This is a genomic window from Streptomyces sp. NBC_00012, from assembly GCF_045040875.1.
Taxonomy (GTDB): Bacteria; Actinomycetota; Actinomycetes; order Streptomycetales; family Streptomycetaceae; genus Streptomyces.
In genome coordinates this window covers 7903786-7961456 of sequence record NZ_CP108309.1, presented here as the reverse complement: position 1 = coordinate 7961456, position 57671 = coordinate 7903786, and the positions used below count along the sequence as shown (strand labels likewise).

The window sequence follows — 57671 nt, the reverse complement described above, 5'->3', positions numbered from 1 at the left end:
ATCCGGCCGTTCCGGCCACGATCCGGGTGATGTTCCTCAGCGGTTCGGAACCGGCCTTCAGGTAGTCGCTGTGACCGCCGGAGCCCGCCGCGAAGGTCTCGGCGCCGAACCCGGGCGAGACCGGGTCCGTACCGAACCCGATGTCCACGAAGGGCAGTCGGAGCTCCATGTGCGGTACGTCCGCGATCCAGTCGCCGCTGCTGCGGCCTGCCCAGACGGTGGCCGGGGTGTGCAGGGCGGCGGCGTTGCGGTAGCCGGTGCCCGGGCTGCCGTACAGGACGATGCCGGCGACCGGCAGTCCGTGCGCGGCCCGCGCGCAGACGACGGAGCCGTAGGAGTGACAGAGCAGAGTGGTCCGGGCCGCAGGCCGCAGCCGCTTCAACTCACCGGCGAATCGTGCGAGTTCGGGAGCGGCCTCGACGGCCCGGGTCGAGGTGAGCGAACCCGGGCTCACCGTCGCGGGCGTCCGGTATCCGAGCCAGGCGACCACCGCCGAGCGCCCGCCCAGCTCCTCGCGCAGGGCGCGCGCGCCGTTGCGCAGCCGCCAGTAGTGGTCGATGTCGATGCCCGCGCCGGGGACCAGTACGGCGATGCGTTCCGCGTGGGACAGATCGCCGACCACCTCGACGGTGCGGCCGCCGTCCCGGCCGTCGAAGGCGAGGAAGTGGCGGGCGGGATCGGCCATCTCGTGCAGCGCCGCGGCCCGTTTGCGGTCGCCGTGGCGGGCCGCCGCCCGTTCGGCCGCGCCGATGTCGGCCCGCGTCGCGCGGTACCGCTCGGCGAGGACCTCGGGGGCGGCGGTGGGCAGGGGGCCGTGGACGGCCGGGGCGGGTGCCGGTACGGCCGTCGGGCCCGCCGCGCCGGAGAGCGGCAGGGCCACCGAGGCGGCCACCAGTGCGGCGAGCAGGCCGCGGCGCAGGCGGGACCTGCTCGGATGGGACGGCATGGCGGGTTGTTCCTCCCGTACCTGGTGGCTGCGTGCTCGGGTACAGAAGCTATGAAGCGGGCCCTGTAGTCGGCGTCCCACCGAGGTGTGAACCTTTTCCGTAGCTCTCAGGGACTAGCGGTATGACAGGCGGACGGTTCCGGACCTGGTCGCTCCGGCTAGATCTCGGCCGTGCCATTGGTACAGTCGCAGCCCGGATCGTCGTACCAGAAGGAGGCCGGCGGACCATGACGGTGGACGCTCTCGACACCCGTATCCTTCGGTTGCTCATCGAGCAGCCCCGTACCAGCGTCCGTGAGTACGCGCGCATCCTCTCCATCGCCCGGGGCACCCTCCAGGCCCGTCTCGACCGGCTGGAACGGGACGGTGTGATCACCGGCACCGGACCGGTTCTGTCACCCGCCGCGCTGGGCCACCCGGTGCTGGCCTTCGTCCATCTCGAAGTCACCCAGGGGCATCTCGACGAGGTCGGCGAGGCGCTCGCCGCGGTGCCGGAGATCGTCGAGGCGTTCTCGACGACGGGCGGCGGGGATCTGCTGGCGCGGGTGGTGGCCCGGGACAACGGGCACCTGGAGGATGTGATCCAGCGGCTGATCCAGTTGCCCGGGGTGGTCAGGACACGGACCGAGGTGGCGTTGCGGGAACGGGTGCCGCACCGGCTGCTGCCGCTGGTCGAATCGGTCGGCCGTACGGCGGCCGGCGGCCGGAACTGATCACCGTCCGCCGCGGCCCGGCCGGGCGGTCCGGGCCGCTCCGCCGGAGCGCGAGGTCCGGCGGCCCGATATCCTGATCTTGCCGCGCGCCCCCCACCTCGCCCCGACCCTGTCGGGTCGTCGCCGTGGCAGCAGAAGCGGCCCACAATTCGAGATTGGTGCACAGTGCTGGTAGCTGGTCGATACCGGTTGGTTTCCCCCATCGGCCGTGGCGGCATGGGTGAGGTGTGGCGTGCCTCGGACGAAGTGCTCGGCAGGGCGGTCGCCGTGAAGTTGCTCCTCGGCGACCACGCCGACGAGTCGGCAACCGCCCGCTTCCGGCTGGAGGCGCAGACCGCGGCCCGGTTGAGCCACCCCCATCTGGTGGCGGTGTTCGACTTCGGGGCCTGGGAGGACCGCTTCTACCTCGTGATGGAGCTCGTCGAGGGCAGGAGCCTGGGCGATCTGCTCACGGCCGAGGAGCGGCTCGGCGCCGGACAGGTGGCCCGGATCGCCGGGCAGGCGGCCGCGGGACTCGCAGCCGCCCACCGTCAGGGCGTCGTGCACCGTGACATCAAGCCCGGGAACCTGATGCTGGACGCCGAAGGATCCGTCAAGATCGGTGACTTCGGCATCGCCCAGTTCGTCGACGATCCCTCCGCCGCGCTGACCACCACGGGACAGATCGTCGGCACCAGCCTCTACCTCGCCCCGGAGCGCGCCCTGGGCCGTACGGCCGGTGCGGCGTCCGACATGTACTCCCTCGGCTGTGTGATCTACCAACTCCTGCTGGGAGATCCGCCGTTCCGCTCGGACACGGCGACCGCCACGCTCTATCAACATGTCGACACACCGCCGGTGCCGCTCAGGCAGCGCGGCGTGGACCTCTCCCCGGCCTTCGACTCCTATCTGCTCGGGCTGCTCGCGAAGCAGCCCGAGGACCGGCCCAGCGCCCAGCAGGTCGCCGAGTGGTTCCAGAGCGACGCCTGGCGGGGACAGCCGGAGCCGCTGCCCATGTACGCACCTGCCACTCCCCCTGCGGCGACCGGTGTTCCGCACGTCCCGGCACCCGCCCCGGCCGGGGCCGGCCGGCCGCGCACCCCGGCCGCCGCGTTCGGCTCCGCCCCGACGGCCGGCTCCGCCGAGCAGGGCGCCGGTTCGGCGACGTATCGACTGCCGCAGTCCGGTGGCCGCAGACGGCGCCCGGCGGACCGGACCGCGCCCGCCCGGCGGAGCACCGGCGCGCGGGAGGCGATCAGGCGCCGGCCCCGGGTGGCCAGCGCCATCGCCGGAACGATCGCCTTCATCGCGGCCGTGTACCTGGGGATGACACTGTTCTCCCCGGATTCCGGCCCGGACGACACCCCTGGCTCCGGCTCGACCGCGACCACCGGGCCCGGGGCGTCCGCCCCCTCGGCCGCACCGCCGGGGTCATCGGGGAACGAGGAGGGTGACGAGGACGACTGACACCGCCCTCCGGTTGACCGGCCCAGCCTCGACGCCGAGATCCACCGCACGGCGCGGTACGGCGACGCCCACCGATCCACCGCCCCTGCGTCAAGCGGCCGTCAGGACCCCGCGCCCCGGCATCAGCGGTTCGTCAACGCGAGTCCGCCGGACCTGACGGCTGTCTAGCGTCACCGCCATGCAACGCCACACCGGCATGCGGTGGCCGTCTCCTCCCGGCACGACCGCCCACGATCACGGCTGGGCCGCGGACCTGCGCTTCGCGGTCCACTGCGCCGTCGCACTCCTCGGGCTGCTCCTGGCCGTCGACGCGGCAGCCCGCCATCTCACCTGGCCGCGCGCCCTGTTGTGGACCGGGCTCGCCGCCCTGCTCTGCGCGGTCCTGGTGCCGCCACGGGTCCGCGCGGGTGCCGGGTGGCTCTCGTCCCGGGGTCTGCTGCGCGAGCGGACCGTGCGCACCGACCGGCTGGTGTCGGCGCGTTGGCCGGAAGGCGTAGCCCAGCGGCTGGTGCTCCGGGACGCCGACGGGCACCGGGTCGAGGTCGACCCGGAGGTGTTCCTCGCGAATCCGGCGCTGTGGCACCGGCTGGACGAGGACGTCCGCGGCTGCGTGGAGCGCGGGACGCTGCGGTGCGGAGTGACGGCACTGCGGCAGTTGGCGGACCGCATCGACCGCAAACACGCGCGAGCGGTGTTCACGGTCTCCGGGCTGGAGTGACCACCCCCGCGCCGTGCTCGGGCAATCGCCCCGCGCACCGGTGATGTTGTGCGATCCCACCAGCACGGCTTGACCAAACTTGCCAAGTCCGCCGGCAGCCTTCGCGGTTCGTTGACGAGTCCATGACGACGTGTGAGTGTTCGGTCGCTCGATCACGGACACCACGGACGCGGGCGCCCGGCGACGGCCGGGACAAGTGCGTCGGCTTGCGCGGCTGCCCGTGATCGAGGCCCCCCGAGTCAAGGAGCCTCGATGAAACTCAGACCGATGACGGCCGGGACGACTCTGGCCGTCCTCGCCGCGATGCTGGTAGTCACCGGCGGGCAGTCGGCGTCCGCCGAACCGTCCCCGCCCGCCCCCTCCGCGCTCTCGGCCGCCGTGTCGGCGGCCGACCGGGCGGCCGCCAGTGGTCTCGACACGCTGGCGAAGGGGCCCGAGGAGCGGTACGAGCGCCAGATGGTGACCCCGTGGGTCAAGGGCATGTACTCCGTCGCGTACCAGCGCACCTACCGCGGCCTGCCGGTCGTCGGCGGGGACGCCGTCGTGGTGGCCGACTCCAAGGGCCGGGTCCGCGGCACCCAGTCCGCGGTGTCCCGGCGGATCAACGTGCCGACCACACCGACCGTCTCCGCCAAGGCGGCCGAGACCACCTCCCGCAAGAGGCTCCGCACGGTGAAGCGGGTGGAATCGCCCCGGCTCGTGGTCCGTGCCACGGACAAGTCCTCCCGGCTGGCGTGGGAGACGGTGCTCACCGGACGCACCGCCAAGGCCCCCAGCCGGCTTCATGTCTTCGTCGACGCGGGGACCGGCAAGGTCATCGACAGCTACGACGACGTCAGGGCGGGCACCGGCAACAGCCAGTGGAACGGCCCCTCGCCGCTGGCCATCGACACCACCGCCTCGGGCAGCAGCTACTCGCTGCGTGACCCGAACCGGCCCGGACTGAGCTGCGCCGACTACAGCACGGGCAGTGTCTTCACCAAGTCGAGCGACTCCTGGGGCACCGGCAACGCCTCCAGCAAGGAGACCGGCTGCGTCGACGTCATGTGGGCGGCGCAGCACGAGTGGAACATGCTGAAGGACTGGCTGGGCCGCAACGGGCACAACGGCAACGGTGGCAGCTGGCCGGTCAAGGTCGGGCTGAACGACGTCAACGCCTACTGGGACGGCTCGTCGGTCTCCATCGGCCACAACAACGCCAATCAGTGGATCGGCGCGATGGACGTGGTGGGCCATGAGTTCGGTCACGGCATCGACCAGTTCACGCCCGGCGGCGCCAACAACGAGTCCGGTCTCGGTGAGGCGACCGGCGACATCATGGGCGCCCTGACCGAGGCGTACACCAATGAGCCGGCCCCGTACGACGACCCCGACTACACCGTCGGCGAGAAGATCGACCTGGTCGGCAACGGTCCGATCCGGATCATGTACAACCCGGGGCAGATCGGCGACCCGAACTGCTACAGCTCCTCGATACCCAACACCGAGGAGCACGCGGCGGCCGGTCCGCTCAACCACTGGTTCTATCTGCTGGCCGAGGGCTCGAACCCCGGCGGCGGCAAGCCCACCAGCCCCACCTGCAACAGCTCGTCGGTCACCGGTGTCGGCATCCAGAGCGCCGGCAAGGTCTTCTACGGCGGCATGCTGCTGAAGACCAGCGGGATGACCTACAAGCGCTACCGCACGGCCACTTTGACCGCGGCGAAGAACCTCGACCCGGGCTGTGTGCTCTTCGACCGGACCAAGGCCGCCTGGGACGCCATCAGCGTGCCCGCGCAGAGCGGCGACCCGACCTGTACGCCCAGTGGCAACAACGACTTCACGATGTCCCTGGACCCGGGGTCGGGCTCGGTGAAGCCGGGCAGTTCGGTGACGGCCACGGTGCGGACCGCGGTCAGCTCCGGGAGCGCGCAGACGGTCGCCCTGACGGCGAGCGGCCTGCCGAGCGGTGTCACCGCGGCCTTCAGCCCGTCGTCGGTGCAGGCCGGGGCGTCCTCCACGATGACCGTGTCGGCGTCCTCGAACGCCGCGCCCGGCGCGTACACCTTCACGGTGAAGGGTGACGGCACCCAGAGCCACACCGCGCAGTACAACCTGACCGTCGACAACGGGGGCGGCAATCCGGGCGGCAGCGCACCGGACATCAGCGTCGCCAACGTGCAGGCGCACCTCACGCAGCTGAGCACCATCGCCACCCAGAACGGCGGCAACCGCCGGGCCGGCAGCGCCGGTTACACGGCCTCCCTCGCCTATGTGAAGGGCAAGCTGCAGGCTGCCGGCTACACCGTCAGCGAGCAGACCTGCACCAGCTGCACCTACCGCGGCAACAACCTGATCGCCGACTGGCCGGGCGGACCGTCCGACCAGACGATCATGTTCGGTGCCCACCTGGACGGCGTCTCGGCCGGCCCCGGGATCAACGACAACGGTTCGGGCTCCGCCACCCTGCTGGAGAACGCCCTCGCGCTGGCCCAGCGCAACCCGACCATGACGAAGCACGTCCGCTTCGCCTGGTGGAACGGCGAGGAGCAGGGGCTTCAGGGATCGGAGTACTACGTCGGCCGGCTCAGCTCGGCCGAGCGCGGCGCCATCAAGGCGTACTACAACTTCGACATGGTGGCCTCGACCAACGGCGGCTACTTCATCAACAACGTCAACTCGGCCGCCTCGGCGCCCATGAAGGAGTACTGGGACTCGCTGAACCTCGCGCCGGAGGAGAACGTCGAGGGCCAGGGGCGCTCGGACGACTACTCCTTCCAGCAGGGCGGCATCCCCACCTCGGGCTACGCGACCGGCGCCAGCGACACCAAGACGTCGGCACAGGCCGCCAAGTGGGGCGGCACGGCGGGCCGTTCCTACGACCCCTGCTACCACTCGTCCTGTGACACCACGGCCAACATCAACGCGACCGCGCTCGACCGCAGCGCCGACGGGGTCGCGTACACCGTGTGGAAGACCGCCGTCGGCACCACCGCGCCCGCCGACGACTTCTCCGTCTCGGTGAAGCCGGTCACCGGCAATGTCCAGCCGGGCGCCTCCGTCACCGCCACCGTGTCCACCGCGACGACCGCCGGCTCCGCCCAGACCGTGAAGCTGACGGCCTCCGGCGCGCCGAGCGGCGTCACCGTCTCGTTCGCCCCGGCGTCCGTGCAGTCGGGCTCCGCCTCGACGATGACCGTCTCCGCCGGGGCCCAGGCCGCGGCGGGCACGTACACCATCACGGTGACCGGCACCGGCACGGCCACCCACGCCACCACCTACTCGCTCGTCGTCGGGGGCGGCGGCACCTGCCAGGCCCGGCAGGTCGTGGCCAACGGCGGCTTCGAGGACGGCGTCGCCCCGTGGACCCAGACGGACGGTGTGATCAACAACCGGACGTCGGAGAAGCCGGCCCACACGGGCTCGTACCAGGCCTGGTTCGGGGGCTGGGGGTCCACGCACTCGGACACCGTCTCGCAGTCGCTGACCATTCCGTCGGGCTGCTCGTCGTACGCGCTGTCGTTCTACCTGCGCACCGACACGGACGAGTCGGCGAGCGACCCGACCGCGTACGACACATTCACCGTGAAGCTGGGGACCCAGACACTCGCGACGTACTCCAACGTGGACGCCGCCGGCTCCTACGCCCAGAAGACCTTCGACGTCGGCGCCTTCGCCGGCCAGACGGTCACCCTCGGATTCACCAGCAAGGAGGACGCCTATCTGCAGACCAGCTTCGTCGTCGACGACGTGACGCTGAACGCCGGCTGATCCTCCGCCGGCGCGGCATCCGGGGCGGGGCGTGTGCACACACGTCCCGCCTCCGGTGTGTCAGCGGACGACGGCGGCCAGCCTGCGGGTGAAGTCGTCGGTCTCGGGCCTGTTGTCGTGCCGGGCCGCCAACCGGCTGTGCAGGCCGCGCAGTTCCTGTCCGAGCAGCGTCGAAGCGGTGACCTCGGTGGTGTCCAGGACCGGTCCTGCGATGGCGATCGCCGCCTGCGGGTCCTGGGCGCAGGCGTGCGCGTCCGCCATCCGTACCAGGAACAGCGTCCGCGCCGAGTGCATCCCCGGCGGGAGCAGAGCGAGCGCGGTGCGGGCCGCCCCGACCGCGCGCAGTGCCAGCCGGCGGTCCCCGGTCGCCGCCGCCAGGTCCCTGAGCGCCCCGGCGGCGCCGGACTCCACCCGCAGGCGCACCGAGGCGACGGACAGCCAGGGCGCCTCCGTCTCGTCCTGCTCGCCGACCCGGTCCAGCTGCGACCAGGCACGGTCGATGTGGCCCAGGGTCTGCCGGGCGTCGCCCCGTACCGCGTGGCCGCGCGCCAGGTACAGATCGCTCATGGCGCCCGCCCAGTAACGGCCGTCGGCGGCCTGCCTGATAGCGCCTCCGTAGGCGAGGGCGGACGGGCCGTCGCCCTCCAGCCGGGCCAGCGTGCTCATGTCGCTGAGCGCGGCCACCTCCGTTCCGACGTGACCGGCCAGTTGGGCCCAGACCAGCGAGCGGTCGAGCCAGGCCATCGCCGTGGCGTTGCGGCCCCGCAGCAGTCGCAGGCAGCCGGCGGACTGCGCGTACTCGGCCGCCAGCGGGGCGAGTTGACGTTGGTAGGACGCCGCGGGCAGGGCCATCCAACGGAGCATCGCGTGCAGGGTGCGCTCGACCACAACGGTCGCTCCGGGCCAGGCGCGCTCCTCGTCGGCCCGCAGGCAGACGGCGAGCAGCGCCGTCAGGGCGTGCACGGTGTCGATGTCCAGCGCGGGGCGCGGCACGGCGGCCGGGCCGAGGGAGCAGAAGGCCGAGTGCAGGGCCACGACGTCGGCGAGCACGGGGACGGTGCAGCCGTCCCGGCCGTGCACCGGACACATCAGTCCGTAGCTGGGCAGCCTGCTGGGCAGGACGGTGTCCGGCGGCAGCATCGCGAGCAGGGCGCCTCCCGCGGGCTCCCCGGGCAACGGTCCCTGCCGTGCGGGGGCCGGTGCGGGGTGCCCTCCCGTGCCCTCCTCACCCGTGCCGCCCGCACCCTCGGCCTCGGCCGCCTCGCAGGCGGCGAGGAGGTCACCGCCCGCCGTCATCAGCTCGTCCAGCCTGCGGGCCAGCGGCAGCGGTGTCCTGCGGGTGCCGTGCTCCAGTTTGCTGATGGCGGTGTGGTCGTAGCCGACGCGGGCCCCGACCTGGGCCTGGGTGAGCCCGGCCCGCCTGCGCCACTGGCGCAGCCGGGCGCCGAAGGCCCGCCATGCCTCCGCGGTACGGGCATCCGGCGCGGGGCCCATGCCCTCGGTCACCCGGACCTCCGCGGAGCCCCGTCGGATGCCCCACCCGTGCCATGCTCATGGCTCATAGCGGGGAAGGATAGCGAGCGTGCGGGCGCGCTGTCCCCGGTGCGACGGGAAGACGGCGCCGCCGCGCAACTCCCTTGCCCGGAAGGCCGGTCAGGAAGGGCCTTCCGACCACCCGGGCTCCGCCCGCCGGACATTCCGGGGCTGTCGGCGGGGCCGGGGCGGCGTCGGCGGGGCGCCGGCCGCAGACGTAGTCGATCCCGCGCGGAAAGCGGTCGCGTCACCACGGTTTCGGAGGTGAGGGCGCCGCGGATCGCTGCGGCCGCCTGGAGGCCCCGGCTCGTCCTCCAGGAGGCGCTGACCGCGGACGGACCGGTCGCCGGCGATGTCGTCGAGTGCGAAGACGCCCGAACGGCCCAAGCCGCCGACGGCGGCCGGACGGGGCGCCGCGGTGGCCTGCGGCGAACCGCGTTCCGGGCCGGTGGGCCTGCTCGTCAGCCCGGTCGGGCACCCGTCGCCCACGCGGTTCTTCGCGGTCCGGGACCGGCGGCACCATGCCGCGGGACGGCTCTCGGACATGCCGCGCGGGCTCCAGGTCCTGTGTGGAGACCGATGCGGGGAGCAGATCCTGACCGGGACCGGCGGCGGCGCCGGATGAACCGACGAGCCGTCATGTCCGGTGTGCCGCGAGCAGGATGAGGAGCAGCGACCTTTCGGACTCCGTGACGGGAAGATTCACACCGGAGCCGCATGAACGGCTCACGTGCCGGGCATATGACGGGAGACCGACAGGGGGTGTTGGCAATGGGCCGCATCAGGATCGTCCGCCGACCGCAGCTGCCGTCCCGCCCGCCGCCCCTCGACCTGAGGACCCCGTCGGGCCGACCGTTGCCGTACTGAGCGCGGATCCCCGCGCCTCGGCGCGCGTCGCCGCGGCCCGTCCGCCCTGCCCCGTGGGAACCCCTGGGGCGCCCTTCTGCGTGATGATGTGCAGGGAGCCGTCGCGGCGAACGGACACGGCCGGAGGCGTCGCGTCGGCCGGCTCGGAAGGGCGGCCGTCATGTACTCGTTCGGGACGCGGCGGCCAGGCACGGCATCAGCGGTCGCGCTCGCACTGCTCATCTCCGCACTGGCGGGCTGCCAGGGTGGCGGAACGACTTCCTCGCCCAGCAGCCCCGAGCCGTCCACGCCTGCCGGATCACGCGCCCATGTCCTCGCCGTGAAGATCGACAACGTCGGTCCCGCCCGCCCGCAGACCGGGCTCGACAAGGCCGACATCGTCTATGTGGAGCAGGTGGAGGCCGGTCTCAGCCGCATCCTCGCCGCCTATTCGTCCCGGCTGCCACCCGTGGTCGGCCCGGTGCGCAGCGCCCGGGAGACGGATCTGGAGCTGCTCCGCCAGTTCGACCGGCCGACGCTCGCCTTCTCCGGGGCCCAGGCCAAGCTCCTCCCGGCCATCGCGGCGGCCCCGTTGGATCCGCTGCCTCCCGAGAAGGCCCCGGACGCGTACTTCCGTGACAACGACCGCGCCGCACCGCACAACCTGTATCTGCGCCCCGGCCGGACCCCGCACGCCACCACCGGCGTGAACGCGGCAGAGGACATCGGGCTGCGTTTCGCCGCGGCGGTGCCGGGCGGCAGAGCGGTCACCGGTCGCACGGTGCGATATCCGGCGGCGCGCTTCACGTTCACCTGGTCCGCCGGACAGCGCCAGTGGCTCGTCTCCATGGACGGCGCCCCGGCCCGTACTGCGGAGGGCGCCCGGCTCGGCGCGGCCGATGTGGTGGTGCAGTACGTGACCGTGCGCCCCTCCGCGTATCAGGACCGGTGGGGCAGCACGTCCCCGTACACCGAGACCGTGGGCTCCGGCTCCGCCGTTGTGCTGCGCGAGGGCAAGGAGTACGACGTCCGCTGGTCACGGCCGGCGGCCGGTTCCGCGACCGCCCTCACCACCCGGGACGGTGAGCGCATGACCTTCGCGCCGGGCCAGGTCTGGTTCGTCTTCGCACAGAAATGACGGCTGCCCGACTCCCTGGTCACGAAGGACCTCAGCTGTTTCCGTCCGAGTGCCGCCACGACCGGGACCGGGGCTGCGGCAGAACGGGGGCCGGGGCCACCTGGTGCTTCCGACTCGTCCGCATGGCGCCGGGGTTACGGAAAACCGCAGGGTGACGGATGCGGAGAACAGCACCCGGCCGGGTGGTTTTCCTCGTACCGGCTCCGGCTGTCGGTTCCTAGCGTTGCCGGTGAGGCACGACGGACTTCTCGCGCCTCACCACAACGGCCAGGAGTCAGCTCATGGATCTCGTCATTCTCGGTCTCGCCAAGGAACCGGCGGGCGGTGTCGCCGGCTGGGCGGCCGGCCTCGTCGACACCATGGGAGGTCCGGGAGCCGGACTCGCCATCGCCCTGGAGAATCTCTTTCCACCGCTGCCCAGCGAGGTCATTCTCCCGCTGACCGGGTTCGCCGCGGGGCAGGGTGTCATCGGTCTGGCCTCGGCGCTCTTCTGGACCACGCTGGGTTCGGTGGTGGGTGCGGTGGCCCTGTACTGGATCGGGATGCTCTTCGGCCGCGAGCGTACGCATGCGATCTGGGCGAGGCTCCCGCTGGTTCGGGGTTCCGATCTGGAGCGTACGGAGCAGTGGTTCGCCAGACACGGCACCAAGGCCGTCCTCCTGGGCCGCATGGTGCCGATCTTCCGGAGTCTCATCTCCGTGCCGGCCGGTGTGGAGCGGATGCCGCTGCCGCTCTTCGTGGCCCTGACCGCCCTGGGCAGCCTGTTGTGGAACTCGGTTCTCGTGATGGCCGGTTACTGGCTCGGCGACCGCTGGGATCTGGTGGAGACCTACGTCGGGGTCCTGTCCAAGGCCGTTCTCGTCCTGGTCCTGGTGGCCGTCGCCGGGTACGTGGCCGTACGCCTGCGGTCCGATGGCCGGGCGCAGCACCGCCGGGCCCCATGAGCACGGCGTCACGGCCCCGTACGCCGTCGGTGGCTCCGGCCCGGCCGGAAGGATCTTGCCGTGCCCCTGCCGTACGGCTAGCCTCGGCAACCGTGCAGGGGGACTTCGCGGACCGTACGACCGGCCGACGGCCGGAGCTGCCGGAGCTGCCCGGCCCGCGGCGCGACGGGGCGGGCGCGACGGTGACTCACCCGTACCCCTGGCCCCGCAGAGCCTCGGGCGCTCTGCTCGGCTGCGGCACCGCCCTGTTCGGGCTGCTGTATTTCGCCGTGCCGGGCGGGCTGTCGCTGCCGTTCGTGCTGTGGCCCCGTACCCGGCCGCGTGCGCTGGCTCTGCTGAGTACCGGAGCGCGCGGACTCACCGGGCTGGAACGGATCCGCCGCAGTGCCTTCTTCGGCGATGTGTTCCCCGCACACCACTCGTCCGACCAGGATGTTCTTCGCTATCTGGCCGCCCGCACCTGCGCGGGGACGCTGTTCGCGTGGGTGCTCGCGCTGCTGGGGTACGGGGCCGGGCTGGCCGGGTTGCTGGCCGCGGGGGTGGTCCGTGACCCCACCGACTGGCAGGGGCTGCTGCCCCAGGCGGTCCTGGGCGGTGTGCTGCTCTTCCTCGATCTGCAGGGGATCTTCTCGCTGAACGCGCTCGACTCCCGGCTGGCGCGCGATCATTTCGGGCCCTCCGAGCGGGAGTTGCTGGAGCGGCGCGTCGCCGAACTGGCCGCCAGCCGGGCCGGGGTGCTCCGGGCGGTCGACGCGGAACGCAGGCGCATCGAACGCGATCTGCACGACGGTGTGCAGCAGCGACTCGTCGCACTGGCCATGCTGCTGGGCCGGGCCCGCCGCAACCGGCGTCCCGAACAGGCGGAGTCGCTGCTCCGGCAGGCCCACCAGGCCTCCCAGGAGGTCCTCACGGAACTGCGCGAGGTGGCCTGGCGGGTCTACCCCTCGGCACTCGACGACCTGGGGCTCGAAGAGGCTCTCGGCGGGGTGGCCCAACGCTGCAGCATTCCCCTGCACATGGAGTTCTCACTGCCTCAGCCGTTGCCCCGGCCGGTGGAGACCGCCGCCTACTTCGTGGTCTGCGAGGCCGTGACCAATGCGGCCAAGCACTCGCGGGCGACCCGTATCCGGGTGGGCGTCCGGGGCGACGGGGACCGGGTTTCGGTGTCCGTCGAGGACAACGGCACCGGCGGCGCGGATCCGTTGGGCGGCGGGCTGTCCGGGCTGCGCAGCCGGGTGGACGCACTGGACGGCCGGCTGCACATCGACAGCCCTTCCGGGGGCCCCACCACGATCACCGCGGAGTTGCCGTGCGCGTAATGCTCGCCGAGGACTCGGCCCTGCTCCGAGAGGGCCTGGCCCTGCTCCTGGCGGAGGAGGGGCACGAGGTCCTCGCCTCGGTGGGGGACGGTGAATCCCTCGTCAGGGCGGTCGAGGAGGACCCGCCGGACCTCGTCGTCGTCGATATCCGGATGCCGCCGACCCACACCGACGAGGGGCTGCGGGCCGCTCTGGAGATCCGCGAGCGGTGGCCCCTGGTCGGTGTGCTGGTGCTCTCCCAGCACGTGGAGCGCAACTACGCGGTGCGGCTGCTGTCGCAGAACGCCGAGCGGGTCGGCTATCTACTCAAGGACCGGGTCGCGCAGGTCGACGAGTTCCTGGAGTCGCTGGAACGGATCCACGCGGGCGGGGCGTCCATCGACGCGGAGGTCGTACGGCAGTTGGTGGTGCGGACCACCCACGTCGACCCGTTGGCCAGGCTGACTCCCCGGGAGCGCACCGTCCTGCAGGAGCTGGCCCAGGGCCGCAGCAACGCGGCCATCGCGCAGCAGCTGCACATCTCGCTGAGTTCGGTCGAGAAGAACCTCAACTCGGTCTTCGAGAAGCTCGATCTGCCACGCACCACCGGCTACAGCAGACGGGTGCTGGCGGTCATGCGCTACCTGGAGTCGTAGCGGGGCCCTTGGTCGCTCAGTTGCGCCGTGCGGCCGCGTACCGGCTGAGGAAGAGGGCCTCGACATGGGCCATGTGCTGGATCTCGGTGGGGTCGACGCTCTCGTCGGGGGCGTGGACGAGGCACTGCGGTTCCTCCACGCCCATCAGGACGATCTCGGCGCGCGGGTAGGCGTTGGTGAAGACGTTGCACAGCGGCCGTCGCGCTCGGTGAGCGTGAAGGGCGGCGAGGTCCAGGCGTCGTCGTCGAGCGGCGGCTGGACGTCGTAGTGGCAGTAGAGCAGCACGGTCGGCGCGCCGGGCGGCGGCGGACGATGGCCGAGCACGGCCGCGCTGCCGTCCGGCGTCTCGGCGAGGTGCACATCGCGCAGACCCGCCTCGGTGAATGCGTCGGCGACCCACTGGGCCGCCTTCCGGCATTCCTCGGGCGGGTACTGGCGGGGGTCGGCGACGGAGGGGATCGCGACCAGTTCGGTGAGATCCGCCTTGGCACGCGGCATCAGGGCGGCGATCCGGTCGGCCAGTTCGTGCTCGCTCATCATTGTCTCCCGGTCATCGGTCCGGACCCGGGTAGTCCGGTTCCTCTTGCTTTCTTTCGGGCCGGCCGGGTTCATCGCCGAACCGTGCTGCCGGTCCTGAGCTCGTCCACGGTCCGGTCGAACGCCTCGACCCGGTCCGGGGCAGCAGACCTGGAGGACGAGATCCAGCGGTGCTCGGAAGCCATGCGCGTGGGCTCATGCGTCACTGCCCGCCGCCGCGCCGTCCTGCCCCGCGGGAGTGCGCCAGCTCGGCTTCCGGAGCCTGAGGAAGAGGTACGGAACAAGCAGACCGAGCACGACGAGCCCGCCGCCGACCAGCGCGACGTACGACCAGACGCTGCCGCCGCCGAACTGCGACGACGGTACGAACCCGATCGCCAGGGCGGCGAGCGAGGCGAGCAGACCGAGGACGCACAGCGGTACGAGGGCGGGGGCGCGATAGCCGCGCGGGTGGTCGGGCTGGGTCCTGCGCAGCCGGATCGCGGCGGCGAACATCAGCAGATAGACGATGAGATACACCTGCGTGGTGATCACGGAGAAGATCCAGTAGGCGCTGGAGACATCGGGGATCAACGCGTACATGAGGGCGATGGCGGTGGTGACGACGCCCTGGGTGACCAGGATGTTCTGCTGAATGCCGTTCCTGTTGAGCTTCTGGAGGAACGGCGGCAGATAGCCCTCCTCCCGGGAGATCAGCAGCAGGCCCTTGGAGGGCCCCGCCAGCCAGGTGAGCATGCCGCCGAGCGCCGCCGCGACCAGGGCGACGGCCACGACCGGGGTGAGCCAGCCGACGTGGAAGTACGAGAAGAACGCGTCGAACGCCTGCATCACACCGGCCGTCAGGCTGAGCTGATCGGCCGGGACGACCCAGCTGATGGCCAGCGCCGGAAGGATGAAGATCAGCAGCACCAGTCCCATGGCGAGGAACATCGACCGCGGGTACTCCCTGGCCGGGTTCTTCAGCGACGAGACGTGGACGGCGTTCATCTCCATGCCGGAGTAGCTGAGGAAGTTGTTGACGATCAGGACGAGACTGGCGAGCCCGGTCCACTGCGGAAGCAGATGACCGGCGGTCATCGGAGCCGCGGAACCGTTGCCCTGGCCCAGGAAGACGAACCCGAGCACCACGAGGACGGTGCCCGGAACCAGCGTCCCGATGATCAGGCCCCAGGACGAGAGCCCCGCGACGGCCTTCGTGCCCCGGGAGGAGACCCACACCCCGGTCCAGTACAGGACCATGATCACGATCGCGGTGTACAGGCCGCTGCCTGCCAGGCTCGGGTCGATGACATAGGCGATGGTGCCGGCGACGTACGCGAGCAGGCTCGGGTAGTAGAAGATCGTCATCGCGAACTGGCACCACACGGCGAGGAATCCGAGCGGCTTCGACAGCCCCTCGCTCACCCAGCGGTAGACACCGCCGTTCCACCCCGACGCCAGCTCGGCGGAGACCAGCGCCGTGGGCATCAGGAACACGATCGCCGGGACGATGTAGAGGAAGACGCAGGCCAGTCCGTACACGGCCATCGTCGGGGCGGACCGCAGGCTGGCCACCGAGGCGGTGGTCATCAGCGCCAGCGTGACCCAGGTCATCCCCGGCAGCGCGGGCTTCCCGGCCCGTGGCTGCGATGCGGGAATCTCCGACTCGGCTTCCGAGGGAACGTCCATGGTGCTCATACGGCACTCCTTGCGGCGGCAGTACGTTGCCGGCGGGACGGGGCGACGGAACGCGTGCGGCCCGGCGGCGGGCGCGGGCGGGACGCGGCCTCGGTGTGCGGCGGCCCGGCGGGGCCGGGTGACGTGGCGTCGGCCGGTGCGCCGCGTATCCCCTCGGGCGGGTCCGGATCGGCCGCGAGCCGCCGACTCGCCGGACGACGCTCCATCAGAGGGTCCCTTTCACCTGAGTAGCTGGTCAGCAAGGGTAAATTGTCATGGTTTCAGGCGGTACGCATCTTGAGGTTCCCGCAGGCAGGTGCCGGTTTTCCGGACCGGGTCACACACCGGTCGTCCTTGATCGATGATGAAGCGGATGGTTGCCGTCCCCGGTACGGCACCGGCTTCAGGAAGGGGTTCCCGATGCGGGAAACGACGCCAGACCGGTCCGGGTCGGACGCCCGGTCCGACCACGGCTCGGACGAGGAAGCCCAGGTGATCGTGGTGGGGGCGGGCCCCGCGGGATCGGCTGCCGCCTTCCACCTCGCCAGAGCGGGCGTCGATGTCCTGCTGCTGGAGAAGTCCCGGTTCCCCCGGGAGAAGGTGTGCGGGGACGGTCTGACGCCGCGTGCGGTGCACCAGCTCATCAGGATGGGCGTCGACATCAAGGCTCCGGGGTGGACCCGTTCGCGCGGGATGCGCTGGGTGGCCGGGGAGCATCAGGTGCACATCGACTGGCCCGCGCTCGGCCGCTATCCGGATTTCGGTCTCTCGCGCAGCCGGCACGACTTCGACGACATCCTCGCCCGGCACGCCGTCGCCGCCGGAGCGCGGCTGCGCAGCGGTGTGAAGGTGACCCGGCCACTGACCGACCGGGCAGGGCGCATCACCGGTGTCACCGCGACGACCGAGGAGAAGGAACCGCTGGCCTTCCACGCACCGATCGTGATCGCCGCCGACGGCGCCTCGGCCCGCCTCGCCCTCGCCATGGGCCTCCAGCGGGACCGGAACAGGCAGATCGCGACGGCCGCCCGCCGCTACTACCGCAGCCCCGAGCGCTCCGCGGAGGAGTACCTGGAGCTGTGGGCCGACCTCCGGTTCCCCGGGAGCGATCACTACCTGCCCGGGTACGGCTGGATCTTCCCCATGGGCGACGGCCGCGTCAACGTCGGCCTCGGCGCGCTGCCGCACCGGCGGCACGGAAAGGCGGACCTGCGCGCCACGCTGGACGAGTGGCTGGCCCGTACCCCCGAGGCTTGGGGGCTGCGCGAGGAGAACGCGGAGGGCCCGGTCCGTAGCGCCGCCCTTCCGCTGGGCTTCAACCGCCATCCCCTCTACACCCGCGGGCTCCTGCTCGTCGGCGACTCCGGAGGCATGATCAGCCCCTGGAACGGCGAGGGGATCGGCCAGGCCATGGAGGCCGGCGAGGTCGCCGCCGAGACCGCCACGCTGGCCCTCGCCATGCCCCGGGGCCCCAGGCGCGAGCAGGTGCTGCACGGCTACCCCGTCGAGATGAACCGCCGATGGGGGCGCTACTACCGTCTCGGCAACACGGCCGCCGATCTGGTCTTCAGCCGCTCCGGTTTCCAGCCGGTCCTCAACCGTTACGTCATGGGGTCGCCGTTCCTGCTCAACACCCTGGCCCGGCTGCTCACCAACCTCACCGACAAGCCCTCGCACGACCTGGTCGACCATCTGCTCAACGGCGTCGTGCGCCTCGTACCGGAACCGAAGGTACGACGCAGGCGCTGAGAACCGGGCCGTGCGGCGCACCGGGCGGCCCCCGGTGCGCCGCTCCCCCCGGCCACTGGTCGACCGTGGCGGACGCGATTCAGGAACGGCGACGGGGTTTGCCGCGCTTGGGGGCGGCGGAGCCGCTCCGCGGGCTCTTCCCGCCCGATTTCCCGGCCGTCCTGGCACCCGGCTTGCCGGCCGTCCCGCCTGCCGCAGGCTTCCGCCGGGCACCGCCCTTCTCGGCGCGTCCGTCGGCGCGCTTGTCCTTCGCCTGAGCCTGGGGCTTGGGCCGGCCCCGGGTGCTGTTGACGGTCCGCCCGCGGACGATCCCGATGAACTCCTCCACCAGATCGGTGGTCTCGTCCTCCAGCCACGACAGCGCGACGCGCGATTCGGGGGCGTCCGGCACCGGCCGGTACGTGAGGTCCTTGCGGTGGTGGAGGCGGGCGAGGGACTGCGGTACGACGAGCAGCCCCACTCCCGCCGCCACCAGCTCGACGGCGTCCGCCGTGGTGGCGGGACGCTCGTCGGCGGGCCGCCCCGGGCGGTCCTCCCAGTCGAGGGTGTCGTCGAGGGGGTGCAGCACGATGTCATCGGCCAGGTCCGCGGCCGGGACCTCTTCCAGAGCCGCCATGATGTGGTCCTTCGGGATCACGACCACGGTCGTCTCGGTATAGAGAGGGATGGCGCTGAGGGCCGTCCGGTCGATCGGCAGCCGTACGAGACCGGCGTCGGCCTCACGTCCCCGCAGCACGTCGGGCGCCTCGGCGGCCGACACCCCCACGAGGGTCAGCGGGACGTCGGGCAGCCGCTCGTTCCAGATACGCACCCACTTTCCGGGTGTCACCCCCGGGACGTACGCGAGCCGGAACGAAGGGGTTTCTTCCGAGCTTGTCACTCCGCCAGGTTACCGGCCCTGGTCAGAGGTAGCGCACATGCTCGATACCCTTGTCCGTATGACGTCGCACAAGACCGCCCAGACGATGAAGCCCGCGACCGCGGCAAAGAAACTGGGTGTGTACCTCGAGGCCACCCCCGCCGAGTTCCAGGAGGGTGTCGTCTCGCGCACCGAGCTGAACGCACTGCAGGCCGATCCGCCCGAGTGGCTGCAGGAACTGCGGCGCAACGGCCCGCACCCCCGGCCGGTGGTCGCCGCGAAGCTGGGTGTCTCGATCTCAGGTCTCGCCCGTGGCGAAATCACCGAGGCCCTCACCACGGAGCAGATCGACGCACTGAAGAAGGAAGCCCCCGACTGGCTCCAGCAGGAACGCGCCACCCAGGCGGACGTCCGCAAGGAAGCGGTGCGGATCAAGGAGAAGAACGCGGCCCGCGACGACCGGTCCGACAACCCGCGCTCCTGAGGAAGCCCACCCGGGCGAAGCCGCCCGCCCCTCGCCGGGGCGGGCGGGCAGGCCCTCAGCCTTCGGTGGCCACGCCCAGCATCCGGGCGTGCAGCGCGCGGACCTCGTCGGCGAGCGACGGATCGGGGCCCGCCACCGGGATGCCCGGAGCGACGGTGTTGATGGGGAGCGCCGCGACCGGTCCCGCGTCGAATCCCCAGCTCCGGCGCCACGCCACGAGCTGGTCGCAGCCCGATGCGTACACGATGCGGCCCAGGCCTACCCAGGCGTGGGCCGCGCTGCACATCGGGCAGTGCTCGCCGGACGTGTAGACGACGCTGGCGCGCCGCTCCTGCGGGGACATGTTCTCGGCCGCCCAGCGCGCGATCTCGAACTCCGGGTGGCGGGTCGCGTCGCCGTCCTTGACCCGGTTGCGGTCCTCGAACCGGATCGCGCCGTGCTCGTCCACGAGGAGCGAACCGAACGGCTCGTCTCCGGCCGCGAGGGCCTCACTCGCGAGATCGACGCAACGACGGAGGAACTCGCGGTCCCCCTCTGTGACAGACTGCGGATCGTTCACTGTGCTCATGGCGCCAGGCTAACAGCCGAGCGACATTCGGTATACCATTTGTGTCACGATGGGCGGCCTCGTTGCCGCCCTCCTTCGCATGCCGGCCGGCCGCGACAGCCGGTCCGTCGACGGCGCCACGGAGGCACGAGCCAGTGAGGAACGCTCCGGCGGAGAGCGCCGCGCGGGAAACGGTCTGGAACGCACCGGGCATGCCCGCGCTGCTGCTCCTGACGGCGACGGGATTCTCGGGGTTCGCGGTGCTGCTGCCCACCGCACCGCTCTGGGCCGTGCACGGCGGGGCCGATGCGGCCGGCGCCGGTTCGGTCAACGCGATCCTGATGCTCTGCACCGTGTTCGCCCAGACCCTGGTCCCGACGGCGATACGCCGCCTCGGCTGGCGGACCACCCTGGCCTGCGGGATGGTCCTGCTCGGCGCCCCCGCGCTTCTGCACCTGCTGAGCGCGCAGCTCGGCGCGGTGCTCGCCCTCGCCGCGGTGCGCGGGCTCGGGTTCGGGGTGCTCACGGTCTGCGGCGCCGGGGCCGTCGCCGAACTCGTCGAGCCCGCGCGGCGCGGGCAGGCGATCGGTGCGTACGGCCTGGCGATCGCGGGGCCCCAGCTCATCCTGGTGTCGACCGCGCCGTGGGCCGCGCAGAACCTGGGCTTCGAGGTCGTGTTCGCCATCGGCGCGCTGCCCCTGCTCGGCGTGGTGCCCGCGCTCCGGCTGGCCCGTCGGCTGGACGGGCACCCGGCCGGGGCCGAGGGCGCGCCCGGCCGGGACGCCGTGCCGGGCAAGCGCGCCGGGTACCTTCCGCTGCTGCGCCCGATGCTGCTCCTGCTCGGCGTCACCACGGCCGGCGGCGCCCTGATCACCTTCGCCCCGCAGATGAGCAGCGACTCCACCGCGACGCTGGCCGGGCTGCTGCTCCTGACCGGGACGGCTGCCGTCTCCCGCTGGCGGTTCGGTGCGCTGGCCGACCGGTACGGGACGGAGCCCTTCCGCTGGCCGCTGGTGATCGGTACGGCGGTCGGACTCGCCCTGACGGCCTGGGCGGTGGCCACCCCGGAGGAGACGGCCCTGGTTCCGCTGCTGGCCGGGATGGCCCTGGTCGGGGTCAGCTACGGCGGGCTCCAGAACCTGACCCTGGTCGATGCCTTCGCCGCCGTCGACAGCCGGTCCAGCGGAGTCGCGAGCGCCGTGTGGAACATCGGGTTCGACGGCGGTACGGGAGTGGGCGCCCTCCTCGTCGGCTACCTGGCGACAGGGGCCTCGTTCTCCCTGGCACTCATGGCCACCGCCGCGCTCTGCCTCGCCACTCTGCCGCTCGCCCTCGCCGGCCGGCGCGGCGCCGCTCCCCGCCGACCGACCGACTGACACGAATCCATTTGGTATACCATCACTTCATGGCTCATGTGATACTGACGAACGTCCGCCCCTGGGGTGCTGCGCCCGTGGACATCGTGCTGTCCGGCGCCGAGATCCTCTCCGTAGTACCCGCCGGAACGGCGGACGACGAGGGCGGTCGCCTGGACGGCGGCGGCCTCCTCGCCCTGCCCGGCTTCATCAACGCGCACGCCCATCTCGACAAGAGCTGGTGGGGGCAGCCGTGGGTCTCCTACGGCGGCGAGGCCACGACCCGGGGGCGCATCTCCCACGAACGCGCCGAGCGTGACGGACTCGGTATCCCGAGCACGTCCTCGACCACCGCCGTGCTGGGCGAGTTCCTCCGGCACGGCACGACGGCGGTACGCAGTCACGTCGACGTCGACCTCGGCGTCGGGCTGCGCGGGATCGAGGTCGTCCGCGAGGCGGTGGCCGGGTTCGGCGGTGCGATCGAGGTGGAGATCGTCGCGTTCCCGCAGGACGGCGTCATGCGCCGCCCCGGCGTGCTGGAACTCCTCGACAAGGCGGCCGAGGCCGGGGCGACCTCCATCGGCGGCCTCGACCCCGCCTCGATCGACCGCGACCCGGTGGCGCAGCTCGACGGCCTCTTCGACATCGCGGAGCGACGCGGCGTCGGGCTCGACATCCACCTGCACGACGGAGGTGAGCTCGGCGCCTTCCAGATCGAGCTCATCGCCCAGCGCACCCTGCGCGCGGGGCTGCAGGGCAAGGTGACGGTCTCGCACGGCTTCGCCCTGGGCGAGCTTCCGGCGGACCGGCAGCAGCGCCTGCTCGAGACCTGCCAGGAGGCCGGTGTCTCCTGGGCGACCGTGGCCCCGGTCCGCACCGCGCCGCTGCCCTGGCGCGGGATGCGGGACCGCGGTGTCCCGATCGGCCTCGGCACCGACGGAATCCGGGACCTGTGGTCGCCGTACGGTGACGGCGACATCCTTCGCGTCGCACTCAACTTCGCCCGGCTGCACGGCCTGCGCACCGACGAGGAGCTCGCCTACGCGGTGGAGCTGGCCTCCACCCGCGCGGCGGGCTTCGTGCACCGCGACACCCACGACATCGTCGCGGGGGCGCGTGCGGACATCGTGCTGCTGGACGCCGAGAACGTCCAGGACGCCCTGGTCCGCTCGCCGCGCCGGCAACTGGTGTTGGCCGGTGGACGAGTGGTGGTCCGGGACGGCGAACTCCAGCTCTGATCCCGGTCGGTGACGACGGGTAAGGCCGCGGCGGACACACTTCGCCGCGGCCGTTCCCGTACGCCGGTGGCGCGGCGCCTGCGCGCCCGCCCCGGCCGCACTACGGCACGTTCACGCCGCTGTACCTGAGCAGTTGGGGCACCCGGGCCGCGAGCGTCAGCAGCACCGCGACGAGCAGGATTCCGCTGAGGAACGCGGTGGTCCCGACCCCCACCGACTGGGCCGCCGCACCGAGCCCCCGCGAGGCGAACGGCATGACGCCGATGGCGATTTCCTGGAGACCGAGAGCCCGCCCTCGCACCTCCGGCGCGGTCGGAACGAGGGAAAGGGTGATCACCGCCGAAACTGGTATCCCGAAAGCGGGTGGCGGGTCCACGCCGGCCGGAGCCCGCACCGGTCCCGCCGGACCCGGTCCCGTTGCCGGGCCCGCTCAGGAGAGCTCGAGCGCTCCGGTGTCGTGGGCGACCCGGCCGCCGACCACGGTCGCCCCCACCGTCAGCTCCCCGATGCGTTCCGGGGCCACGCCCAGCAGGTCGTCGCTGAGCACCGCGAAGTCGGCGAGCATCCCCCGGGCAAGGGTTCCCTTGATGTGCTCCTCGTGGACTGCGTGGGCCGAGCCGACGGTGTACGCGGTCAGCGCCTCCCGTGCCGTCACCGCCTCGTGTAGGCCGATCGGCGCCCCCGAGGCGGTCGTCCGGTTCACCATGTCGTGGATGCTCAGCAGCGGGTCCGAGGCGACCACGGGCGCGTCGGACGAGCCGGGCAGCACCAGGCCCGCGTCGAGGAACGACCGCATCCGGTAGACCAGCCGGGACCGTTCGGGGCCGAGCGCCGCCAGCAGCCCGTCACCGGTCTCCGAGAGGAACCGGCCCTGCGGCACCGGGATCAGGCCGAGCGCCGCGATCCTGGCGACCTGCGCGTCACTGGATCACGGCGGCGTGCTCGATCCGGTGGCGCACATCGGCGCGCGGATGCAGGCGCTGCGCCTCCTCGTACGCGTCGAGTACGACGTCCAGGGCGGCGTTTCCGATGGCGCGTGCGCCCCGCCCCGGCCCCGCTGGAATCCACGTTCCTGGGCCGCGCGCCGGTCATCGCCCAGGTCCCGGCCGGCCATCCCTGGAGCCGGCGCACCACGATCACCCTCGCCGAGCTGGCCACCGAACCGCTGATCCTGATGACCCGCGCCAATGTGGCGAGGCTGGACGAGGCCGTCAGCCGGGCGGGGCTGGCCTTCGCCGCCGTGTCCGAGACCGGGTCCTCGCCCTTCGCCCAGGCCCTCGCCGCGGCGGGCCGCGGAGTCTGCCTGGTCACCGACCACGCCCGCTTCGGCCTGTCCGAACTGATCGTGCACACCCCTGACGGCCCGCTGACGGTCCCCCTGTACGCGGGGTGGGACGCCTCCCACTACGCCCGCTCAGCCATCCACACCCTGGTCGACGGCCTGCACCTACTGCGACCTCCATATGCGACGGTTCCCGGGGCTGTGACGGCCGGGGCGGCGACCCTGCCGACGGCGCGCTACCAGTAGTGGCGCCGGCCGCCGACCGCGTGCCCGGCGGCGCCCAGGATCCACAGGATGGCGCCGATCACGACGAGCACCACGCCGATGGTCCACAGGATCGAGATTCCGGCCACCAGACCGATGACCAGCAGAATGACACCGAGGACGATCATGGCGTCCTCCAATCATGCGGTTCCTTCCAGTATGTGCCCGGCTGTCGCGGCCGTGCCGCCCGAGTGGTGCGGCGCGATCACACGTCCGGAAGTCGGCGCGCGGAGCGGCGCAGGTAGCAGGCCCGGGTCAGCGCCAGGCACAGGGCGTAGTACGCGAGGAACGCCATGTACGCCGCCTGGCCGTTCCCCGTCTCCAGGAAGGACTGCCGGAAGGCGAGGTTGACCAGCACTCCGCCGAAGGCACCGATCGCGCCTGCCACTCCGATCAGGGCCGTGGCCCGGCGCCGTGAGCGGCGCTCGGCCTCGGCCGGCGGGGCTCCCCCGGCGATCTCCGCCCGTGCCGTGGCCCGGAAGATCGCCGGGATCATCTTGTACGTCGAGCCGTTGCCCGCCCCGCTGAGGACGAAGAGCGCGACGAACCCGCCCAGGAACAGCGCCAGTGAGTGCTGCCGTGACGCCTCCAGTACCGTGCCTGCCCCCAGTGCCATGGCGGCGAAGGTCCAGAAGGTGACCCGGGCGCCGCCGTAGCGGTCCGCCAGAAGGCCGCCCAGCGGGCGGGAGAGCGAGCCGAGCAGCGGCCCGAGGAAGGTGAGTGCCGCCGCCTTCGCCGGAGTGTCGAACCGCTCGTGGAACTGGACCTGAAGGACCTGCCCGAAGGCGAAGCCGAAGCCGATGAACGAGCCGAAGGTACCGATGTAGAGCAGCGACATCACCCGGCCGTGCGTGTTCCCCAGCACCTCGCACATGGCGCCGCGGTCGCCGCGAGCGGTGGCGAGGTTGTCCATCCGCAGCGCCGCGCCGAGCGCCGCCAGCACGATCAGCGGCAGGTAGACGAGGATCAGCAGCCGCGGATGGCCGGCGCCCGCGGTGGCCAGCACCAGCAGGCCGAGCAGTTGTACGGCCGGTACGCCGAGATTGCCGCCGCCGGCGTTGACCCCCAGCGCCCAGCCCTTGAGCCGCTGCGGGTAGAAGGCGTTGATGTTGGCCATCGAGGAGGCGAAGTTGCCGCCGCCGACACCGGCCACGGCGGCCACCGCGAGCAGTGTGCCGTAGGAGACCCCGGGCTTGAGCACGATCCCGGCCAGCACGGTCGGCACCAGCAGCAACAGGGCGCTGAACACCGTCCAGTTGCGTCCGCCGAACCGCGCCACGGCGACGGTGTACGGAATCCGCAGCACCGAGCCGAGTGCGGTGGGCAGGGCGGTGAGGGTGAACTTCCCGGCCGCGTCGATGTGGTACTCCGGGCCGAGAAAGAGCACCAGCACCGACCACAGGCTCCAGACGGAGAAGCCGATGTGTTCACTGAGGACGGAGTGGACGAGGTTGCGCCGGGCGATCCGGGCGCCTGCCAGGGTCCAGAACTCGTTGTCCTCGGGATCCCAGTCCTCGATCCGCCGGGAGCCGCTCCGGCCGGGGGTGACGGCTGCGGTGGCGGTGCTCATCGGCCCACCTCCGCAGGGGTGGCCGCGACCACGCGCACGGGCCAGACGCGCAGCCCGGCGGGGGTTCCGTCGGGGGTGTGCTCCTCGTCCAGACAGCGTCCGGTGCGCAGTTCGAAGGCGTGCCTAAGCATCGGTGAGATCACCACCGGTACGCCGAGCCGACTGCCGAGCAGACCGCGGGAGATGACATGGGCGCCGCTGAACGGGTCGCGGTTGGCCAGTGCGTGCACCGTGCCGGCGCGCTCGCGGAAGAGCGCGACCTGGTCTCCCCGCGGGCCGACCAGCACCGCTATTCCGCGGCCCGGGTCCAGGTCCCGGTACCGGCAGACCGGCGTCCAGGTCCGCCCGTCGTCGATCTCCACCACAGGTCCGGTGTTCTCCTCGGGGATGGTCCCGTTCATCGTGTGCGTACCTCCATGGCCGGGCCGGCGATCAGGGCCGGAGTGAGAGGGAACCCGCCCTCGTCGGGGCGGGCCGGGCGGATCACGTCGCGTTCGTGGACGAATCGCACGGTGGGGTCGGGTGTTCCGGGAGCATTGGCGAAGGAGACGAAGCGGCGTACCCGCTCAGGGTCGGCCAGGGTCGCCGCCCACTCGTCCTCGTACGTCTCGACGTGCCGTGCCATCAGTTCGTCGAGGTCCGCGCAGATGCCGAGCGAGTCGTCGAGGACGACCGCGCGCAGGTGGTCGAGGCCGCCCTCCAGGCGCTCCACCCAGGGGGCGGTGCGCTCCAGGCGGTCGGCGGTGCGGACGTAGAACATCAGGAACCGGTCGATGGTGCGGATCAGGGTGTCGTGGTCCAGGCCGGCCGCCAGCAGATCGGCGTGGCGCGGGGTCGCTCCGCCGTTGCCGCCGACGTAGAGGTTCCAGCCCTCCGACGTGGCGATCACCCCGAAGTCCTTGCTCTGCGCCTCCGCGCACTCCCGTGCGCAGCCGGACACCGCGGACTTGAGCTTGTGCGGCGCCCGCAGGCCCCGGTAGCGCAGTTCCAGTTCGATCGCCAGGGCCACCGAGTCCTGTACGCCGTAGCGGCACCAGGACTGCCCGACACAGGACTTGACCGTGCGCAGGGCCTTTCCGTAGGCGTGGCCGGACTCGAATCCGGCGTCCACCAGCCGGCGCCAGATACCCGGCAGCTGGTCGACGGTGGCGCCGAACAGGTCGATCCGCTGGCCGCCGGTGATCTTGGTGTAGAGGCCGTGGTCGCGGGCGATCTCACCGATGGTGATGAGTCCTTCGGCGGTGATCTCGCCGCCGGGGATCCGCGGCACCACGGAGTAGGAGCCGTTGCGCTGGAGATTGGCCAGGAAGTGGTCGTTGGTGTCCTGGAGGGCGGCCTGTTCGCCGTCCAGGACATGACCGTTGCCCAGGGCGGCCAGGATCGAGGCGACGGTGGGTTTGCAGATGTCGCAGCCCTCACCGTTGCCGTGTTCGTCGATCAGCCTGGAGAAGCCGGTGATGCCCTTGACACGGACGATCTCGTAGAGCTCCGCGCGGCTGTGGGTGAAGTGTTCGCACAGACCGCGGGCCACCTCGTGCCCGCCCGCCGCCAGCTCCTCGTCCACGATGGAGCCCAGCAGTTTGACGCAACTGCCGCATCCGGTACCGGCCTTGGTGCACTTCTTGACCTCGGGCACGGTGCGCATGCCCTGTCCCGACACGGCCGCCCGGACGGCCCCCTTGCTGACGTTGTGACAGGAACAGACCACCGCTTCGTCCGGCAGCACCAGCGGGCCGTGCCGGCCGTCCGCGGCAGCCGGGAGCAGCAACTGTTCCGCCGGGGCCGGCAGTCGGGAGCGGCTCGCGGCGAGCGGGCGGAGTGCGGCGTACGACTCGGCGTCACCGACCAGCACTCCGCCGAGCAGCCGGCCGTCAGGGCCGACCACCAGCTTCTTGTAGATTCCGGCCCTGCTGTTGGCGTAGAGCACTTCCAGGGCGCCCTCGGTGGCGCCCAGCGCGTCGCCGAAACTGGCCACGTCCACACCCAGCAGCTTGAGCTTGGTGGAGGTGTCGGCGCCGGTGAACTCGGCTGTGGTGCCGGTGAGTTCACGGGCCACCGTGTCGGCCATCGCGTAGCCGGGGGCGACCAGGCCGTAGACCCGGCCGTCGGCGGCCAGCGCGCACTCGCCGATCGCCCGGATGCGCGGGTCCGTCGTGCGGCAGTGCTCGTCCACGACGATGCCGCCGCGTTCGCCGACCGGCAGCCCGCAGTCGCGGGCCAGCTGGTCGCGCGGGCGCACACCGGCCGAGAAGACCACGAGGTCGACAGCTAGGTCCGTGCCGTCGGAGAGCGCCATGGTGTGTGCCCGGCCGTGCTCGTCGGTGTCGATCCGCTGCGTGCCCGCCCCGGTGTGGACGTGGACGCCGAGGTCCTCGATCTTGCGCCGGAGCACCGCGCCGCCGCCGTCGTCCACCTGAAGGGCCATCAGCCGGGGTGCGAACTCCACCACATGGGTCTCCAGGCCCATGGCCCGCAGCGCCCCGGCCGCTTCCAGGCCTAGGAGTCCGCCGCCGACCACCGCGCCGACCGTGGCACCTCCGGCGCTCGCGGTGATCGCCTCCAGGTCCTCGATGGTCCGGTAGACATGGCAGCCCGTGGCGTCGTGGCCGGGCACCGGCGGCACGAACGGGTAGGAGCCGGTGGCCAGCACCAGGGCGTCGTACCGCAGTACGTCGCCACTGCGGGTGGTGACGGTGCGGGCCTCTCGGTCGATCGCGGTGGCCGGGTCGCCCAGACGCAGATCAATACCGTGCCGCTCGATGAACCCTGGCGGGCACAGGGTCAGTTCCTCCGCCGACGTGCCGGAGAACCAGCTGGTCAGATGGACCCGGTCATAGGCGGGGCGGGGTTCCTCGGCAAGTACGGTGACCCGCCAGCGGTGTGTCTGCTCGGCGGCCGGCTGCTCGGACAGGGCTTCCAGGAAGCGCTGTCCGACCATGCCGTGGCCGACCAGGATCAGGGATTTCTCGATCACGGGCGCTCTCCTCGGGTGACGTCGCGGAGGGTCATCGGGTGCTGGTGAGCAGGTCGAGGGGGTCCTCGGGCAGCGGATCGTCACGCTCGTAGGCGCGGGCCAGATCGCCTGCCGCGGCCAGATCGCCGAGGAGGATGCCGCCGACGAGCCGGTCGCCGCGGAGCACGAGCTTCTTGTACGAGCCACGGGTCGGGTCGACCAGGCGCAGCACATCGGTGCCGGGGATGTCCTCGCCCACCTCGCCGAAGGCCGCGTACTCCAGGACCCCCGCGGTGAGCCGGGTCATCGGGCGCGAACCGGTGTAGCGGACGTCCCCGCCCGCTCCCGCCAGCCGGGCCGCGAGCAGATCGGCCTGCTCCCAGGCCGGGCCGGCCAGTCCGTGGACGGTTCCCCGGTGTTCGGCGCAGTCGCCGATCGCATACACCCCGGGCGCGGAGGCCGCCAGCCGGTCGTCCACCACGACGCCCTTGCGCACCGTGATCCCGGCCGCGGCGGCCAGGCCGGTGCGCGGACGGACGCCGCAGGCGAGCACCACGAGGTCCGCGTCCAGCAGGTAGCCGCCGGCCAGCTCGACCCCGGTGACGCGCGCTCCCCCGCGCAGGGCACGGGCCCGGTTGCCCGGGTAGGTCTCCACGCCCAGCGCGGCGAGGTGGCCGCGGAGTGCGTTCCCGGCTCGCTCGTCGAGGTGGCGTTCGATCAGGTACGGGGCCTGGTGGACGATCTCCACCGGAAGGCCGAGCGCGGCCAGTGCCCGGGCGGCGCTCACCCCGAGCACCCCGCCGCCGATCACCACGGCGCGTTCGGCTCCGGCGGCGTCCTCGGCGAGGCGGGCGCAGTCGGCCAGGGTCCGGAAGGCGTGCACGCCTTCCTTCAGCCCGCCCTTCTGCCCGTCCGGTTCGTACAGGCCGCGCAGGGGAGGCAGTACGGGGTTGGCACCGGTGGCCAGGACCAGTTCGTCGTAGCCGGCCGATTCGCCTCCGGACAGCCGCAGCCGGCGTTCCACCGGGTCCAGGCCGACCACTTCGCAGCCGCCGCGCACGATCGTTCCGGCTCCGTGGGGCAGCGCTATCGCCTCCGGGTCGTGGCGCCCGGTCAGCACGTCGGCCAGCAGCACCCGGTTGTACGGGCCGCGCGGCTCTGCCCCGTACAGCACCACTTCCGCGTCGCCGCCGTGCGCCCGGTACTGCTGGGCGAACCTGGCGGCCGCCATCCCGGCGCCGACCACCGCGATCCGGCGGCTCATCGGATCCGCTCCACACGCACGGCGCAGACCTTGAACTCGGGCATCCCGGAGACCGGGTCGAGGGCCGGGTTGGTGAGCGTGTTGGCCCGCCCGGCGCCCGCCCAGTGGAACGGCATGAAGACGGTGTCGGGCCGGATCGCCGCGGTCACCCGGGCGGGGGCCACCGCGCGGCCGCGCCGGCTGGTGACCCTGAGCGGCTCCCCCTCGGCCACGCCGAGCCGTGCCGCCAGCTGCGGGTGGAGTTCCACGAACGGGCCGGGCGCGGCCCGGTTCAGCTCGGGCACCCGGCGGGTCTGGGCGCCGCTCTGGTACTGGGAGAGGACCCGCCCGGTCGTGAGGTGGAGCGGGTACTCCGGGTCGGGTTCCTCGGCGGCCGGGCGGTGGGTGACCGGGGCGAATCGGGCCCGCCCGTCCGGGGTGGCGAAGCGGTCCAGGAACAGCCGGGGCGTGCCGGGGTGTTCCTCGTCGGGGCAGGGCCAGAACACCCCGTTCTCGGCGCGGATCCGCGGGTAGCTGATCCCGGCGTAGTCGGCCGGGCCGCCGGCCGAGGCGCGGCGGAGCTCCTCGAATGCCTCCTCGGCCTGCTCGGGGAAGCCGTCGTCCACGCCGAGCCTGGCGGCCAGTTCGCGCAGCACGTGCAGGTCGGTGCGTACGCCGGGTGGCGGGGCCAGGGCCGCCCGGCGCAGGATCACCCGGCCCTCCAGGTTGGTGGTCGTGCCGGTCTCCTCCGCCCACTGCGCGGCGGGCAGCACCACATCGGCGAGATGCGCGGTCTCGGAGAGCACCAGGTCGCTGACGGCGAGGAAGTCCAGGGCTCGCAGCCGCTCGGCGACGTGGGCCGCGTTCGGCGCGGAGACCACCGGGTTGGAGCCCATCACCAGCAGTGCCCGGGCGCCGCCCGCCGTGCCCAGGCCGTCCAGCAGTTCGTAGGCCGATCGGCCCGCGCCGGGCAGGTCGTCGGGGTGCACTCCCCAGACGTCCGCGACGTGCGCGCGGGCGGCTGGGTCCGCGATCGAGCGGTAGCCGGGCAGCTGGTCGGCCTTCTGGCCGTGCTCCCGCCCGCCCTGTCCGTTGCCCTGTCCGGTCAGGCAGCCGTAGCCGGAACCGGGCCGGCCTGCCTTGCCGAGCGCCAGGCAGAGGTTGATCCAGGCGCCGACGGTGTCCGTCCCCTTGCTCTGCTGCTCGGGGCCGCGTGCGGTGAGCACCATGCCGGTGGCGGCGTCGGCGAAGAGCCGCAGGGCTTCCCGGAGTTGGTGCACCGGTACGCCGGTCAGCGCTTCCACCCGCTCCGGCCAGTGCGCCATCGCCGCGGTGCGGGCCGCCTCGAAGCCGGTGGTGCGCCCGGCGACGAACGCCTCGTCCACCCTGTGCTCGGCGACCGCCAGGTGCAGCAGGCCGAGTGCGAGCGCCAGATCGGTGCCGGGGACGGGTTGCAGGTGCAGGTCGGCCTGTTCGGCGGTACGGGTACGCCGCGGATCCACCACGATCAGGGTGCCGCCGTTGGCACGGAGTCCGGTGAAGTAGCGCAGTGCGGGCGGCATGGTGTCGGCCGGGTTCGCGCCGACCAGGATCACGCAGCCCGTCGTGGCGATGTCGGCCATCGGGAAGGGCAGTCCGCGGTCGAGGCCGAAGGCGATCCGGTGCGCGGCGGCCGCCGAGGACATGCAGAACCGGCCGTTGTAGTCGATGTTCGGGGTACGGAGCACCACCCGGGCGAACTTGCCGAGCAGGTACGCCTTCTCGTTGGTGAGCCCGCCGCCGCCGAAGACCGCGACCGCGTCCCGCCCGTGGCGGCGGCCGGCCGCCGTCAGACCGGATGCCACCCGGTCGAGGGCCTCGCCCCAGGAAGCCTCGCGCAGTTCGCCGCCCCGCTCGTCGCGTACCAGCGGCGCGGTAAGCCGGGCCCCGGCACCGAGCAGCGCGGTGGCCGACCGGCCCTTTCCGCAGAGCGCGCCGCGGTTGACGGGAAAGTCGGGGCGCTCCAGTACCTGCGCCCCGCCGCCGTCCTGCGGCACCCGCAGGCGCATGCCGCACTGCAGCGAGCAGTACGGGCAGTGGGTGTCGGTCGTCGTCATGCCCCGAGCGTCGGTGGACGCCGTTTCGCGACCGGGTCGGTTCTGTTGCGTCCGGGGTACGGCTCCTTCACCGGCCGCCGGGCCCGGGGTGACGCGGCGGAAACCTTGTGTAACGTGCGACGGCCTCCCGCTTACGACGACGTGATGGGGGTGCAACATGGCCGAAACAGCGCCGCCGGAACCTTCAGGACATGAACAGCAACCGGCCCGCGGGCCCGCTCGTCGGCTTCACCATCGGGGTCACCGCCGCGCGCCGGCGGGAGGAACTCGTCGCGCTGCTGCGCAGGCGCGGCGCCACGGTAGTCGAGGCGCCCGCTCTGCGGATCCTCCCGCTGGAGGACGACGCGGCACTGCGCCGGGCCACCGCACGCTGCCTGACCGGACCGCTCGACTATGTGGTGGCGACCACCGGGGTCGGCTGGCGCGGCTGGCTGAGCGCGGCCGACGGCTGGGGGCACGGCGCGCGCCTGGCCGAGGTGTGCCGGGAGGCCGTGGTGCTCACCCGTGGTCCGAAGGCGACCGGTGCGGTGCGGGCCGGGGGCCTGAGCGAGACCTACTCCCCCGTCACCGAGACCACCGACGCGCTGCTGGCCTGGCTGCTCGCGCGCGATCTGCCCGGCAGACGGATCGCCGTGCAGGAGCACGGAGTGCCGCTGGACGCCTTCTCCGACGCGCTGCGCGAGCGGGGAGCCGAAGTGATTCCGGTCCCGGTCTATCGCTGGGGGCCGCCGGCCGATCCGTCGCCGCTGCGCCGGCTGGTCGAGCAGACGGTCCGTCGTGAACTGCACGCGCTCACCTTCACCAGTGCGCCCGCGATCGACGCCCTCCTCGCCGCCGCGGCCGGACTCGGGCTCGGCGACGAGGTGTTGACCGCACTGCGGGAGGACGTGCTGTCGGTCTGCGTGGGGCCGGTCTGTGCCCGGCGGCTGAAGGAGGCCGGAGTTGCCGTGCTCTGCCCGGAGAGGGGACGGCTCGGCGCCATGGTGCGGACCGTCGAGGCCGTGCTGCCGGCGCACGCCAGGCGTGAAGTCCGCGCCGGTCCCAGCACGTTGGTGCTCCAGGGCAACGCCGTACTGATCGACGACGGGCCGCCCGTGCGGCTCCCGCCGCTGCTCGCGGCGGTGCTGCGCGCACTGGCCGAGCAGCCGGGGAGGGTGCTCAGCCGGGCCGAATTGCTGCGCCGCGTCTGGGTCACCGGCCAGGCCGACGAGCACGCGGTGGAGGCGGCGGTCGCCCGGCTGCGAGGGGCACTGGACGGGCACGCCCGTCTGGTGCGTACGGTCCCCAAGCGTGGCTACAGCCTGGCGGCGGCGGTATGAGGGACGAGACCGCGGCGCCGGCCCTGCTGGCCGTCGCGCACGGCACCCGCGACCCGGCGGGCATCGCCACCTACCGGGCACTGCTCGACCTGGTCCGGGCCCAGCGGCCCGGCCTGACGGCCCATCTGTCCTTCCTCGACCTCGCCCCGCCGACGCCGGCCCAGGTGCTCGCCGTCCCGCGCGGTCCGGTGGTGCTGGTCCCGCTGCTGCTGAACACCGGCTACCACGTGACGGTGGATCTGCCCGCCGTCCGGGCGGCCGCACCCCACCCGGACGTCCGGCAGGCGGCACCGCTCGGCCCGGACCCGTTGCTGGCCACCGCCCTGGCCGACCGGCTCGCGGAGGCGGGCCGGACCGCGAGCGGCCACGGACCGTCCGCCCCGGACGCCGTCGTACTGGCGGCCGCCGGGTCCACCGATCCGACGGCCGGTGCGGACACCGAGGTGATGGCCGCCCTGCTCCGGCAGCGGCTCGGGCGCCCGGTGGTGGCCGCCTGCCTCTGCGCGAACGCGCCGTCGCCGGCCGAGGCGGTGCGATCCCTTCGGGCCGCGGGTCACCGGCGGGTGGCGGTCGCCCGCCATCTGATGGCCCCGGGCCATTTCGCCCGCCGCGCGCAGGAGGCCGGCGGCTGTTTCGTCTCCGCCCCGCTCGGCGCGCACCCCGACGTGGCGCGCCTGGTGCTGAAGCGCTTCGACGAGGCGACCGGGCAGACGGCGTGGCGGCCGGCCAAAGCGGCTACTCGAACCGCGTGACGTCACCGGCGCCCCGGCGGACGATCTCGGGTTCGCCGCCTGAGAAGTCGATGACCGTGGTCGGCTCGGTGCCGCAGTCGCCCGAGTCGACCACGGCGTCCACCACGTGATCGAGGCGTTCCTTGATCTCCCAGCCCTGTGTCATCGGCTCATCCTCGTCGGGCAGGAGCAGGGTGCTGGAGAGCAGCGGTTCCCCGAGTTCGGCGAGCAGCGCCTGGGTGACCACGTGGTCGGGGATCCGCACTCCGACCGTCTTCTTCTTCGGGTGCAGCAGCTGGCGCGGCACCTCCTTCGTCGCGGGAAGGATGAAGGTGTAACTGCCGGGCGTCGCCGCCTTGATCGCACGGAACACATCGTTGTCGACCTGCACGAACTGACCCAGCTGCGCAAAGTTCTGGCACACGAGCGTGAAGTGGTGACGGTCGTCGAGGTTACGGATCGAGCGGATCCGGCCGATCCCGTCACGGCTGCCCAGCTGGCAGCCCAGTGCGTAGCAGGAGTCGGTCGGATACGCGACGAGCGCGCCGGACCGGATGCTGTCGGCAACGCTGCTGATGGTGCGCCGCTGAGGATTCTCGGGGTGCACGTCGAAGTACTTCGCCATTCGCGGAGTCTAAGGGCTGTCCGTGGAGCGGTCCGCTCATCGGGCGGCCTGTGGCCGCGTCTCCCGTCCGCGCCGCCGGTATCGCGCTCGGCGCCGCCGGGCACTTGGCGGCGTCTCCGGTCCTGGTCCCGGTGGTCCTCGTGGTCCCGCCGGTCCCCTGTTCTCGGTCCCGGCTCCCCGGTCCCGGCAGTGTCTGCAGCACAGAAAATCCCCGGCCCGCGATAGTGGGCCGGGGATTTTCCCGGGTATATTGAGTGTTTCTGTGTGCCCACAGAAAAGGCCCCACACCAGGGGCCATTAATAAACACCGTATCCGGCAGGGAGCCATTTTGTCAAATCGCGAACGCGCCGAATTGCAGAAGGAACAGGAATTCATCGGCCGGCTCTACGACCGTGTCGACGCGCTGCGCGGAATCGCCGCGCAGGGCGTCGAGGAGGCGCTGACACCGGTCGGCACGGGCCTGCAGGCCCGTCTGGAACGCGATGTGCTCGTCGCCGAACGCTCGGGTCTGCTGGCCGCCCTGAACGCGGTGGACGGCTCGCTGTGTTTCGGCCGCATCGATCTCTCCGACGGCACCGCGCACCACATCGGCCGTGTCGGCATCCGTGAGGACGACACCGCGCACACGCCCGTGCTGATCGACTGGCGTGCACCGGTCGCCCGCCCCTTCTACCTCGCCACCGGTCACACACCCATGGGTCTGCGCCGGCGCAGGCACATCACCACCGAGGGCCGCGCCGTCACCGAACTGCACGACGAGATCCTCGATCTCCGGGACCGGGAGCGCACCGGCTTCGAGGACCCGAGCGGCGACGCCGTGCTGCTCGCCGCCCTGAACTCCGCCCGCACCGGCCGCATGGGCGACATCGTGCGGACCGTCCAGGCGGAGCAGGACCGCGTCATCCGCGCCCCGCACCGCGGGGTCCTGGTCGTCGAGGGCGGCCCCGGTACCGGCAAGACAGCGGTGGCACTGCACCGGGCGGCCTTCCTGCTGTACGAGCACCGTGAGCTGCTCGCCAGGCGTGCCGTCCTGATCGTGGGCCCCAACCCCGCCTTCCTGCAATACATCGGCGAGGTGCTGCCCGCGCTCGGCGAGACCGGCGCCCTCCTCGCCACGCAGGCCGAACTCTTCCCCGGGGTCCACGCCCACGGCACCGACACGCCCCGCGCCGCCGCCGTCAAGGGCGGTGAGCGGATGGCACAGGCGCTCGCCCTCGCCGTCCGCGACCGGCAGCGGCTGCCCGAACCCGGCGCACCACTGGTCCTCCCGCACGACGACGGGGATCTCGTGCTCGACCGGGAGATCGCCCACGAGGCCCGGCAGGCGGCCCGCGACACCCGGCTGCCGCACAATCTCGCCCGCCCGTACTTCGCCTTCCGGATCATCGACGCCCTCACCTCGCAGCTCACCGAGCGGATCGGCGCCGACCCGTACGGCGGTCCCAACCTCCTCGGCCCCGACGACATCGCTCAGCTCGGCAAGAGCGTCGCGGCCGCCGAGGAGGTGCACTCCGCCATCGAGGAGCTGTGGCCGGCCCTCACTCCGGAGGGGTTCCTCACCGACTATCTGGCCGACCCCGTGCACGTACCGGACGAGGATGCCGAAGCCATCCGGCGCACGCCCGGCGACGGGATGTGGACCCCCGCCGATGTGCCGCTGCTCGACGAGGCGGCGGAACTCCTCGGGGCAGACGACAGTGCCGAACGGGCGGCGGACGAGGCCGAGCGCCAGGAGCGGATCGCGTACGCGCAGGGCGTGCTGGAGCTTTCGAGGGGCTCGGAGACGTACGAGTTCGAGGACGAGGAGTCCGAGGTCCTCGCCGCCCACGACATCGTCGATGCCGAACGGATGGCGGAGCGGCAGGAGGAGGCCGATCACCGCACCGCGGCCGAGCGCGCCGCCGCGGACCGGTCCTGGGCGTTCGGGCACCTCATCGTCGACGAGGCGCAGGAATTGTCGCCGATGGCGTGGCGGCTGCTGATGCGCCGTTCACCGACGCGCTCGATGACCCTCGTCGGCGACCCGGCGCAGACCTCCGAGGAGGCTGGTGTCGGCTCGTGGGAGAAGATCCTCGAGCCGTACGTCGGGGACCGCTTCGAGCACGTCCGGCTCGAGGTCAACTACCGCACACCCGCCGAGATCATGGAGCTGGCCGCCGGGGTCGTACGGGCCGAGGACCCTTCCTTCGAGCCGCCCGGCTCGGTGCGGTCCACCGGTGAGGTGCCGTGGACGCGGGACGCCGGGGAGGATCTGGCGGGTGCTGTGGCGCAGGCCGTCGCGGAGCTGACGCCCGAGGAGGGACGCCTCGCGGTGATCGCGCCGCAGGCGCTCCACGAGGAGATCGCGGCTCCGCTGGCCGGGGTCACGGCCGGTGCCGAGCCGGATCTGACCCGGCCGGTGGTACTGCTCGGCCCGCGGCAGGCCAAGGGACTCGAATTCGACCATGTGCTGGTCGTGGAGCCCGCCGGGTTCGGGACCGGCGACCTGTACGTGGCTCTGACCCGTGCCACGCGGCGCCTGGGCATCGTCCACCGGGAGGAGCTGCCCGAGGCGCTGCGCTGACGGTGGCGCGGCACCCCCGGCGCCTCCGGCCGTGGGTGCCGCGGCATCAGCCGGCGGTCCCTCAACGGCTACCTCGCCGTCCCCTACGACATCCCCCGGGGTTGCGCGGCCGGCTACATGCCGGAGATGAACGTGCTGTGCGCGCTCGGCGACTACAGCGCCCAGAGCGACCAGCCGATCATGAAGCACGTCAAGGTCACCATCGGCCCGGCGGCCTGAGCGGCCGGCGCAGGGACGGCAGCCGAGCAGCCCCGGGCCATGGCGTACAACGGTTTCCGGCTCATGACCTCCTGGCCTCGGTCCGGGGCAGCCGCGTCGCCCCGGCGGCGGCGAACAGGCAAAGACCGAGCACCCACCAGAAGGTGTCGCCGAACGCCGCGGAGATGTCCGGATCGCGGGCGGACAGCCGGTTCTGCAGGACCACCGCGAGGGCGGCGGTGCCGACCGAGCCGCCCACGGTGTTGAGCAGGTTGAGCGCTCCGGAGGCACGGGGGAGTTGCGCGGGCTCGATGCGGCTGTAGACGATGTTCATCACGGGCGCGCCGACCATGGCCATCCCGAAGCCGCGCACCACCAGCGCCGAGGCGATCACCGCGTCCCCGGGCCCGTGGCCGAGCAGGGTGAACGGCACCGTGCCCGCGAGGATCAGCACGATCCCGGTGACGACCAGGGTCCGCGGCGCGACCTTGTCGATGGTCCGGTTGACCAGCACCGACCCGGCCGCCGCACCCAGCCCCTGGGGAGCGAGCAGCAGCCCCGCCTGCCACGCCGACAACCCGCGGCCGGTCTGGAAGTAGAGCGGCAGCAGGAACATCGTGCCGAAGACCGACGCGCCCAGTACGAGCAGGGCGACGGCGGCGGCGCCGAAGGGCGGCCGGGCGAACAGCCGGGGGTCGACCAGCGGTGTGCTGCGGGTCCGCAACCCGTGCACGGTGAATCCGGCCAGCATCGCCAGCCCCGCGCCCACACCGATCACCGCCGGGAGGGTCCGGTCGTGGGCGACCTCGGTCAGCCCGAACACCAGCACGGCCAGGCCGGGCGAGAGCAGCAGGGCCCCGCGCAGGTCGAACGCCGCCCGCCGCGTCGACGGCGGCACCGCGGGCACGTGACGGCGGGCGAGCAGCGCCGCGGCCACACCGATGGGCAGGTTGACCAGGAACAGCCACGGCCACGGCGCCACACCGAGGATCGCGCCGCCGACCAGCGGGCCGAACACCGGTGACAGCAGCGGGACGACCGCGACGACGCTGATCACCCGCCCGGTGCGGGCGCGGCCCGCGACCCGGGCCAGCAGCGCCTGCCCGGTCGCCGGCAGCAGCCCGCCGCCGAGGCCCTGGACCACCCGGAACACGACCAGGCTGGTCACCGACCAGGCCGACGCGCACAGCACCGAGCCGAGCAGGAACACACCCACGGCGGCGAGCCAGGTCCGCCGGCCGCCGAACCGGTCGGCCAGCCAGCCGGACGCGGGCACGGCGGCGACGACGGCCAGCAGATAGGCGGTGGTCACCCACTGGATCCCGGCGACGGAGGCGCCGAACTCCTCACTCAGGCTGTCGATGCCGACGCTGACGATCGTGGCGTCCAGCGTCGCCATGAAGGTGCCGAGCACCAGGATGAACGCGGTCCGCAGCAGCTGTGTGTCCACCCGTGCGTCCGGTGGCGCGACGGTCCCGTCCTTCGGCGCGGCGTTCCCGCTCATCGGCCCTCCAGGAGATCGAGCACGTCGTTGTCGAGGTGCTCGTCCAGGGCTCGGAGCAGGTCGAGCAGCTCCTCGGCGAGCCCGTCGACCGCCGTTCCGGCGCGGTGGGCGAGCACGCCCGTCCAGCCGTCCCCGTCCGGCATGACGGTCAGGGTCACGGGGTGATGGGTGGCCTCGCGGAAGCGGGTCGCGAGGACCGTGAGTCCGGGGGCGGGTTCGCGGAGGCGCTCCGGGTCGACCGGGTAGTTCTCGAACACCACCAGGCTGTCGAACAGCCTGCGCCGCCCGGTCAGCCGTTCCAGGTCGGACAGGGCCACGTGGTGGTGGTCGGCCAGTGACCGCTGCCGGGACTGGAGGTCGGTGAGCGTCTCGGCGAGCGTGCCGCCGAGCCGTGCCCGCACGGGCACGGTGTTGGCCAGCAGCCCGATGATCTCCTCGACGCCCGCCAGCTCCGGGGGACGGCCGGAGACCATGGCTCCGAAGCAGACGTCCGGGTGACCGGAGCGCCGTGCGAGCAGCACCGCCCACGCGCCCTGCACCAGTGTGTTGCGGGTCAGGCCTCGCCTGGCCGCGAGGGCGGTGAGGCCTGCCACCAGTGCCGCGTCGAACTCGATGACCTCGGGTTCCTGCCAGGCCGGACCTGGTTCACCGGCGCCCAGGTAGTCGCCCTCGGGCAGGCCGTCCAGCTCGGCCGCCCAGACATCGAGGCCGGGCTCGTGGTCGGCGCACCAGCTCAGGTAGTCGGCGAACGGCACGGGGGCGGGCAGGCCGGGGGCCTCACCGCGGACCCTCGCCGTGTAGAGCGCGAACAGTTCGGTGAGCATGCGTGGGGCGGACCAGCCGTCGGAGAGCACATGATGGCTGGTCAGGACCAGGTCGGCGCGGTCGGGGCCGCGCCGGATCACGGTCAGGCGGAAGAGCGGGCCCCGGGCGAGGTCGAACGGCTCCGCCAGGTCCGCCGCCAGCACCTCGTCGGCCTCCCCGTCGACCACGCGCAACTCCGGCCGGGGCGAGGCGGGGATCACCGCCAGATCGGCGGGGAACACGGCGCCCAGGTTCGGGTGACGGGCCAGCAGGTCGGCGCCCGCCTCGCGCAGGGCATCGGTGTCGAGCGGGCCGGCCAGGGAGAACGCCGACTGCACGGTGTACGGGTCGGGGCTCTCGGTGCGCGAGTGCCGCAGCATCACCTCCTGCAACGGGGTGAGCGGCTGTACGTCGGCGCCCGGGTGGCCGTGGTCGAGCGCACCGGTCTCCGGTGCGGCGGCGACCCGCAGGAGCGCGGTCCGCAGCCTCTCGGCCAGGTCCTCGGCCTCGGCGGCGGTGAACAGCGCAGACGGCCGGGTGATCCGGACCCCGAGCAGGTCGTCGCGTACCAGGGCGTTGACCATCAGGCCGTACGGCAGGGGCATCGCGTCGGAGCCGCCCGAGCCGAGCGGGTCGGCGTCCGGGGGTGCCTGCCACGGTGTCTCGCGGTCCGGGGCGCCGGGGTACCGGCCGAGGTAGTTCCAGGCGATCTCCGGTGTCACCGGGTCCAGCAGACCCGCCGCGGTGAGGATGCCGTGACCGAGGCCGTCGCCCTGCGCGCGCAGCCGCTCCCCGACCGCCCGCACGTCGTCGTCCGCGTCGAGCCGGACGGGGTGTACGGCGGTGAACCAGCCGACGGTCTGGGACAGGTCGACCTGGCGCGGGCGGCCGTGGCTCTCCAGCGCGACCAGAACCTCGGGGGTTCCGCGCCACTCCCGTACCGCCCTGGCGAGTGCCGTCAGCAGCACGGCGTCCGGTGTGGTGCGGTGGGCGGCCGGCAGGGTCGTGATCAGGGCACGGGTCGAGCCGGCGTCGAGCCGGATCTCGTGGTGCGCCGCGGTGGCCACGGTGTCCCGCGCGGGGTCGAGCGGGCGGGTGGTGGATGCCGGGGTGGCGTTCGTCCGCCGCCAGTACGGGAGTTCGGCCCGCCGGTCGGCCTCGCGCAGCGAACGCGCCCAGCCCAGGAACGACTGCCCGTGCCGGGTCAGCGAGCCACCGGAGTACGCGTGCTCCAGGTCGTCCAGCAGGACGCGCCAGGACACCCCGTCGACGATCAGGTGATGGGCGATCAGGACGAGCCGGCCGGGGCGCTCCGGTCCGGCGTCCACCCACACCGCGCGCAGCAGCGGGCCGGTACGCGGGTCCATCGCGTCCCGGGCATCGGCGATCGCGGCGTCCACCGGGGCCCGCAGGTCGCCGGTCGCCCGTACCCGGGTCAGCACATCGGCTCCGGTCACCGCGCCGGCCGGCGGGATGCGCAGCACATCGCCGGCCAGGTGGGCCCGCAGCACGTCGTGGCGGGCCAGGAGCGCGTCGAGCACCGCCCGCCAGGTCGTCGCGTCACCGCCCGGCGGGACGCAGATCTCCACCCACTGGCAGAACCCGTCCGCGGCGGCCCCCGCCCGGCGCAGCAGGTCCCGCATGACCGGGGTCAGCGGCGCGTCCCCGACGGCCGGTGCCTCGCCGGCGTCGAGGGCGCGGGCCCGCGCCGCGATCCCGGCGACCGTCGCTCCCTCGAACACGTCCCGCGCACTCAGGCCGAGCCCTCGGCGCCGGGCCCGCGACACCACTTGCAGCGACACGATGCTGTCCCCGCCGATGGCGAAGAAGTCGTCGTCGGGGCCGATGTCGTCGGTGCCCAGGACGTCCCGGAACACGTCGAGCAGTGAGGCCTCGGTGGCGGTGGCGGGTTCGCGCCGCGCGGCGGTCGCGGTCCCGGGAGCCGGCAGTGCGGCGGTGTCGAGCTTGCCGCCGGGGCCCAGCGGCAGCCGGTCGATCGGCACGAGCGCCGTCGGCACCATGTGGTCGGGCAGCTCCCCGGCCAGGTACTCGCGCAGTCGCGCGGTGTCCGGTTCGGCGCCGTCGGCCGGGATGACGTAGCCGACGAGCCGGCCCTCCCGCATGATCACGGCGCAGGCGCGGACGTCGGGGTGGCCGGTCAGCGTGGACTCGATCTCGCCCGGCTCGACCCGGAAGCCGCGGATCTTGACCTGGTGGTCGGCGCGGCCGAGGAACACCAGTTGTCCGTCCGGCCGCCACCGCACCAGGTCGCCGGTGCGGTACATCCGTTCGCCCGGCGGGCCGAACGGGTCGGCCACGAACGCGGCGGCCGTCGGGCCGGGGCGGCCGAGGTAGCCGCGGGCCAGGCTCGGCCCGGCGAGGTACAGCTCGCCGGTCACGCCGGCGCCGACCGGCTGGAGCCCGCCGTCTAGGACGTAGGCGCGGACGTTGGGATCGGGGCGGCCGATCGGCAGCGGTCCCTCGTCGTCCGGGTCGTAGTGCCAGGTCGTGGAGTTGATGGTGACCTCGGTCGGACCGTAGGCGTTGAACAGCGCCCTGCGGCCCGCGCCCCAGCGCCGCGCCAGCTCGGGGTCCAGGCGCTCGGCGCCGACGACGAAGAACACGTCGGGGTCGACGGTGCGGTCGTCGGGCATCGCGGCCAGGAACGACGGGAGCAGGTTCACTCCGGTCACCCGGTGTTCGACGATGTAGTCGAGCAGTTCGTCGCCGGGGACGCGCACCTCCTCGGGTGCGATCACGGACGTACCACCGGAGAGCAGCGGCACCATGGTCTGCCAGAACGCGACGTCGAAGCCGGTCGACGCGAAGTGCAGGTAGCGGTCGTGCTCGGTGACCCCGACGACCTCCTCCTGGAGCGCGATCAGGTCGGGCACGCCCCGGTGGGTCACGCCGACGCCCTTGGGCCGCCCGGTGGTGCCGGAGGTGTAGATGACGTACGCGAGGGCGTCCTCGGTGAGCCTTTCGCGTGCCTCGGCCGGGTCGGTGTCCGGTACGGCGGTGAGGGTGGCGGGGTCGTCCAGCCGCAGTACCGGGATGTCGCGGTCGACGGGCAGTTCGGCGCCGGTCGTCACGGCGGCGGCCGGGGCGATGTCGTCGAACATGTAGGCCAGCCGCTCCCGCGGGTAGCTCGCGTCCATCGGAACGTAGACCGCGCCGGCCTTGGCCACGCCGAACAGGGCCACGGTCATCTCGATGTCGCGTCCGAGCAGGACCACGACCGGGTCCTGGGGCCGTACCCCGCGCACGATCAGCGCGTGGGCGACCCGGTTGGCCCGCCGGTCCAACTCGGTGTAGCTCAGGCTGCGGTCGCGGCAGACCAGCGCCTCGGCGTCGGGCCTGCGGCGCACCTGGGCGGCGAACTCGTCCAGCCAGTGGCCGCGTGCCCCGGCAGGGACGGCGGCGGTGCCGGTACGCAGCATCCGTGCCCGCTCGTCCGGGTCGAGCGCGGGCAGCCGGATCGCGGGCCGTGCCGGGTCGTCGACGATCTCCCGGAGCAGGTTGCGCAGCCAGCGGCCGTAGTCGCGCACGGTCTCCCGGGTGAAGGCGCGCGGCTGGTGGCCGAGGCCGATGGTGATCTCCTCGTCCGGGATCACGATGACGGTCAGCGGGTAGTGCGTGGCGTCGGTGATGTCCACCCCGGCCAGGTCGAGGCCGGGGGCGAGCGGAGTGCGCTTCCGGCCGGCCAGCGGGAAGTTCTCCATGACCAGCATCGTGTCGAACAGTTCGCCGATGCCGGCCGCCCGCTGGATCTCGGGCAGTCCGATGTGGTGGTGCTCGGCCAGTGCGACGCTCTCGGCGTGCACCCGTGCCATGAGGTCCAGCACGGTCTCGTCCTGGGTGTGCCGCACGCGTACCGGGATCGTGGTGCCGAGCTGTCCGATCATCGACTCCACGCCGTCGACCTCGGCGGGCCGCCCGGACACCGGGCAGCCGAACACGACGTCGCGGCGGCCGGTGAGCCTGCCCAGCAGCAGGCCCCAGGCCGTCTGGAGCACCGTCGTCAGGGTGACACCCCGTTCGCGGGCGAACGCGCGCAACCGGTCACTGAACTCGCGTCCCAGTCCGATGGTTTCGCGGTCGGGCCGCTCGACGGCGGTGCCGGTGCTCGCGGGTGCCAGCCGCGTCGCCTCGTCGACACCGGCGAGCGCGTCCCGCCACGCGGCGAGCGACGCCTCCCGGTCCCGGCCCGCCAGCCACCGGAAGTACTCCGACAGCGGCGGGGCGGTGGGTGCGACGGGGCCGCCGCTCAGCTCGGCGTAGACGGCGAGCAGGGTGCGGCCGACCAGCGGCATGGACCAGCCGTCGAGCAGGGCGTGGTGGTTGGTGATCACGAGCTTGTGCTCGGCGGGCCCGACCCGGGACAGCAGGAAGCGGATCAGCGGCGGCCGGGCCGGGTCGAACGGGCGCTCCAGATCGGCGCGGGCCGCTTCGGCGAACCGGTCCTCCTCCCGCCAGTCCAGGGCGACTTCGGCGGGGATCACCTGCACCACGGAGTCTCCGGCCGTGCCCAGGTACACCCGCAGGGCGGGGTGGCGGCGCAGCAGTTCGCGTGCGGCCTCGGCCATCCGGTCCGGTTCCAGCTCGCCGATCAGAGTAGTGACGGCCTGGACGACGTAGACGTCGGTGTCGTGGTCGTCGCGGACCAGGGTGTGGAAGGACAGCCCGACCTGGAGGGGTGTGGCGGGCAGTACGTCGGCGATGCGGCCGGTGCGTTCGAGGGCGTCGATGGCGGCCTGGTCGAGGCCGGTCAGCGGGAGGTCCGACGGGGTGAGCCCGCCCTCGGTGTGGAGCGCGTGCGCGGCCAGCGCGTCCAGCGCCGCGGCCCAGGCCTGCTGGAGGGCCGACACGGCTTCGGTGCCGAGCACCCCGGTCGCGGCGGTCCACTCGACGGCGAGCCGTGGCGCGCCCTCCTCGTGGACGAAGCAGTTGAGTGCCAGCACCTGTTCCAGGGCCTTGGCACCCGGCTCGATCACCGAGAAGGCGTCCTGCTCCGGCAGGCGCCATCCGGTCCCGGTCAACGGGGTGAACCTGCCCAGGTAGTTGAGCAGCACGTCCGGTGGCGGGGTGGCCGCGAGTTCGCGGCCCGCTTCCGGGTCGAGGTGGCGCAGGACGCCGTAGCCGACACCGCCGTCGGGGACGGCGCGCCGCGCCTCCTTGGCGGCCCGCAGCGTCCGCCCCACGTCGTCGGAGGCGGGGACACGCACCGGGTACTCGCTGGTGAACCAGCCGACGGTACGGGCCAGGTCGAGGTGTTCGCGGCCGTGGCCCTCCATCGACACGGTCACCGCGTCGTCGCGCAGGCCCCAGCCCCGCAAAGCAAGCACGAGCGCGGCGAGCAGCACCTCGTCGACACCGGCGCGGTACGCCGCGGGCAGGGTGGTCAGCAGCGCCTCGGTGGCCTCGGCCGAGGCCACGGTGACCGAACGGTGCGCGGTCGACACCTTGTCACGTGTCTCGTCCAGCGGCCGGACGCCCAGCCGGGGCGCGGAGCCGAGCGCGGTCCGCCAGTGGTCGAGTTCGCCTCGCCGCGCACCTGATTCCCCCTGACGGGCGAGGAGTTGGGCGTGGAGCCGCCAGGACGCCCCGACCGGGTCGAGCGTGCCTCCGGTGCAGGCCGTGTGCAGATCGGGCAGCAGGATGCGCCAGGACACTCCGTCCATGGCGAGGTGGTGCACGACGACGACCAGCCGGTCCGGCGTGCCGTCGCCGGTGCGGAGCAGGGCCGCTCGCAGCAGGTCGCCGGAGCGCGGGTCGAGTTCGCCCGCGAGCCTCCGGGCCAGGGCGGTCACCTCCGCGCCGTGCACCTCGTCGACGACGGCCCGCACCAGGCCCCGGGGCAGTACGTCCAGGCCGTCGCCGGCCCGCAGCCGCAGTGCGTCGTGGTGGTCGAGCACCGTCTGCACGCCCGTGACCAGGTCGCCGTGGTCGAGTCCGTCGACCTGCAGGGCGGTCCACTGCGCGTATCCGGCGACGACGTCCACGTCGGGGTGCGGGTCGAGCAGTCCGCGCGCGATCGGCGGCGCGGGCACGGGGCCGGTCGGGTCGTCCAGCGGCTCGGGTGCCCGCGACAACAGCTCGGCGGAGGCCGCCAGGGCGGCGAAGCTGCGGCGCGCCAGCAGATCCCGGGGCCGCAGTCCGAGGCCCGCCGCCCGCAGTCTGCTGCTGACGGTGATCGCGGTGATGCTGTCCCCGCCGAGCGCGTAGAAGTCGTCGTCCACGCCGACCCGTTCGACGCCGAGCGCCTCGGCGAGGACCGCACAGAGCAGCCGCTCCCGCTCGGTGCCCGGTTCCCGGCCGCCGCTGTGCAGCGCGGGCGCGGGCAGGGCGGCGCGGTCGAGCTTGCCGTTGGGTGTGACCGGCAGCCGGTCCAGCACCACGACCGCCGCGGGCACCAGGTGCTCGGGCAGCCGTTCGGCCAGGTGGGCACGCGTCTCCTCCCCGGTGACCGAGGCGGACACGATGTAGCCGGCCAGCCGGGACGACCGCACCGCGGCCGCCGCCGCGGTGACCCCGGGCACCGCGGCGAGCGCTGCCTCGACCTCGCCGGTCTCCACCCGGTGTCCGCGGATCTTGACCTGTCCGTCGCCGCGGCCCCGGTACTCCAGGCCCCGGCCGGGCACCCAGCGGGCCAGGTCGCCGGTGCGGTACATCCGCTCCCCCGGTGCGCCGAAGGGGTCGGCGACGAAGCGATCGGCGGTTGCCCCGGGCCTGCCCAGGTAGCCGCGGGCCAGGTGCGGTCCGGCCAGGTACAGTTCGCCCGCCGTGCCGTGCGGCACCGGCTGCAGTGCGCTGTCCAGGAGGTGGATCCGGGTGCCCGCGAGCGGATGGCCGATCGTCGGCTCGTCGCCTTCGATCCGTGCGGTGGTGCTGTCCACGGTCGCCTCGGTCGGGCCGTAGATGTTGCGCGCGGTGATCCCCGACGCGGCGACCCGCCGCCAGAGCGCGGGCGGGGTGGCCTCTCCGCCGAGGACCAGCAGCGTGGGCCGCAGCTCCAGCAGGCCGCCATCGACCAGTGGTGAGGCCATGGACGGTGTGGTGTCCACGATGTCGATGCCGTCGCGGGCGTAAGCGGCGAGCAGGGCGTCGGCGTCGCGGGCCGTTTCGGTGTCGTAGACGTGCAGTTCGTGCCCGCACAGCAGCCAGACCAGGTGGTCGAAGGCGGAGTCGAAGGCGAACGAGTAGGTGTGCGCGGCGCGCAGCCGCCTGCCCGCGGCCCGCTCGGCCTCGGCGACGACCGTGGACCGCTGGTGGTGCAGCAGCGCGGCCAGGCCGCCGGCCCGGCCGAGTACGCCCTTGGGGCGGCCGGTCGATCCGGAGGTGTGGATGACGTAGGCGAGGTGCTCGGGGTGCCGGGGCGCGGCCAGTTCGTCGGCGGTCAGGGGCGCGCCGGACAGTCCGGCGGCCTCGGCGAGCAGGGTGGTCCACGGCAGTCCGTCGATCGCGCCGGCGGTCAGCACCAGCGCGGGGCGGGTGTCGTCGATCAGCTCGCGCAGCCGCTCGGGCGGGTACGCGGCGTCCAGGGGCTGGAACGCGGCGCCCGCGTCCAGCACGGCCAGCAGGGCGACCACGGAGTCGGCCGAGCGCGGCAGTGCGAGCGCCACGATGTCGTCGGGCCCGATCCCGCGTGCCCGCAGGGCCCTGGCCAACCGGTGGACCCGGCCCGCCAGTCCGGCGGCGGACAGCCGGTCGTCCCCGCAGACCAGGGCGGTGCGGCCGGGGTCGTCGGAGGCCATTGCGTCGAAGGCGGCCGGCACGTCCACCGGTGTGCCGGGCAGCGCGGGCGGGCACCAGTCGGCGAGCAGCCGGTCCACGTCGTCGGTCAGGGCGATCCTGCCGACGGGCAGGCCGTCGGTCAGCCCGGACAGCAGCGCCCGCAGTCCGGAGAGCAGGCAGTCGACGGCGGCCTGGTCCTTGGACCGGGCGTCGACCTCGAAGCCGAGCAGCAGTCCGCCGTCACGGGTCGGCAGGACGCTGAGGCCCATGTCCTCCGGGGGACCGCCCGCGACGTTGCGCATCACACCTGCGGAGCCGGCGAAGTCGAGCGCCAGGTCGAACGCCTTGAGGTTGATCCCGCGCCCGTGCAGCAGTGCGCCCGCGCCGGGCGCCGCGAGGTCCCGGGGCAGGTCCTCCCCCCGGTACCGCTGGTGTTCGCGCATCTCGCGCATGGCGGAGGCGACCCGCCGGCTCAGCTCCACGAGGTCGTCCCCGGCGCCCACGGTCACCCGCAGCGGCAGCACATTGACCGCCATGGCGGGGGTGCGCAGTTCGGCCGAGCCGGCCCGGCACATCAGCGGCAGCGCGAACACCACGTCGGTGCGGCCCAGCATGCGGTGCAGGAAGGCGGCGTAGCCGGCGATCAGCGCCTCGCCCCAGGTGACGCCGGTCCGGTCGGCGAAGGCGCGCAGCCGGGCCGTCTCGTCGGGGGTGACGACGGTGCGGGCGGTCAGGGTGCGGCCGGACGGACCGGCGGCGGCGCCGGGATCGTCGAGGTCGGGCAGGGGGGTGAACCGTTCGACCCAGTACGCGCGGTCCTCGGCGCACCGGTCGCTGTCCCGGTAGGCCCGGTCGGCGGCGACGAGGTCGGCGAACCGGCCGAACGTCGACCGCGGCGGTTCGGTCCCGCGCACCACGGCGGTGTAGCGGGCGGCGGTGCGGCGGGCGAGCATGGAGGCGGTGTAGCCGTCGAAGACCAGGTGGTGGCCGAGCTGGGTGTACCAGACCTCGTGGTCCGAGAGCCTGATGACGGTACGTGAGCAGAGCGCCCGGTCAACCATCCCCCGGAACGCTTCGGCGGCCCGTCCTCGCTCGTCCTCGACGAGCGCCCGGGCGGCGGCCGCGGGATCGGCCGCACCGCTGACGTCGATCACCTCGGGCAGCCCGACCGGCTCGTCGCTCACCGTCTGCCGCGGTCCGTCCGGGGTGTCGTACACCCGCAGCCGCAGGGTCTCGGCCTCTTCGGTGGTCGCCCGGACCGCCTCCGCCAGCGCGTCCGCGTCGACCGGTTCGCCGCCGGCTATCTCCACCACGTCACCGACCAGGTAGTACGGCGAGTCGGGTTCCAGGCGCTGCGCGTTCCAGATGCCCGACTGGGCTCCGGTCAGGGCGAGAAGACCGTCCGAGGGCATGTTTGCGGGGCTCAACTTACTCTCCTGGAAGTGTGGGAACGACCATCGGTGTGCCGGTCACCGGGTCGGGGACGATAACGCTCGGCAGGTCGAAGACCTCCTTGATCAGCGCGGCGTCCACGACGTCCCCGGGGTCGCCCTCGGCGACCACGCGGCCGTCCTTCATGGCGATCAGGTGATCGGCGAACCGGCATGCCTGGTTGATGTCGTGCAGGACCGCGACCACCGTGCGGCCCTCGTCGCGCAGCCGGGCCAGCAGGCCGAGCAGTTGGTACTGGTGGGTGATGTCCAGGAAGGACGTCGGTTCGTCGAGCAGCAGGTACGGCGTCTGCTGGGCGAGCACCATGGCCATCCACACCCGCTGGCGCTGTCCGCCGGACAGTTCCCGCACCGGCCGGCCGGCCAGGTCGCCGACGCCGGCGGCGGCCATCGCCCCGTCGACCGCCTTCTCGTCGTCCGGCGACCACAGGGCCAGCATCGACTGGTGCGGGAACCGCCCCCGGCCCACCAGTTGCCGGACCTTGATGTCGTCGGGTGCCAGCGGGTCCTGCGGCAGGAAGCCGAGCTGCTTGGCCAGTGCCTTGGTGGCGTAGCGGCCGACCTCGCGGCCGTCGAGTTCCACCTGCCCGGAGTCCGGGCGCAGCAGTCGGACCAGCGCGCTCAACAGGGTTGACTTCCCACAGGCGTTGGGGCCGACGATGGCGGTGAACGCGCCGTCGGGGATGTCGATGCTGAGCCGGGTGGAAACGACCCGGTCTCCGTAGCGCAGGGTCGTTTCCCGCGCCGTCAGGCGTGCGGTCACGCGCGCCTCACCTCCTTGGTCAGCAGCCAGATCAGGTAGCAGCCGCCGATCGCTGTGCTCACCACGCCGACGGGCAGTGCGACGGGCGCCAGCAGCATCTGGGCGATCAGGTCGGCGCCCAGGAGCAGTACGGCTCCGGTCAGTGCGGCCGGGAGCAGCGGTACTCCGGCCGCGCCCGCGAGCCTGCGGCCGATCTGCGGGGCGGCCAGCGCGATGAAGGCGATGGGGCCGGCCACCGCGGTCACCGTGGCCGTGCAGCCGACGCCGGCCAGCACCATGAGCAGCCGCAGCCGGTCGAGTCCGACGCCGGTGGTCACCGCGACCGCGTCGCCGAGCGACGCCTGGTGCATGGCGTGCGCCCGCGAGGCCATCAGGGCCAGCAGCACGGCGATCACCGTGAAGGGAATCCCCAGGTCGGCCCAGCCCACTCCGTTGAGCGAGCCCGCGCTCCAGCCGACGGCGGCGATCGCCACCTCCAGCTCGGCACGCAGCACGATCCAGGAGTTGACCGCGGTCACCATCGCGTTGAAGGCGATGCCGATGACCACCAACCGCAGCCCGGAGAAGCCTCGTTCGAACGACAGCAGGTAGATGGCGGCCGCGACGGCCAGCCCGCCGAGCACCGATCCCACGGCGAGTTGCGCGGAGGTGCCCGAGAGTACGGTCATGGCGATCAGGGCGCCGGTGTAGGCGCCCGCGTCGAGGCCGATGACGTCCGGGCTGCCCATCGGGTTGCGGGTGAGGTTCTGGAAGACCGCCCCCGCCACACCGAGCGCGGCGCCGAAGACCAGCCCGGCCAGCACGCGCGGCAGCCGCCAGTCCCGGATCACCACGGAGTGGTCCGCCCCGGTCAGCGCGGCGAACACCTCGCCGGGAGTGGACCATGACGCCCCGTAACACAGCCCGAGCAGACCCAGGCCCAGCATCAGGGGGACCAGCACGGCACAGAGCAGCAGGGTGCGGCGTTCGGCCTTCGGTACGAGTACGGTCACAGCGACCCCGCCCCGTATCGGCGTACAGCCCAGATGAGCATGGGTCCGCCTAGGAACGCGGTCACGATGGCCACCGGCACCTCACCGGTGGGCAGCAGCACGCGCGAGCCGATGTCGGCGACCAGCAGCAGGATCGGCCCCAGCACCATCGTGTAGAGGATCAGCCACGGCACCGAGCCCGCCGCCGGCCTGCGCGCCAGGTGCGGCACGATCAGCCCGACGAAGAGGATCGGCCCGGCGACCGCCGTCGCCGCCCCGCTGAGCACGGTGATCAGCACCAGGGCGGCGGCCCGTACCCGGCCCACGCCCGCACCGAGTGTGTGCGCGACGTTCTCCCCCAGCGTCAGGGCGTTGAGTGCCCGGCTCAACAGCAGCGCACCGATCAGCGCAACGGCGATCGCGGCCAACGGCAGGGCCAGCGGCGCCTGTTCGCGGGCCGCCAGCGACCCGACCGACCAGAACCGGTAGGTGTCGAAGACGTCCGGGAGCATCAGCCGCATGCCCAGCGCCACGCCGCTCAGCACCGCGGTCAGTGCCACGCCGGTGAGCACCAGGCGCAGCGGTGAGCGCCGCCCGACGGCGGCAACCAGCAGCGCCGCCAGTACGGAGCCGGTGACCGCGAAGCCGAGTTCGCCCGCCTGCCCGGTGGCCAGGCCGAGCGCCGAGCCGACGGTGATGGCGAACCCGGCGCCCGCGGTGACCCCGAGGATGCCGGGCTCGGCCAGCGGGTTGCGGGCCAGCGTCTGGATCAGTGCGCCGGCCACCGCGAGCGCGGCGCCCACCGCGATGGCCAGCAGCGAGCGCGGCGCCCGGACGTCCCGCACGATCACGTGGTCGTCGGTGCCCCGGAAGTCCAGCAGGGCCCGCACGACCTCGGCGGGCGGGACGTGGCGGGCCCCGACGCCCATGCTGAGCACGGCGACCGCCGCCAGCAGCACCAGTGCGCCGACGAGCAGGCCGGTCTTCGGCACGGCCCGCCCGGTTCTCGCCGCCCGGGACGCGCGGCCCGCGACGGTCACCGGTTCAGCAACCCGGCGAGCGACTTGTCGATCGCGTCCAGGGTCTGCATGGCCTGCCCGTAGGTCGCGGCCTCGGTGTAGCGGAGCGGGAATGCCTTCCCGGCCTTGACGGCGGGCAGGTTCTTCCACAGCTTCGAGTCCATGACGTACTCGACCGCCTCGGGGACGCTGCCGTCGGCGTTGACGGAATAGGTCATGGCATCGGCCTCGCCGAACGCGGCCGGGAGTTCCTCGATGGACGGGTACTCGCTGACCGCGCGCGAACCGGGGCCGGGTTCCTTGACCTTGCCGTAGTACGTCGCGCCCATGTCCTCGACGATGTTGGTGCCCCACGAGCCGTTGAACTCGCGCTGGAAGGTTCCCTTGGCGACCTCGCCGTACGAGCCGACGTGGCCCAGCTTGAGCTCGGGCAGCACGTCCTTGTACTTCTCGGCCAGTTCGGCGGCCTTGGCCTCGTACTCGTCCTTCGCGGCGTCGAACTGCTTGAGCGAGCCCGCGGCGTCGGACTGCTTGCGGGACAGCTCGCGCCAGGCGGACGGCACGGTCGGGCCGATCGCCACGACCGGGGCGATCGACTCCAGCCGCTTGACGTCGATGTCGCCGAGCACGGGGGCGGGCACGCCGATGACGATCAGGTCGGGGTCGGCCTCGGCGACGGCCTCGTAGTTGGTCTCGGCCGCCTGCTCCCCCGCCACCTTGGGGAGCTTCTTGTACTCGGCCAGGTCCTCCTTGGACATCATCGGCTCGCCGCGCTTCCACGACGAGATCCCGACCAGCGGTGCGTCGGCCTCGATGAGGGCGGGCACGGCGTAGCCGGTGGCCACCACACGCTTCGGGGCGGCCGGGATGGTGATCTTGCCGTTGTCCGCGGCGAACACCCGGGTGCCTCCCTTGTCCGAGGCCTCCGACCCGCTCTGCGACGAGAAACCGCAGCCGGTCAGGATCAGGGCCAGCGAAGCGGCTCCGACCAGGACGGACGATCTGCGTATGGACATGAATTGCTCCTTGTTGCTCAGGTGAGGCGCACCTTGTTCGATGGCCTTTGGGTCACGACGAAGCAGAGGGCGGCGTCGCGCCCGCCCCCTGCGCCGGCTGTCGGTCAGTGGTCGTCCTCGTCGAAGTCGGCGACGCCGCGCTTCCAGTACCCGGTGATGTCGCTGTCGGCCTTCTCCAGCCGCAGCTCGTCGCGGGCCCAGCGGCGCAGCGGCTTGACCTGCCCCGCCTCGCCCGCGGCCCAGACGTACACCCGCTCCCCCTCGGGCACGGTCACCGCGGACACGGCCCGCGCCAGCGCGTCGCCGGTTCCGGCCGGCCGGTCACCGCGGCGCAGCCAGCACACCTCCACGCCCTCGGGCGCGCAGAGCTCGATCTCCTGTGTGGCATCGGCGACTTCGACGAACGCCCAGCCCTTCGCGCTCCTGGGCAGTTCCTCCAGCCGGCGCGCGATCGCGGGCAGGGCCGTGATGTCGCCCGCGAGCAGGTAGCGGTCGTAGGTGTCCGGGACGATCAGCCCGCCGGGCGGCCCGGCGACATGCATGATGTCGCCGGGCCGGGCCGCACGCGCCCAGTCCGAGGCAAGACCGCCGCCGTGCGGGGCGACATCGATATCGATCTCGCCCGCGACCGGGTCGTAGCGGCGCACGGTGTACTCCCGCGAGACGAGCACCGGCCGCGGCCAGCGCAGCATCGCCCCGTTCCGCTCGGGCAGCCGCAGTGAGCCGTCCAAATCCGGGAAGATCAGTTTCACGTGTTCGTCCGGCGCGTGGGCCTCGAAGCCCTCGGTGCCGGGCCCGCCCAGGGTCACCCGCAGCAGACCGGTGCCGACCATGGCGGTGCGTACGACCTCGGTGGCCCGGATGCCGATCGGGTAGCCCACCTTCTCGGCGTGAAGGCCCGCCCGGACCTCCGCGATCCGCTCCAGGTGCCGGTGCCGGTGGTCGATCCGGCTCATGCGGCACCACCCGTCAACAGCTCGGTCCAGTGCCCCAGTTCGGGCTGCTCGGCCAGGTCGGCGAAGTCCAGCGCGGCCGCTCCCGCGGCACGCCAGCGGTCGACCAGGACCATGATCCGCACCGAGTCCAGGCCGAGGTCGACGAGGTTCTCCTCGGGCGCGATCCCGGCCGGGTCGCAGTCGAGCAGCTCCGCGACGTCCGCGCGGACGCGTTCGGGCGACAGGGTCTGGTTCATCGGGTTGCTCCTGCGGGGGTGGGTGCCGGCAGCGCGGTCGACGCGTCGGCGGTGATGGGTACGGCGCCATGGCACGGGCGACGTCCGCGCACGCCCGGTCATGGCGTTCGCGGGTGGATTCGGCGGCCTCGCCGGCCACCCGGGCGGCGGCGCGAGCCTGTTCGCCACGGTTCTTGACGAGTCGCGCCGGAGGACCGGCGACCCGCTCAAACTAAGGCAAGGCTAACCTAATTTACAAGCGTCGAACACGGAGACCTCCGCGCTCAAGTTAGGTTACCCTTACCTAACTTTCCCGAACGGAGGTTGCTCATGCCTGAGCTCACGCCTGAGCACATACCGGGCAGAAGCGGCGAGTTCGACGGCCGTACTGTCCTGGTGACCGGTGCCGCACAAGGCATCGGGGCGGCCGTCGCCGAGCTGTTCGCCACCCTCGGCGCCCGCGTGGCCGCCACCGACCGCGCGCAGGAGCCCATCGACGCCCTGGCCTCGCGGTGGAACCGGCGGCAGGCGGAGAAACCGGAGAACGAGCGCCCGGCCGGCCGCCTGGAGCCGTACGCGATGGACGTCACCGACCGGCCCTCGGTGGAGCGCGCCGTGGCCCGGACCGAGCGCGAACTCGGTCCCATCGAGGTACTCGTGAACGTCGCGGGCATCCTGCGTTCCGGATCCGCCACCGAACTCCGCGCCGAGGACTGGTCGGACACCTTCGCGGTGAACACCGACGGCGTCCTCCACACCGCGCAGACCGTCGCACCGCTGATGGCAGGCCGGGGCAACGGCTGTGTCATCACCGTCGGTTCCAACGCCGCCGGGATCCCCCGCACCGGCATGGCCGCCTACGCCGCGTCGAAGGCCGCGGCGGCCATGTTCACCAAATGCCTGGGCCTCGAACTCGCCCGCAGCGGCGTACGGTGCAACGTCGTCGCACCCGGGTCCACCGACACCGCGATGCAACGCGCCCTGTGGACCGGCTCCGACGCCGGACAGCGCGTCATCGACGGAGACCCGGCGACCTACCGCACCGGCATCCCGCTGGGCCGGATCGCCGCCCCCGAGGACATCGCCGACGCCGTCGCGTTCCTCGCCTCGGACCGCGCCCGCCACATCACCATGCAGGAGCTGTACGTCGACGGCGGCGCGACCCTGCGCTGAACCACCCGCAGCTCCCGACCCCCTCCGGCAGAACCATCGAGAATATCGAGAATGGAGTCACCGTGTCGACGGCTTCCCAGGTCGCCACGCACCTACCCCCGGCCGATCCGGCCCACCCGGCCGTAGGTGCCGCCACCTCGCTCCTGGACTCCTACACTCCGGGCGACCACTTCCTCGCCACCCCGGGCCGCACCCTGCTGGCCCGCGGTGCGGCACGCCCCGTGCCGCACGACGCGCGGCCCCTGGACGAGCGGGTGAACGCCACCCTGGCCGAGGCCGCCGCGGCCGGGCAGGAATCGCCCGTGGTCATCGGCGCCATCCCGTTCGACCACGAGGCACCGGCCGCCCTGAGCGTGCCGGCGGCACCGCGCATCGCGCCCCCGCTCGCCTCCGACCCCCTGATCGCCCTGCCCGCCGGCACGACCGGCTCGGCGGACTGGCGGATACGCCCGGTACCCGGACCCGAGGTCTACGGAGCGGGCGTCGCCTCGGCCGTGCAGCGCATGTGGCGCGGGGAGTTCAGCAAGGTGGTGCTCGCCCGCACCCTCGAACTCACCTCCCCCGCCCCGCTCGACCTGCCCGGGATGCTCCAGCGCCTGGCCCGTCGCGATCCCACCGGCCACACCTTCGCTCTGCCCGCCGGGGCCGGACGCACCCTCATCGGTGCCAGTCCGGAACTGCTGGTCTCCCGGCAGGGACAGCGGGTGGTCGCCAATCCGCTCGCCGGGTCCACCCCGCGCAGCGGCGACCTGGCCGAGGACGTCCGCCGTGCCGCCGCGCTGCTGGAGTCCGCGAAGGACCTGCACGAACACGCCGTCGTGGTGGACGCCGTCCACCAGGCCCTGGCCCCGCACTGCACGGAGCTGACCGTCCCCGACCGGCCGACGCTGATCCGCACCGCCACCATGTGGCACCTGTCCACCACGGTCACCGGCACGCTCGCCTCCCCCGACGTCTCGGCCCTGGCTCTCGCCTGCGCCCTGCACCCGACCCCGGCCGTGTGCGGCACCCCCACCACGACAGCCCGGCGCATCATCGCGGAGACCGAGCCGTTCGACCGTGGCTTCTTCACCGGGATGGTGGGCTGGGGCGACGCCCGGGGCGACGGCGAGTGGGTCGTCACGATCCGCTGCGCCGAGGCCGGGGAACGCACGCTGCGCCTCTACGCGGGCGCCGGCATCGTGGCGGCGTCCGTGCCCGAGGCGGAGACCGCCGAGACGGCGGCCAAGTTCCGTACCTTCCTCAGCGCCGTGGGGGCCCAGCTGTGAGCCCGCACTCCACACCCACCTGGCCGTCCGAATTCGCCGAGCGGTACCGGGCCGCGGGCTGGTGGCGCGGCGAGACGTTCGGCGCCATGCTCCGGGAACGCGCCGAGGCGCACCCGGACCGGATCGCCGTGGTCGACCCCGTCGCGGAAATCCGGTGGAGCTACGCGGAACTGGACCGGCGCGCCGACCGGCTGGCCGCGGGCTTCCTCGCCCGTGACATCACCAAGGGCGACCGGGTGGTGGTGCAACTGCCCAATATCGCGGAGTTCTTCGAGGTCGTCTTCGCACTGTTCCGGATCGGTGCGCTGCCCGTCTTCGCACTGCCGGCCCACCGCGAGACGGAGGTCTCGTACTTCTGCGAGTTCACCGAGGCGGTCGCGTACGTCGTCGCGGCGGAACACGGCGGCTACGACTACCGCGAACTGGCGGCGCGCGCCCGCGCCGGTGCGGCCCCGCTACGGCACGTGTTCGTCGCCGCCGGGGACCCGGGCGAGTTCGAGGCGCTCTCCGACGTGGCCCAGGACCCGGTCGGTCACGGTGCGCCGCGCCCGGACGACCTGGCCTTCCTCCAGCTCTCCGGCGGCAGCACCGGCGTACCGAAACTGATTCCGCGCACCCACGACGACTACATCTACTCGCTCCGCGGCTCCAACGAGATCTGCGGGGTGGACGAGAACAGCGTCTACCTCTGTGCACTGCCCGCGGCCCACAACTTCCCGCTCTCCTCACCCGGTTCGCTCGGCACGCTCTACGCCGGAGGCCGCGTCGTGCTGTGCCCGCAGCCCTCCCCCGAGGTGGCCTTCCCGCTGATCGAGCGGGAGGGGGTCACCATCACCGGGCTGGTCCCGCCGCTGGCCCTGCTGTGGATCCGGGCGGCCACCGTCACCGCGCACGACCTCAGCAGTCTCGAAGTCCTGCTGGTGGGTGGGGCGAAGTTCAGCGAGGAGGCCGCGCGGCGGGTCCGGCCGGCGCTCGGCTGCACCTTGCAGCAGGTCTTCGGCATGGCCGAGGGCCTGGTCAACTACACCCGGCTGGACGACCCGGTCGAGGTGATCGTCACCACCCAGGGGCGGCCCATCTCACCGGACGACGAGATCCTGGTCGTCGACGACGAGGACCAGGAGGTCGCACCGGGTGAAACGGGCCACCTGCTGACCCGTGGGCCCTACACGATCCGCGGCTACTGGCGGGCGCCGGAACACAACGCCCGCTCGTTCACCGAGGACGGCTTCTACCGCACCGGCGATGTCGTCCGGACCACCCCGAGCGGCCACATCGTCGTCGAGGGCCGCGCCAAGGACCAGATCAACCGGGGCGGCGAGAAGATCGCCGCCGAGGAGGTGGAGAACCACATCCTCGCCCACCCCTGCGTCCACGACGCCAACGTGGTGGCCGAGCCGGATCCGTACCTGGGCGAACGCACCTGCGCGTACGTGCTCCTGCGCCCGGGCGCGGTTCCGCCGAAGCCGGTGGACATCAAGCGGTTCGTACGTGCACGGGGGCTGGCCGCGTACAAGGTGCCGGACCGGGTCGAGTTCG

The 57671-nt window shown here is 72.8% G+C and carries 43 protein-coding genes and 1 pseudogene (2 of these 44 only partly in view); 20 read left to right on the top strand and 24 right to left on the bottom strand.

Translation table 11 applies throughout. The features are described from left to right. Positions 1–946, bottom strand: partial view of an alpha/beta hydrolase gene (locus OHA19_RS35860; RefSeq protein ID WP_405709457.1) — the 5' portion only. Its footprint begins 32 nt before the window's first position; 946 of the gene's 978 nt are visible here — the first part of the coding sequence; the start codon lies at positions 944–946; the stop codon falls past the left edge of the window. A gap of 227 nt (positions 947–1173) precedes the next feature. Here OHA19_RS35860 and OHA19_RS35855 point away from each other — a divergent pair, with 227 nt between their 5' ends. From OHA19_RS35855 to OHA19_RS35840, 4 genes are all read left to right on the top strand, one after another. Beyond that, the gene (locus OHA19_RS35855; protein ID WP_405709460.1) at positions 1174–1659 is read left to right on the top strand and encodes an Lrp/AsnC family transcriptional regulator; all 486 of its coding nucleotides are present in this window, start codon (positions 1174–1176) and stop codon (positions 1657–1659) included. A 216-nt stretch (positions 1660–1875) separates the two neighbouring features. Next, positions 1876–3105 (top strand): protein kinase domain-containing protein, encoded by a 1230-nt coding sequence (locus OHA19_RS35850; RefSeq protein ID WP_405721209.1) that lies wholly within the window; start codon positions 1876–1878, stop codon positions 3103–3105. Positions 3106–3283: 178 nt separating this feature from the next. Beyond that, positions 3284–3823 carry a hypothetical protein gene (locus OHA19_RS35845; protein WP_405709463.1) on the top strand — a complete coding sequence of 180 codons (540 nt, stop codon included), beginning with the start codon at positions 3284–3286 and terminating at the stop codon, positions 3821–3823. Between the two features lie 267 nt (positions 3824–4090). After that, on the top strand, positions 4091–7573 hold the full coding sequence (locus tag OHA19_RS35840; RefSeq protein ID WP_405721212.1) for a M28 family peptidase: 3483 nt from the start codon (positions 4091–4093) through the stop codon (positions 7571–7573). A gap of 60 nt (positions 7574–7633) precedes the next feature. Here the strand turns inward: OHA19_RS35840 and OHA19_RS35835 are convergent, their stop codons facing one another. Beyond that, a complete protein-coding gene (locus OHA19_RS35835; protein WP_405709466.1) occupies positions 7634–9079 on the bottom strand; it encodes a helix-turn-helix domain-containing protein in 1446 nt (481 codons plus the stop codon). A 379-nt stretch (positions 9080–9458) separates the two neighbouring features. On the opposite strand from OHA19_RS35835, the gene OHA19_RS35830 reads away from it, so the two are divergent. The 5 genes from OHA19_RS35830 (at position 9459) to OHA19_RS35810 (ending at position 13988) form a co-directional block, all read left to right on the top strand. Continuing rightward, positions 9459–9731, top strand: a complete 273-nt coding sequence (locus OHA19_RS35830; RefSeq protein ID WP_405752931.1) for a hypothetical protein — start codon at positions 9459–9461, stop codon at positions 9729–9731. A gap of 402 nt (positions 9732–10133) precedes the next feature. Beyond that, positions 10134–11090 carry a DUF3048 domain-containing protein gene (locus OHA19_RS35825; RefSeq protein ID WP_405752929.1) on the top strand — a complete coding sequence of 319 codons (957 nt, stop codon included), beginning with the start codon at positions 10134–10136 and terminating at the stop codon, positions 11088–11090. Positions 11091–11371: 281 nt separating this feature from the next. Further along, positions 11372–12034, top strand: coding sequence for a DedA family protein (locus tag OHA19_RS35820; RefSeq protein WP_405709471.1), 663 nt, complete (start codon positions 11372–11374; stop codon positions 12032–12034). Positions 12035–12126: 92 nt separating this feature from the next. Then, positions 12127–13353, top strand: a complete 1227-nt coding sequence (locus OHA19_RS35815; protein WP_405752927.1) for a sensor histidine kinase — start codon at positions 12127–12129, stop codon at positions 13351–13353. After that, positions 13353–13988 (top strand): response regulator, encoded by a 636-nt coding sequence (locus tag OHA19_RS35810; RefSeq protein WP_405721215.1) that lies wholly within the window; start codon positions 13353–13355, stop codon positions 13986–13988. The genes OHA19_RS35815 and OHA19_RS35810 overlap by 1 nt, the downstream gene beginning before the upstream one ends. Before the next feature lie 16 nt (positions 13989–14004). On the opposite strand, the gene OHA19_RS35805 is transcribed toward OHA19_RS35810, so the two are convergent. The 3 genes and pseudogenes from OHA19_RS35805 to OHA19_RS35795 form a co-directional block, all read right to left on the bottom strand. After that, positions 14005–14127, bottom strand: a complete 123-nt coding sequence (locus tag OHA19_RS35805) for a hypothetical protein (protein ID WP_405752924.1) — start codon at positions 14125–14127, stop codon at positions 14005–14007. 53 nt (positions 14128–14180) lie between these two features. After that, positions 14181–14525 (bottom strand): annotated as a pseudogene (locus tag OHA19_RS35800) (dipeptidase); the annotation flags it as partial. A 195-nt stretch (positions 14526–14720) separates the two neighbouring features. After that, a complete protein-coding gene (locus OHA19_RS35795; RefSeq protein WP_405709480.1) occupies positions 14721–16202 on the bottom strand; it encodes an APC family permease in 1482 nt (493 codons plus the stop codon). 399 nt (positions 16203–16601) lie between these two features. Here OHA19_RS35795 and OHA19_RS35790 point away from each other — a divergent pair, with 399 nt between their 5' ends. Beyond that, positions 16602–17930: a geranylgeranyl reductase family protein gene (locus OHA19_RS35790; protein ID WP_405752921.1), complete on the top strand. Its 1329-nt coding sequence runs from the start codon at positions 16602–16604 to the stop codon at positions 17928–17930. A 79-nt stretch (positions 17931–18009) separates the two neighbouring features. Here the strand turns inward: OHA19_RS35790 and OHA19_RS35785 are convergent, their stop codons facing one another. Then, on the bottom strand, positions 18010–18810 hold the full coding sequence (locus OHA19_RS35785; protein WP_405709486.1) for a LysR family substrate-binding domain-containing protein: 801 nt from the start codon (positions 18808–18810) through the stop codon (positions 18010–18012). 58 nt (positions 18811–18868) lie between these two features. On the opposite strand from OHA19_RS35785, the gene OHA19_RS35780 reads away from it, so the two are divergent. Beyond that, entirely contained in the window at positions 18869–19273 is a 405-nt protein-coding gene (locus OHA19_RS35780) for a DUF5997 family protein (RefSeq protein WP_405709489.1), read from the top strand. Between the two features lie 55 nt (positions 19274–19328). Here OHA19_RS35780 and OHA19_RS35775 read toward each other — a convergent pair whose 3' ends face one another. Continuing rightward, a complete protein-coding gene (locus OHA19_RS35775) occupies positions 19329–19841 on the bottom strand; it encodes a nucleoside deaminase (RefSeq protein WP_405709491.1) in 513 nt (170 codons plus the stop codon). Positions 19842–19975: 134 nt separating this feature from the next. On the opposite strand from OHA19_RS35775, the gene OHA19_RS35770 reads away from it, so the two are divergent. Together OHA19_RS35770 and OHA19_RS35765 are read left to right on the top strand one after the other, a co-directional pair. Continuing rightward, positions 19976–21196, top strand: a complete 1221-nt coding sequence (locus tag OHA19_RS35770) for an MFS transporter (protein ID WP_405709494.1) — start codon at positions 19976–19978, stop codon at positions 21194–21196. A gap of 29 nt (positions 21197–21225) precedes the next feature. Next, on the top strand, positions 21226–22413 hold the full coding sequence (locus tag OHA19_RS35765) for an amidohydrolase (protein ID WP_405709497.1): 1188 nt from the start codon (positions 21226–21228) through the stop codon (positions 22411–22413). A 100-nt stretch (positions 22414–22513) separates the two neighbouring features. Here the strand turns inward: OHA19_RS35765 and OHA19_RS35760 are convergent, their stop codons facing one another. Continuing rightward, complete coding sequence (locus OHA19_RS35760; RefSeq protein ID WP_405709500.1) at positions 22514–22750, bottom strand: hypothetical protein; 237 nt, start codon at positions 22748–22750, stop codon at positions 22514–22516. A 93-nt stretch (positions 22751–22843) separates the two neighbouring features. Next, positions 22844–23293 (bottom strand): amidohydrolase family protein, encoded by a 450-nt coding sequence (locus OHA19_RS35755; RefSeq protein WP_405709503.1) that lies wholly within the window; start codon positions 23291–23293, stop codon positions 22844–22846. A gap of 156 nt (positions 23294–23449) precedes the next feature. Here OHA19_RS35755 and OHA19_RS35750 point away from each other — a divergent pair, with 156 nt between their 5' ends. Beyond that, positions 23450–23941 carry a LysR family transcriptional regulator substrate-binding protein gene (locus OHA19_RS35750; RefSeq protein ID WP_405709509.1) on the top strand — a complete coding sequence of 164 codons (492 nt, stop codon included), beginning with the start codon at positions 23450–23452 and terminating at the stop codon, positions 23939–23941. Here OHA19_RS35750 and OHA19_RS35745 read toward each other — a convergent pair. The 6 genes from OHA19_RS35745 to OHA19_RS35720 form a co-directional block, all read right to left on the bottom strand. After that, positions 23932–24087 carry a DUF6131 family protein gene (locus OHA19_RS35745; protein WP_164495262.1) on the bottom strand — a complete coding sequence of 52 codons (156 nt, stop codon included), beginning with the start codon at positions 24085–24087 and terminating at the stop codon, positions 23932–23934. The two genes, OHA19_RS35750 and OHA19_RS35745, sit on opposite strands and share 10 nt — an antisense overlap. 77 nt (positions 24088–24164) lie before the next feature. Continuing rightward, the gene (locus OHA19_RS35740; protein WP_405752918.1) at positions 24165–25529 is read right to left on the bottom strand and encodes a nitrate/nitrite transporter; all 1365 of its coding nucleotides are present in this window, start codon (positions 25527–25529) and stop codon (positions 24165–24167) included. Next, positions 25526–25930 carry a nitrite reductase (NAD(P)H) small subunit gene (locus tag OHA19_RS35735; protein ID WP_405709515.1) on the bottom strand — a complete coding sequence of 135 codons (405 nt, stop codon included), beginning with the start codon at positions 25928–25930 and terminating at the stop codon, positions 25526–25528. The genes OHA19_RS35740 and OHA19_RS35735 overlap by 4 nt, the downstream gene beginning before the upstream one ends. Continuing rightward, a complete protein-coding gene (gene nirB / locus OHA19_RS35730; protein ID WP_405752915.1) occupies positions 25927–28503 on the bottom strand; it encodes a nitrite reductase large subunit NirB in 2577 nt (858 codons plus the stop codon). Before nirB ends, OHA19_RS35735 begins: the two co-directional genes overlap by 4 nt. 31 nt (positions 28504–28534) lie before the next feature. Beyond that, a complete protein-coding gene (locus OHA19_RS35725; protein WP_405752913.1) occupies positions 28535–29746 on the bottom strand; it encodes an NAD(P)/FAD-dependent oxidoreductase in 1212 nt (403 codons plus the stop codon). Continuing rightward, on the bottom strand, positions 29743–31821 hold the full coding sequence (locus OHA19_RS35720) for a molybdopterin oxidoreductase family protein (RefSeq protein ID WP_405709524.1): 2079 nt from the start codon (positions 31819–31821) through the stop codon (positions 29743–29745). Before OHA19_RS35720 ends, OHA19_RS35725 begins: the two co-directional genes overlap by 4 nt. Positions 31822–32012: 191 nt before the next feature. Here OHA19_RS35720 and OHA19_RS35715 point away from each other — a divergent pair, with 191 nt between their 5' ends. Together OHA19_RS35715 and OHA19_RS35710 are read left to right on the top strand one after the other, a co-directional pair. Continuing rightward, entirely contained in the window at positions 32013–33140 is a 1128-nt protein-coding gene (locus OHA19_RS35715) for a uroporphyrinogen-III synthase (protein WP_405752910.1), read from the top strand. Next, on the top strand, positions 33137–33892 hold the full coding sequence (locus OHA19_RS35710; RefSeq protein ID WP_405709530.1) for a sirohydrochlorin chelatase: 756 nt from the start codon (positions 33137–33139) through the stop codon (positions 33890–33892). Before OHA19_RS35715 ends, OHA19_RS35710 begins: the two co-directional genes overlap by 4 nt. On the opposite strand, the gene OHA19_RS35705 is transcribed toward OHA19_RS35710, so the two are convergent. After that, positions 33876–34496: an L-threonylcarbamoyladenylate synthase gene (locus OHA19_RS35705; protein WP_266692419.1), complete on the bottom strand. Its 621-nt coding sequence runs from the start codon at positions 34494–34496 to the stop codon at positions 33876–33878. The genes OHA19_RS35710 and OHA19_RS35705 overlap by 17 nt on opposite strands. Positions 34497–34849: 353 nt before the next feature. On the opposite strand from OHA19_RS35705, the gene OHA19_RS35700 reads away from it, so the two are divergent. Next, entirely contained in the window at positions 34850–37060 is a 2211-nt protein-coding gene (locus OHA19_RS35700) for a HelD family protein (protein WP_405753362.1), read from the top strand. A 280-nt stretch (positions 37061–37340) separates the two neighbouring features. On the opposite strand, the gene OHA19_RS35695 is transcribed toward OHA19_RS35700, so the two are convergent. The 8 genes from OHA19_RS35695 to OHA19_RS35660 form a co-directional block, all read right to left on the bottom strand. Continuing rightward, complete coding sequence (locus OHA19_RS35695) at positions 37341–38762, bottom strand: MDR family MFS transporter (RefSeq protein ID WP_405709534.1); 1422 nt, start codon at positions 38760–38762, stop codon at positions 37341–37343. After that, a complete protein-coding gene (locus tag OHA19_RS35690; RefSeq protein ID WP_405753360.1) occupies positions 38759–48712 on the bottom strand; it encodes an amino acid adenylation domain-containing protein in 9954 nt (3317 codons plus the stop codon). The genes OHA19_RS35695 and OHA19_RS35690 overlap by 4 nt, the downstream gene beginning before the upstream one ends. A gap of 16 nt (positions 48713–48728) precedes the next feature. After that, on the bottom strand, positions 48729–49514 hold the full coding sequence (locus OHA19_RS35685; RefSeq protein WP_405709537.1) for an ABC transporter ATP-binding protein: 786 nt from the start codon (positions 49512–49514) through the stop codon (positions 48729–48731). Further along, positions 49511–50440: a FecCD family ABC transporter permease gene (locus OHA19_RS35680; protein WP_405753358.1), complete on the bottom strand. Its 930-nt coding sequence runs from the start codon at positions 50438–50440 to the stop codon at positions 49511–49513. Before OHA19_RS35680 ends, OHA19_RS35685 begins: the two co-directional genes overlap by 4 nt. 62 nt (positions 50441–50502) lie before the next feature. Continuing rightward, positions 50503–51525, bottom strand: a complete 1023-nt coding sequence (locus OHA19_RS35675; protein ID WP_405709540.1) for a FecCD family ABC transporter permease — start codon at positions 51523–51525, stop codon at positions 50503–50505. Further along, positions 51522–52520 carry an ABC transporter substrate-binding protein gene (locus tag OHA19_RS35670; RefSeq protein ID WP_405752908.1) on the bottom strand — a complete coding sequence of 333 codons (999 nt, stop codon included), beginning with the start codon at positions 52518–52520 and terminating at the stop codon, positions 51522–51524. The genes OHA19_RS35675 and OHA19_RS35670 overlap by 4 nt, the downstream gene beginning before the upstream one ends. A gap of 104 nt (positions 52521–52624) precedes the next feature. After that, positions 52625–53476, bottom strand: a complete 852-nt coding sequence (locus tag OHA19_RS35665; RefSeq protein ID WP_405752905.1) for a siderophore-interacting protein — start codon at positions 53474–53476, stop codon at positions 52625–52627. Next, positions 53473–53712 (bottom strand): phosphopantetheine-binding protein, encoded by a 240-nt coding sequence (locus OHA19_RS35660; RefSeq protein WP_405709549.1) that lies wholly within the window; start codon positions 53710–53712, stop codon positions 53473–53475. Before OHA19_RS35660 ends, OHA19_RS35665 begins: the two co-directional genes overlap by 4 nt. 309 nt (positions 53713–54021) lie before the next feature. Between OHA19_RS35660 and OHA19_RS35655 the strand changes: the two genes are divergently transcribed. The 3 genes from OHA19_RS35655 to OHA19_RS35645 form a co-directional block, all read left to right on the top strand. Beyond that, positions 54022–54864 (top strand): 2,3-dihydro-2,3-dihydroxybenzoate dehydrogenase, encoded by an 843-nt coding sequence (locus tag OHA19_RS35655; RefSeq protein ID WP_405709552.1) that lies wholly within the window; start codon positions 54022–54024, stop codon positions 54862–54864. A gap of 62 nt (positions 54865–54926) precedes the next feature. Continuing rightward, complete coding sequence (dhbC, locus tag OHA19_RS35650; protein WP_405709555.1) at positions 54927–56132, top strand: isochorismate synthase DhbC; 1206 nt, start codon at positions 54927–54929, stop codon at positions 56130–56132. After that, positions 56129–57671, top strand: the 5' portion of a protein-coding gene (locus OHA19_RS35645) for a (2,3-dihydroxybenzoyl)adenylate synthase (RefSeq protein ID WP_405709558.1). The gene runs 95 nt beyond the window's last position; 1543 of the gene's 1638 nt are visible here — the first part of the coding sequence; the start codon lies at positions 56129–56131; its stop codon lies off the right edge, out of view. The genes dhbC and OHA19_RS35645 overlap by 4 nt, the downstream gene beginning before the upstream one ends.

What these genes read in the sequence shown, in the direction of transcription:
- OHA19_RS35855 (WP_405709460.1), top strand. Translation starts at nt 1,174, where the DNA reads ATGACGGTGGACGCTCTCGACACCCGTATCCTTCGGTTGCTCATCGAG.
- OHA19_RS35850 (WP_405721209.1), top strand. Translation starts at nt 1,876, where the DNA reads ATGGGTGAGGTGTGGCGTGCCTCGGACGAAGTGCTCGGCAGGGCGGTC.
- OHA19_RS35845 (WP_405709463.1), top strand. Translation starts at nt 3,284, where the DNA reads ATGCAACGCCACACCGGCATGCGGTGGCCGTCTCCTCCCGGCACGACC.
- OHA19_RS35840 (WP_405721212.1), top strand. Translation starts at nt 4,091, where the DNA reads ATGACGGCCGGGACGACTCTGGCCGTCCTCGCCGCGATGCTGGTAGTC.
- OHA19_RS35830 (WP_405752931.1), top strand. Translation starts at nt 9,459, where the DNA reads ATGTCGTCGAGTGCGAAGACGCCCGAACGGCCCAAGCCGCCGACGGCG.
- OHA19_RS35825 (WP_405752929.1), top strand. Translation starts at nt 10,134, where the DNA reads ATGTACTCGTTCGGGACGCGGCGGCCAGGCACGGCATCAGCGGTCGCG.
- OHA19_RS35820 (WP_405709471.1), top strand. Translation starts at nt 11,372, where the DNA reads ATGGATCTCGTCATTCTCGGTCTCGCCAAGGAACCGGCGGGCGGTGTC.
- OHA19_RS35810 (WP_405721215.1), top strand. Translation starts at nt 13,353, where the DNA reads ATGCTCGCCGAGGACTCGGCCCTGCTCCGAGAGGGCCTGGCCCTGCTC.
- OHA19_RS35795 (WP_405709480.1), bottom strand. Translation starts at nt 16,202, where the DNA reads ATGAGCACCATGGACGTTCCCTCGGAAGCCGAGTCGGAGATTCCCGCA.
- OHA19_RS35790 (WP_405752921.1), top strand. Translation starts at nt 16,602, where the DNA reads ATGCGGGAAACGACGCCAGACCGGTCCGGGTCGGACGCCCGGTCCGAC.
- OHA19_RS35780 (WP_405709489.1), top strand. Translation starts at nt 18,869, where the DNA reads ATGACGTCGCACAAGACCGCCCAGACGATGAAGCCCGCGACCGCGGCA.
- OHA19_RS35775 (WP_405709491.1), bottom strand. Translation starts at nt 19,841, where the DNA reads ATGAGCACAGTGAACGATCCGCAGTCTGTCACAGAGGGGGACCGCGAG.
- OHA19_RS35765 (WP_405709497.1), top strand. Translation starts at nt 21,226, where the DNA reads ATGGCTCATGTGATACTGACGAACGTCCGCCCCTGGGGTGCTGCGCCC.
- OHA19_RS35745 (WP_164495262.1), bottom strand. Translation starts at nt 24,087, where the DNA reads ATGATCGTCCTCGGTGTCATTCTGCTGGTCATCGGTCTGGTGGCCGGA.
- OHA19_RS35740 (WP_405752918.1), bottom strand. Translation starts at nt 25,529, where the DNA reads ATGAGCACCGCCACCGCAGCCGTCACCCCCGGCCGGAGCGGCTCCCGG.
- OHA19_RS35735 (WP_405709515.1), bottom strand. Translation starts at nt 25,930, where the DNA reads ATGAACGGGACCATCCCCGAGGAGAACACCGGACCTGTGGTGGAGATC.
- OHA19_RS35725 (WP_405752913.1), bottom strand. Translation starts at nt 29,746, where the DNA reads ATGAGCCGCCGGATCGCGGTGGTCGGCGCCGGGATGGCGGCCGCCAGG.
- OHA19_RS35720 (WP_405709524.1), bottom strand. Translation starts at nt 31,821, where the DNA reads ATGACGACGACCGACACCCACTGCCCGTACTGCTCGCTGCAGTGCGGC.
- OHA19_RS35715 (WP_405752910.1), top strand. Translation starts at nt 32,013, where the DNA reads ATGAACAGCAACCGGCCCGCGGGCCCGCTCGTCGGCTTCACCATCGGG.
- OHA19_RS35710 (WP_405709530.1), top strand. Translation starts at nt 33,137, where the DNA reads ATGAGGGACGAGACCGCGGCGCCGGCCCTGCTGGCCGTCGCGCACGGC.
- OHA19_RS35705 (WP_266692419.1), bottom strand. Translation starts at nt 34,496, where the DNA reads ATGGCGAAGTACTTCGACGTGCACCCCGAGAATCCTCAGCGGCGCACC.
- OHA19_RS35695 (WP_405709534.1), bottom strand. Translation starts at nt 38,762, where the DNA reads ATGAGCGGGAACGCCGCGCCGAAGGACGGGACCGTCGCGCCACCGGAC.
- OHA19_RS35690 (WP_405753360.1), bottom strand. Translation starts at nt 48,712, where the DNA reads ATGCCCTCGGACGGTCTTCTCGCCCTGACCGGAGCCCAGTCGGGCATC.
- OHA19_RS35680 (WP_405753358.1), bottom strand. Translation starts at nt 50,440, where the DNA reads ATGCTGGGCCTGGGTCTGCTCGGGCTGTGTTACGGGGCGTCATGGTCC.
- OHA19_RS35670 (WP_405752908.1), bottom strand. Translation starts at nt 52,520, where the DNA reads ATGTCCATACGCAGATCGTCCGTCCTGGTCGGAGCCGCTTCGCTGGCC.
- OHA19_RS35665 (WP_405752905.1), bottom strand. Translation starts at nt 53,476, where the DNA reads ATGAGCCGGATCGACCACCGGCACCGGCACCTGGAGCGGATCGCGGAG.
- OHA19_RS35660 (WP_405709549.1), bottom strand. Translation starts at nt 53,712, where the DNA reads ATGAACCAGACCCTGTCGCCCGAACGCGTCCGCGCGGACGTCGCGGAG.
- OHA19_RS35655 (WP_405709552.1), top strand. Translation starts at nt 54,022, where the DNA reads ATGCCTGAGCTCACGCCTGAGCACATACCGGGCAGAAGCGGCGAGTTC.